General features: G+C 55.1%; 52 protein-coding genes and 1 pseudogene (2 of these 53 cut by a window edge). 27 read left to right on the plus strand and 26 right to left on the minus strand.

What is annotated here, in order from left to right:
* The 3 genes from ACXADJ_RS04930 to ACXADJ_RS04940 form a co-directional block, all read left to right on the plus strand.
* Positions 1 to 1,410: the 3' portion of a PAS domain S-box protein gene (locus tag ACXADJ_RS04930; RefSeq protein ID WP_475063715.1), read on the plus strand. The gene continues 423 nt to the left of window position 1, outside the view; only the last 1,410 of its 1,833 coding nucleotides appear in the window; its start codon lies beyond the left edge, outside the window; the stop codon is at positions 1,408 to 1,410.
* A gap of 2 nt (positions 1,411 to 1,412) precedes the next feature.
* Positions 1,413 to 3,797, plus strand: coding sequence for a two-component system response regulator (locus ACXADJ_RS04935; protein WP_475063719.1), 2,385 nt, complete (start codon positions 1,413 to 1,415; stop codon positions 3,795 to 3,797).
* A gap of 192 nt (positions 3,798 to 3,989) precedes the next feature.
* Positions 3,990 to 5,555, plus strand: coding sequence for a DUF4124 domain-containing protein (locus ACXADJ_RS04940; RefSeq protein ID WP_475063722.1), 1,566 nt, complete (start codon positions 3,990 to 3,992; stop codon positions 5,553 to 5,555).
* A 6-nt stretch (positions 5,556 to 5,561) separates the two neighbouring features.
* On the opposite strand, the gene hrpB is transcribed toward ACXADJ_RS04940, so the two are convergent.
* Positions 5,562 to 8,123, minus strand: a complete 2,562-nt coding sequence (gene hrpB / locus ACXADJ_RS04945) for an ATP-dependent helicase HrpB (RefSeq protein ID WP_475063725.1) — start codon at positions 8,121 to 8,123, stop codon at positions 5,562 to 5,564.
* Between the two features lie 176 nt (positions 8,124 to 8,299).
* On the opposite strand from hrpB, the gene ACXADJ_RS04950 reads away from it, so the two are divergent.
* From ACXADJ_RS04950 to tusA, 3 genes are all read left to right on the plus strand, one after another.
* Positions 8,300 to 8,482 (plus strand): hypothetical protein, encoded by a 183-nt coding sequence (locus tag ACXADJ_RS04950; protein WP_028294120.1) that lies wholly within the window; start codon positions 8,300 to 8,302, stop codon positions 8,480 to 8,482.
* A 9-nt stretch (positions 8,483 to 8,491) separates the two neighbouring features.
* Positions 8,492 to 8,923, plus strand: coding sequence for an SMU1112c/YaeR family gloxylase I-like metalloprotein (gloA2, locus tag ACXADJ_RS04955; protein ID WP_475063731.1), 432 nt, complete (start codon positions 8,492 to 8,494; stop codon positions 8,921 to 8,923).
* A gap of 118 nt (positions 8,924 to 9,041) precedes the next feature.
* Entirely contained in the window at positions 9,042 to 9,305 is a 264-nt protein-coding gene (gene tusA, locus ACXADJ_RS04960) for a sulfurtransferase TusA (protein ID WP_475063733.1), read from the plus strand.
* 119 nt (positions 9,306 to 9,424) lie between these two features.
* Here the strand turns inward: tusA and ACXADJ_RS04965 are convergent, their stop codons facing one another.
* A complete protein-coding gene (locus tag ACXADJ_RS04965) occupies positions 9,425 to 10,669 on the minus strand; it encodes a PQQ-dependent sugar dehydrogenase (protein ID WP_475063735.1) in 1,245 nt (414 codons plus the stop codon).
* A gap of 183 nt (positions 10,670 to 10,852) precedes the next feature.
* Complete coding sequence (locus tag ACXADJ_RS04970) at positions 10,853 to 13,579, minus strand: DUF349 domain-containing protein (protein ID WP_475063737.1); 2,727 nt, start codon at positions 13,577 to 13,579, stop codon at positions 10,853 to 10,855.
* A gap of 207 nt (positions 13,580 to 13,786) precedes the next feature.
* On the opposite strand from ACXADJ_RS04970, the gene sbcB reads away from it, so the two are divergent.
* The 3 genes from sbcB (at position 13,787) to ACXADJ_RS04985 (ending at position 16,105) form a co-directional block, all read left to right on the plus strand.
* Positions 13,787 to 15,229 carry an exodeoxyribonuclease I gene (gene sbcB / locus ACXADJ_RS04975; protein WP_475063741.1) on the plus strand — a complete coding sequence of 481 codons (1,443 nt, stop codon included), beginning with the start codon at positions 13,787 to 13,789 and terminating at the stop codon, positions 15,227 to 15,229.
* A 53-nt stretch (positions 15,230 to 15,282) separates the two neighbouring features.
* Entirely contained in the window at positions 15,283 to 15,579 is a 297-nt protein-coding gene (locus ACXADJ_RS04980; RefSeq protein ID WP_475063743.1) for a hypothetical protein, read from the plus strand.
* Positions 15,580 to 15,850: 271 nt separating this feature from the next.
* Complete coding sequence (locus ACXADJ_RS04985; RefSeq protein ID WP_475063745.1) at positions 15,851 to 16,105, plus strand: type B 50S ribosomal protein L31; 255 nt, start codon at positions 15,851 to 15,853, stop codon at positions 16,103 to 16,105.
* 58 nt (positions 16,106 to 16,163) lie between these two features.
* Here ACXADJ_RS04985 and ACXADJ_RS04990 read toward each other — a convergent pair whose 3' ends face one another.
* A complete protein-coding gene (locus tag ACXADJ_RS04990; protein ID WP_475063747.1) occupies positions 16,164 to 17,057 on the minus strand; it encodes an IS3 family transposase in 894 nt (297 codons plus the stop codon).
* The gene (locus tag ACXADJ_RS04995; protein WP_475063749.1) at positions 17,009 to 17,377 is read right to left on the minus strand and encodes a transposase; all 369 of its coding nucleotides are present in this window, start codon (positions 17,375 to 17,377) and stop codon (positions 17,009 to 17,011) included. The genes ACXADJ_RS04990 and ACXADJ_RS04995 overlap by 49 nt, the downstream gene beginning before the upstream one ends.
* Positions 17,378 to 17,439: 62 nt before the next feature.
* Between ACXADJ_RS04995 and ykgO the strand changes: the two genes are divergently transcribed.
* The 3 genes from ykgO to ACXADJ_RS05010 all read left to right on the plus strand — a co-directional run bounded on the left by ykgO (position 17,440) and on the right by ACXADJ_RS05010 (position 20,631).
* Entirely contained in the window at positions 17,440 to 17,586 is a 147-nt protein-coding gene (gene ykgO, locus ACXADJ_RS05000) for a type B 50S ribosomal protein L36 (protein ID WP_028294112.1), read from the plus strand.
* A gap of 660 nt (positions 17,587 to 18,246) precedes the next feature.
* Complete coding sequence (locus tag ACXADJ_RS05005; protein WP_475063754.1) at positions 18,247 to 19,974, plus strand: polymorphic toxin type 15 domain-containing protein; 1,728 nt, start codon at positions 18,247 to 18,249, stop codon at positions 19,972 to 19,974.
* Between the two features lie 3 nt (positions 19,975 to 19,977).
* A complete protein-coding gene (locus ACXADJ_RS05010; protein WP_475063758.1) occupies positions 19,978 to 20,631 on the plus strand; it encodes a GAD-like domain-containing protein in 654 nt (217 codons plus the stop codon).
* A 94-nt stretch (positions 20,632 to 20,725) separates the two neighbouring features.
* On the opposite strand, the pseudogene ACXADJ_RS05015 reads toward ACXADJ_RS05010, so the two are convergent.
* The 8 genes and pseudogenes from ACXADJ_RS05015 to ACXADJ_RS05050 form a co-directional block, all read right to left on the minus strand.
* Positions 20,726 to 21,373: pseudogene (locus ACXADJ_RS05015) on the minus strand (IS256 family transposase); the annotation flags it as partial.
* A 108-nt stretch (positions 21,374 to 21,481) separates the two neighbouring features.
* Positions 21,482 to 21,964 (minus strand): MarR family winged helix-turn-helix transcriptional regulator, encoded by a 483-nt coding sequence (locus ACXADJ_RS05020; RefSeq protein ID WP_028294109.1) that lies wholly within the window; start codon positions 21,962 to 21,964, stop codon positions 21,482 to 21,484.
* Positions 21,965 to 22,227: 263 nt separating this feature from the next.
* Complete coding sequence (locus ACXADJ_RS05025) at positions 22,228 to 23,004, minus strand: class II aldolase/adducin family protein (protein WP_475063760.1); 777 nt, start codon at positions 23,002 to 23,004, stop codon at positions 22,228 to 22,230.
* Between the two features lie 142 nt (positions 23,005 to 23,146).
* Positions 23,147 to 24,145: a ketopantoate reductase family protein gene (locus ACXADJ_RS05030; RefSeq protein WP_475063762.1), complete on the minus strand. Its 999-nt coding sequence runs from the start codon at positions 24,143 to 24,145 to the stop codon at positions 23,147 to 23,149.
* A gap of 162 nt (positions 24,146 to 24,307) precedes the next feature.
* The gene (locus ACXADJ_RS05035) at positions 24,308 to 25,078 is read right to left on the minus strand and encodes an ABC transporter ATP-binding protein (RefSeq protein ID WP_475063765.1); all 771 of its coding nucleotides are present in this window, start codon (positions 25,076 to 25,078) and stop codon (positions 24,308 to 24,310) included.
* The gene (locus ACXADJ_RS05040) at positions 25,075 to 26,922 is read right to left on the minus strand and encodes a branched-chain amino acid ABC transporter ATP-binding protein/permease (protein ID WP_475063767.1); all 1,848 of its coding nucleotides are present in this window, start codon (positions 26,920 to 26,922) and stop codon (positions 25,075 to 25,077) included. The genes ACXADJ_RS05035 and ACXADJ_RS05040 overlap by 4 nt, the downstream gene beginning before the upstream one ends.
* Positions 26,922 to 27,956: a branched-chain amino acid ABC transporter permease gene (locus ACXADJ_RS05045; RefSeq protein ID WP_475063769.1), complete on the minus strand. Its 1,035-nt coding sequence runs from the start codon at positions 27,954 to 27,956 to the stop codon at positions 26,922 to 26,924. The genes ACXADJ_RS05040 and ACXADJ_RS05045 overlap by 1 nt, the downstream gene beginning before the upstream one ends.
* A gap of 152 nt (positions 27,957 to 28,108) precedes the next feature.
* Positions 28,109 to 29,266, minus strand: coding sequence for an ABC transporter substrate-binding protein (locus tag ACXADJ_RS05050; RefSeq protein WP_475063771.1), 1,158 nt, complete (start codon positions 29,264 to 29,266; stop codon positions 28,109 to 28,111).
* 702 nt (positions 29,267 to 29,968) lie between these two features.
* Between ACXADJ_RS05050 and ACXADJ_RS05055 the strand changes: the two genes are divergently transcribed.
* The 13 genes from ACXADJ_RS05055 (at position 29,969) to ACXADJ_RS05115 (ending at position 41,568) form a co-directional block, all read left to right on the plus strand.
* Positions 29,969 to 31,111 carry an acyl-CoA dehydrogenase family protein gene (locus ACXADJ_RS05055; RefSeq protein WP_028294102.1) on the plus strand — a complete coding sequence of 381 codons (1,143 nt, stop codon included), beginning with the start codon at positions 29,969 to 29,971 and terminating at the stop codon, positions 31,109 to 31,111.
* Positions 31,112 to 31,151: 40 nt separating this feature from the next.
* On the plus strand, positions 31,152 to 31,514 hold the full coding sequence (locus ACXADJ_RS05060) for an IacB protein (RefSeq protein ID WP_475063773.1): 363 nt from the start codon (positions 31,152 to 31,154) through the stop codon (positions 31,512 to 31,514).
* Between the two features lie 13 nt (positions 31,515 to 31,527).
* Entirely contained in the window at positions 31,528 to 32,052 is a 525-nt protein-coding gene (locus ACXADJ_RS05065; protein ID WP_475063777.1) for a nuclear transport factor 2 family protein, read from the plus strand.
* A 78-nt stretch (positions 32,053 to 32,130) separates the two neighbouring features.
* Entirely contained in the window at positions 32,131 to 33,453 is a 1,323-nt protein-coding gene (locus ACXADJ_RS05070) for an aromatic ring-hydroxylating oxygenase subunit alpha (RefSeq protein ID WP_475063781.1), read from the plus strand.
* A 3-nt stretch (positions 33,454 to 33,456) separates the two neighbouring features.
* The gene (locus ACXADJ_RS05075) at positions 33,457 to 33,939 is read left to right on the plus strand and encodes an aromatic-ring-hydroxylating dioxygenase subunit beta (RefSeq protein WP_475063783.1); all 483 of its coding nucleotides are present in this window, start codon (positions 33,457 to 33,459) and stop codon (positions 33,937 to 33,939) included.
* A 24-nt stretch (positions 33,940 to 33,963) separates the two neighbouring features.
* Positions 33,964 to 34,722, plus strand: coding sequence for an SDR family NAD(P)-dependent oxidoreductase (locus tag ACXADJ_RS05080; RefSeq protein ID WP_475063785.1), 759 nt, complete (start codon positions 33,964 to 33,966; stop codon positions 34,720 to 34,722).
* 189 nt (positions 34,723 to 34,911) lie between these two features.
* Entirely contained in the window at positions 34,912 to 35,871 is a 960-nt protein-coding gene (locus ACXADJ_RS05085) for a PDR/VanB family oxidoreductase (protein WP_475063787.1), read from the plus strand.
* Positions 35,872 to 35,897: 26 nt separating this feature from the next.
* Positions 35,898 to 36,392: a flavin reductase gene (locus ACXADJ_RS05090; protein WP_475063790.1), complete on the plus strand. Its 495-nt coding sequence runs from the start codon at positions 35,898 to 35,900 to the stop codon at positions 36,390 to 36,392.
* Between the two features lie 260 nt (positions 36,393 to 36,652).
* Positions 36,653 to 37,882, plus strand: coding sequence for an OprD family outer membrane porin (locus ACXADJ_RS05095; RefSeq protein ID WP_475063792.1), 1,230 nt, complete (start codon positions 36,653 to 36,655; stop codon positions 37,880 to 37,882).
* A 124-nt stretch (positions 37,883 to 38,006) separates the two neighbouring features.
* Positions 38,007 to 39,191 (plus strand): alpha-hydroxy acid oxidase, encoded by a 1,185-nt coding sequence (locus ACXADJ_RS05100; RefSeq protein ID WP_475063794.1) that lies wholly within the window; start codon positions 38,007 to 38,009, stop codon positions 39,189 to 39,191.
* A gap of 234 nt (positions 39,192 to 39,425) precedes the next feature.
* A complete protein-coding gene (locus tag ACXADJ_RS05105; protein WP_475063796.1) occupies positions 39,426 to 39,632 on the plus strand; it encodes a hypothetical protein in 207 nt (68 codons plus the stop codon).
* 375 nt (positions 39,633 to 40,007) lie between these two features.
* On the plus strand, positions 40,008 to 41,327 hold the full coding sequence (locus ACXADJ_RS05110) for an amidase (RefSeq protein WP_475063798.1): 1,320 nt from the start codon (positions 40,008 to 40,010) through the stop codon (positions 41,325 to 41,327).
* A gap of 112 nt (positions 41,328 to 41,439) precedes the next feature.
* The gene (locus ACXADJ_RS05115) at positions 41,440 to 41,568 is read left to right on the plus strand and encodes a hypothetical protein (RefSeq protein WP_475063800.1); all 129 of its coding nucleotides are present in this window, start codon (positions 41,440 to 41,442) and stop codon (positions 41,566 to 41,568) included.
* A 177-nt stretch (positions 41,569 to 41,745) separates the two neighbouring features.
* Here ACXADJ_RS05115 and ACXADJ_RS05120 read toward each other — a convergent pair whose 3' ends face one another.
* The 7 genes from ACXADJ_RS05120 to ACXADJ_RS05150 all read right to left on the minus strand — a co-directional run bounded on the left by ACXADJ_RS05120 (position 41,746) and on the right by ACXADJ_RS05150 (position 48,726).
* Entirely contained in the window at positions 41,746 to 42,900 is a 1,155-nt protein-coding gene (locus ACXADJ_RS05120; RefSeq protein ID WP_475063802.1) for an FUSC family protein, read from the minus strand.
* 40 nt (positions 42,901 to 42,940) lie between these two features.
* Entirely contained in the window at positions 42,941 to 43,411 is a 471-nt protein-coding gene (locus ACXADJ_RS05125) for a MarR family winged helix-turn-helix transcriptional regulator (protein WP_475063805.1), read from the minus strand.
* A 326-nt stretch (positions 43,412 to 43,737) separates the two neighbouring features.
* On the minus strand, positions 43,738 to 44,550 hold the full coding sequence (gene xthA, locus ACXADJ_RS05130; protein WP_028294088.1) for an exodeoxyribonuclease III: 813 nt from the start codon (positions 44,548 to 44,550) through the stop codon (positions 43,738 to 43,740).
* 124 nt (positions 44,551 to 44,674) lie between these two features.
* A complete protein-coding gene (locus tag ACXADJ_RS05135; RefSeq protein ID WP_475063807.1) occupies positions 44,675 to 45,778 on the minus strand; it encodes a hypothetical protein in 1,104 nt (367 codons plus the stop codon).
* Between the two features lie 51 nt (positions 45,779 to 45,829).
* Positions 45,830 to 47,008: a hypothetical protein gene (locus tag ACXADJ_RS05140; protein ID WP_475063810.1), complete on the minus strand. Its 1,179-nt coding sequence runs from the start codon at positions 47,006 to 47,008 to the stop codon at positions 45,830 to 45,832.
* A gap of 423 nt (positions 47,009 to 47,431) precedes the next feature.
* Complete coding sequence (locus tag ACXADJ_RS05145; protein WP_475063812.1) at positions 47,432 to 48,286, minus strand: DNA replication terminus site-binding protein; 855 nt, start codon at positions 48,284 to 48,286, stop codon at positions 47,432 to 47,434.
* Positions 48,283 to 48,726 carry a tellurite resistance TerB family protein gene (locus tag ACXADJ_RS05150; RefSeq protein ID WP_475063814.1) on the minus strand — a complete coding sequence of 148 codons (444 nt, stop codon included), beginning with the start codon at positions 48,724 to 48,726 and terminating at the stop codon, positions 48,283 to 48,285. Before ACXADJ_RS05150 ends, ACXADJ_RS05145 begins: the two co-directional genes overlap by 4 nt.
* Before the next feature lie 532 nt (positions 48,727 to 49,258).
* On the opposite strand from ACXADJ_RS05150, the gene ACXADJ_RS05155 reads away from it, so the two are divergent.
* Positions 49,259 to 49,933, plus strand: a complete 675-nt coding sequence (locus ACXADJ_RS05155; protein ID WP_475063816.1) for a LysE family translocator — start codon at positions 49,259 to 49,261, stop codon at positions 49,931 to 49,933.
* A 60-nt stretch (positions 49,934 to 49,993) separates the two neighbouring features.
* On the opposite strand, the gene ACXADJ_RS05160 is transcribed toward ACXADJ_RS05155, so the two are convergent.
* The 6 genes from ACXADJ_RS05160 to ACXADJ_RS05185 form a co-directional block, all read right to left on the minus strand.
* Positions 49,994 to 50,671, minus strand: a complete 678-nt coding sequence (locus ACXADJ_RS05160) for a response regulator transcription factor (RefSeq protein WP_475063818.1) — start codon at positions 50,669 to 50,671, stop codon at positions 49,994 to 49,996.
* On the minus strand, positions 50,668 to 52,050 hold the full coding sequence (locus ACXADJ_RS05165; protein ID WP_028294082.1) for a cache domain-containing protein: 1,383 nt from the start codon (positions 52,048 to 52,050) through the stop codon (positions 50,668 to 50,670). Before ACXADJ_RS05165 ends, ACXADJ_RS05160 begins: the two co-directional genes overlap by 4 nt.
* Before the next feature lie 115 nt (positions 52,051 to 52,165).
* Entirely contained in the window at positions 52,166 to 53,455 is a 1,290-nt protein-coding gene (locus ACXADJ_RS05170) for a TRAP transporter large permease (protein ID WP_475063823.1), read from the minus strand.
* Positions 53,452 to 53,985 carry a TRAP transporter small permease subunit gene (locus ACXADJ_RS05175; RefSeq protein WP_475063826.1) on the minus strand — a complete coding sequence of 178 codons (534 nt, stop codon included), beginning with the start codon at positions 53,983 to 53,985 and terminating at the stop codon, positions 53,452 to 53,454. The genes ACXADJ_RS05170 and ACXADJ_RS05175 overlap by 4 nt, the downstream gene beginning before the upstream one ends.
* 133 nt (positions 53,986 to 54,118) lie before the next feature.
* The gene (locus tag ACXADJ_RS05180) at positions 54,119 to 55,144 is read right to left on the minus strand and encodes a TRAP transporter substrate-binding protein (protein ID WP_245582685.1); all 1,026 of its coding nucleotides are present in this window, start codon (positions 55,142 to 55,144) and stop codon (positions 54,119 to 54,121) included.
* 849 nt (positions 55,145 to 55,993) lie between these two features.
* The gene (locus ACXADJ_RS05185; protein ID WP_028294079.1) at positions 55,994 to 56,464 is read right to left on the minus strand and encodes an Lrp/AsnC family transcriptional regulator; all 471 of its coding nucleotides are present in this window, start codon (positions 56,462 to 56,464) and stop codon (positions 55,994 to 55,996) included.
* A gap of 471 nt (positions 56,465 to 56,935) precedes the next feature.
* Between ACXADJ_RS05185 and putP the strand changes: the two genes are divergently transcribed.
* Positions 56,936 to 57,671, plus strand: partial view of a sodium/proline symporter PutP gene (gene putP / locus ACXADJ_RS05190; protein ID WP_475063831.1) — the 5' portion only. 731 nt of this gene lie beyond the right edge of the window; only the first 736 of its 1,467 coding nucleotides appear in the window; it begins with the start codon at positions 56,936 to 56,938; its stop codon lies beyond the right edge, outside the window.

Here is a 57,671-nt window from a genome sequence, read left to right on the forward strand (position 1 = left end):
ATCGACGCCAATGCGCTGGTACGGCGGGTGATCGACAGCCTGTTTTCCTTTGTTGGAGTACTGACGCTGGATGGCACTTTGATTGATGCCAACCGCCCTCCGCTGGATGCGGCGGGCATTAAGGCTGAAGACGTCATGGGGTTGAAGTTCTGGGATTGCCCCTGGTGGAACCATGATCCCGATATCCAGCAGCGGCTCAAGCAAAGTATCGAACAAGCGCTTAAAGGCGAAACTGCACGCTACGAAGTTGAAATTCAAATTGCCAACAACGACCGCATGCTCATCGACTTCATGATGGCTCCCCTGATGGACGACTCCGGTCGGATTACCCATCTGATTCCCTCAGCCATTGATATTTCTGACCGTGCCCGCTCAGAGCGGCAGCTGAAAGCCAGCGAAGAGCGATTCCGGCGAGTGGTCGACAGTACCGCTGATGGCCTGTTGCTGGTGGATGCGGATGGCAACATCCAGCTGGCCAACAACCGCGCTACCGAGATGTTTGGCTACCCGCTGGAAGAGCTCATGGCGTTGCGGGTAGAACAATTGATACCACCACGCACGGCCAGTCATCACGCCGAGTTACGTCAGCAATATTTGGCCAATCCTGAAAAGCGCACCATGGCAGCCCGGCGGGAGTTGTTTGCAATGCGTAAGGACGGCAGTCAGTTCCCGGTGGAAATTGGCCTGACGCCGATGGAATTCGACAAAAAACAAATCACCCTGGCGACCATCATGGACGTCACCATTCAGAAATCGATTCAGCAGGAACTGCAACTGGCGCTGGATGAAAAAACCTCACTGTTGAACGAAGTGCATCACCGGGTGAAAAACAACCTTCAGGTGGTGTCGAGTTTGTTGAGCCTGCAAACCCGCAAGGTGCCGGAAGAAGTGCGGGGGCATTTTACCGAGAGTCAGGACCGCATTCGGGCCATGGCTCTGATCCATCAGTTGCTGTACGAACAGAGCCACTATGACCGCATTGATGTTGTGGCCTATGCCGGACGCTTGCTGGAGTTGGTAAAACGTAGCTATTTGTCCAGTGTGCGAGGCATTGATCTGAGCGTAGAGTCCAATCAGGAACAGATACATATCCCTCTGGATGTTGCCCAGCCGTTTGGTCTGTTTATGAACGAGGTGATCACCAACTCGGTCAAGCACGCTTTTCCCAAGCGACGCGGAGGTTACATCCGCGTGATGCTGGTAGAGCGCGAGACAGAAGTTGCCGTTGTGGTGGAAGACAACGGTGTTGGCTTACCTGAGGGAGTCCGGCCCGGTGCTGGCGGCTCGCTGGGCTTCCAGTTGATTGTCGGTCTGGTAGAGCAGATGGATGGCAAGTTGATTACAGAATCGGATACCGGGGTGCGATTTACCCTGACGTTGGCAAAAGCGGCAGAAGAGCAAGGATCGTAAGCATGAGTTCGGAACGTATCTTGATTGTTGAAGACGAGCAAATTACCGCCCTGGATCTGCGCGCAACCCTGGAGGATATTGGCCATCAGGTCGTCGGTATGACTGCCAAGGCAGAGGTCGCTATTGAAAAAGCCGTTGAGCTGAAGCCCTCGCTGGTGCTGATGGACATTCATTTGGCCGGCGACATGCTGGGTACCGAAGCGGCCGACATTATCCATAAGCAGCTCGATATCCCTGTGGTGTTCCTTACGGCGTATACCGATGAAGCCACGATGGACGAAGCCATTGCCTCGCTGCCGTATGGCTATTTGGTGAAACCCTTTGAGCGCCGTGAAATCGACGCTGCCATTCGGGTCGCCATGACTCGCCATCATGCCGATGAAGAAATCCGCTTGTATTCCAACAAACTGCGAATGGCACTGGAATCGGCACGCATGAAGGTGTGGGAGTGGCAGCCGGAAGACGAAACGTCGCTGCCAGTCCCTGAGCTGGATGACAACGTTGAGCTATTCGAATTGAGTCTGTCGGAACTGCTTGCCAAACTGCACCCGGAAGACCGTGAGATGCTTGAACAGGAACTGTCCAATAAACACCGTACTTCCTGCCTGGTAAGAGTGGTCAAGGACGGCGCGGAATACCACTGGCACAGGGTGTTTGCGACGGTGGTTTCTGGCCGCAACAAACGACGCTCGGTGAGCGGCTTGTTGCAGGATGTGCACGAGGAGCAACAGGCCAAACAGAACTTGTTGCAGGCTGACGTGGTGTTCGAGTCCAGCTCCGAAGGCTTGTTGGTACTGGATACGGACCTTCACATCATCCGGGTGAACCCGGCGTCTGAAAACATCACCGGCTACTCGCAGTCGGAGTTGCTGGGGCAGAACCCCGAATTGCTGTTGTCAGCCCGGCGCGAAGACGATAAACCGATACAGATGGCTGTTGCCGCCAGCTCCTGGAGCGGCGAAGTTATGTGCGCGCGCAAAAATGGCGAGATTTTTCCGGCCTGGCAGCACATATCCCAGGTGCGTGACGACAACTACAACCTGACGGGTTACATCATCAACCTGTCGGATATTTCAAGGCTGCGTCGGGCAGAGCAGAGCCTTACCCGGATGGCCTACATCGACTCCCTTACGGGGCTTGGCAATCGCATCAAGTTTGAACGGACGCTGGAAAAGGTGCTGCAGCAGCAGCGACCGGGGGAGTTTATTGGTCTGGCGTTTCTGGATCTGGACGGCTTCAAGCTGGTCAACGACACCCTGGGCCATGCCGAAGGCGATCACTTGCTGCGGGTATTGGGCCAGCGATTGGTCGATGCACTACGGGAAGATGACACGATTGCCCGGTTGGGAGGTGACGAATTCGTGGTGTTGGTACCACATATCTCCAGCCCGGCGGGCATGGAAGTGGTTGCTCGCAAAATTCTCGATGTCGCCTCTGAGCCTGTTGAACTTAGCCGCGAAAAAGTGCAGTTGTCGGCCAGTATCGGTCTGGTGGTGTCGGACGATACCGAACGTGGCTATGAAGAGCTGGTTCGGGCGGCAGATACCGCTATGTTCGAGGCCAAACGTCAGGGTAAAAACCGCTTTTGTCTGTACGACTTCGCACTCGATCAGGAATATCAACAGCGTATCCGTATCGAGGCCGACCTGCGTGAAGCCTTGATCCGTGACCAGTTCGTCGTCGGCTATCAGCCCATCTTTTCCAGCAGTCAGGACCGGGTAGTGGGTGCTGAGGCCTTGCTGCGCTGGGATCATCCAACCCTGGGGCTGTTGTCTCCGGACCGGTTTATCCATGTGGCTGAAAACTCCGATGTCATCATTCAGGTTGGGCGTTGGGTGCTGATGGAAGCCTGTCGTACCGCCAGTGAGTGGCACCGTGTTGGCATTCGCGATGCGCGTATGTCGGTGAATGTGTCAGTACGCCAGATGGCCGATGAAAGTTTCCCCGACATCGTTGCCGAAGCACTCGCTGTCTATGGCTTGATGCCGGAGTCGTTGGAATTGGAAATGACCGAAACCGCGCTGCAAAACCATACTAACCTTATGCCGCAGCTACGGCGGATTCGAGACATGGGCGTGGGCCTGGCGATTGACGATTTCGGCACCGGCTACTCATCACTTGGGCGCTTGAAAGAATTGCCGTTTAACCGCGTCAAGATCGACAAGAGTTTTGTGTCCGATTTGCCAGAGGACATAGACGATGTGGAAATCTGCAAAGCCATCATGGCCTTGTGCCGAGTGCTGAATCTGGACGTGACGGCGGAAGGTGTTGAAACCGAATCGCAGAAAACCATGTTGGTGAGTATGGGGTGCGATTGTCTGCAAGGTTTTTACTACAGCGCCGATGTGCCTTCAGAGCAGCTACTTGACTATAAAAACAGTGGCTAAGCCGGACGCTACCCAATCCGAAATTCAAAACTTGTTCCAAAATGTTCGATATGCCGCCTGAACATCAGCAGGTTGGCGAAGTTTTCGACAGAAACGAGAGCCGGTTCACAGCAGGTGTGACGGCTCTGCCAATAATACACGGGTGATTTTTCTGACTGAAAACTGAACAGTAAACGGGGCAAGGAGGCTGTGATGACCGGATATTTGATGGTGGGTGTACCGCTCATGTTGTTTGCCCTGTCTGCGCAAGCCCAGATGCACCGTTGGACCGACTCCAATGGCGTGGTTCATTTTTCAGATCGGGTGCCTGCCAACGCTGGCAAGCAAGGCTATGTGGATACCCGGCAGCTGGAGCGCGATCGCACCAGTCAACGCCAAAGCGGAGTCGTATTGGCGGGCATGGATGCCAACAGCTGGCAACGTCTGAACACCTACCTGAACTCCCGCCACTTCTACGATGTCGAGCAAATACTCTCCAGTGCCCGTAGTCGGGTTGCCAGTGACATAAGTCAGGAGCCCGTGTTGGCCGATTTTTATTCGGTGTTCGACAGTGGTGATCCTGCCATGCAGAGCCTGTTCAATGATTGGGTGAGGCTAAGATCAGGCAGCGAATATGCCTATTTGGCACGGGCGACCTATTTAATTGGACTGGCGCAGCAGGCCCTACAGCGGTCGGCTAACGACGAAGCTCATAATCTGATGATGGCCGCCATGACGGATGTTGACTCTGCTCTGCGTCATAGCCCCGACAGTAGCATTGGCTACAGCTTGTTATTACGTGCCAGCCATGCAACCACCACGGCAACGCAATACGACCAATACCGGCAGCAAGCCATGCAGCGTCTACCGCAGTCGCTGCTGGTGGCCAGTACAGCGGTTGACCTGGCTTACCAACAAGGTCTGGCTTCATCAGGCTCCGCTGCTGGCGGAGAAGCGAAAGCGCGATTGCTGGTACGACAGGCGCTGTTTCATGTGTCCAAAAATCCACTGCTGGTAAGCCTTGAAAGCCGACTGTTGTTTTGGCAGGCCACTACAGCCCATCAACGGGGTCAGCAGGTGCGGGCGATGAGCCAGATCAAACAGGCATTGAACATTGCCAGCTCGGCCGAGTACCTGCGCTTGCTGGGCACTTTGCAACTGCAACAGCAGCATTATCAGGAGGCACTGTTGGCGTTTGATCAGGCGTTGGCACTGCGCAGTGCCGATGCGGCCAGTCTTTTGGGGCGGGCAGAGGTGTATGCCGGACTGAACCAATATCGAAATGCCGCCGCAGAATTGGCAGCTGCCCGGCGTCTGGCGCCCGATGACGCCAGGGTGACACAGTGGTCGGCCCAGCTGATCAGCTCGCTGGCAAGCCTGGCCCGGCAGGCTGCGGCTGGACAGAACTGGCAAGCCGCGCTGGATTATCTGGACAAGGCACTGCTGATTAACCCGAACTCCGGGCCAGCCCGATTTGAACGAGCGTCAGTCTGGTATCAAATGGGGAAATATTCCGAAGCCGAAGCGGATGCGCTGGTGGCTGTCGATGCCCGCAAGGCCCCCATTGCCTGGTACCAGCTGTTGAGCGACCTGTACGGTAAAAAACAATACTGGCAACGGCAGCAGGACATCTGGAGCCAGTTCCTGCAACGCAATGGCGACAACCCCGACGCTTTACTGGCCCGCGCTGAAGCCCGTCGTCACAACAACGATGTGATAGGTGCCCGAGCCGATGTCAGCCGTGCTGCCAACATCAGTGCGACGGCGGCGGGGCAGTAACCCCCTTTATTCACCCTTCGACTGGCGCTGCAATGCACGCTTGGTCAGCGCCGTAGCCTCGGCGCTGAGCGGATCTTCCGGCCATGGGTGTTTGGGATAGCGGCCGCGCATTTCTTTTCTTACGTCAACGTAGCCATGCTGCCAGAAATGGGGCAGGTCACGAGTTACCTGCAAGGGTTTACGACCCGGTGACAGCAGGTGAATCAGCAGTTGCAGTTGGCCGTTCAGAATGGCGGGCTGGGTCGGTTCGCCAAACATTTCCTGTAATTTCACCGGCAATACCGGTGGGTTTTCTGAATAGTCCAACCGAATCCGTGAGCCGGATGGCACTTGCCAGTGGGTGGGCGCGAGGTTTTCCAGCGCTTGTTGCTGTGGCCAGCTGAGGGTGCTTTTCAGCAGTTGCAGCATGTCCAGTTGGCGTAATTGCTTTTCGTTGCGGCAGTCGCTCAGGTAGGGCAACAACCAGTCTTCGACGTTGGCCAACAGACCGTCGTCGCTGACGTCGGGCCAGGGTTCGCCGTCCGGGCTGCTGATACCGCTGTTGGCGACCAGTTCTATGCGCTGGCGCAGGGTGTGGCAGTCGTCGGTCCAATTCAGTTGCTGTAAACGCTGTCTGGATTTACTGCCACGGCTGAAATAATCCAGCCAGGCCGATTGCCAGTCTTCCGAGCTGAGGTTGGTCATGGGTTGGCGTTGCCAAATCAACTGACCGATACGCTGCTGCTGTTCTGCCAATAGCGAGCCATTGGCTTGCCACTCGACAACGACGCTGCGATTCAATTGTTGGGGGAATTGCGATAGCCAACGCTCAATTTCGTTCTGGCTGATGGCGATGGCGGCACGAATCCACTCGCCTTGCACGTCGATGGCGACCAGCCAGTCGGCGTTCATCAGATCGCTGTCTCGTTGCAGCTGCACACCGGTGCCACTGGTCAGCTGGTATTGGCCAGACGCACTGTCTTTCCCCGCAGAATGATTGCCGCGGCGTCGAGCCAGGCGATCTGGATAAGCCAGTAACGCCAGCATGGCGAGGGGATGGCCGTGCTCATCGGCGTTTGTGTCTTTTTCGCTTGTCTGCACAGTTGCCTTGCCCGCGCTCGACAGCCAGCGCTGGGCCAAAGGTTCGATACGCTGTTTCCACAGCGACTGCTGCTGCGCCCACTGCCAGCGGCGTTCCAGATCATCACTACGGGACTCTTTATGTGGCCATTCCTGCATCATGGCGGCCAGCAGTGCTGTTTGGCGGCGGCTATCGGACGTTGTGTGGGCCAGTGCCGCCGCCCAACGTACGTCCATGCCAAGACGGGCGGCAAATTGGCCTATGGTCGTCAGCTGTTGCTGTCCATCGCTCAAGCCGAGGGACTGAAGCAGCTGTTTGGCACGGTTCAGCGAGGCGTGCGGAGGCGGTGTCAGCCACAAGAGTTCGTCGCTGCTGGCACCCCATTGCATCAGCTCCATTTGCAGTTGGCTGAGATCCGTCTGGGCGATTTCGGGCTCAATATGCTGAGCGCGCGTGTGGTGGGTGCTCTCTGGCCAAAGCCGGTAACAACGGCCCGGCTGTTGGCGTCCAGCACGGCCCATACGCTGTGTGGCGGACGCCTGCGAAATGTTCACCGTGTTCAGTTGGCTGAGGCCACTGGTCGGATGGTATTGCAGACGGCGTTCCAGTCCGGAGTCGATGACGCAGTTGACGCCGTTCAGCGTTAATGAGCTTTCGGCAATATTAGTCGCCAGCAACACTTTGCGTTGTCCGGCTGCAACGTCTGCCAGAGCGGCTTTTTGTTGTTGGTCAGTTAGCTGGCCGTGCAGAGGCAGGATCTGAATGTGGTCGGCTACAAGTGGCTGTAACTGGACGCCGCAACGCTGGATATCGGCGACGCCGGGCAAAAACACCAGAATATGGCCGTCTGCTGCGCTCAGGGCTTCGTCGACCACGCGGGCCAGCTGCTGAGGCAGCCGTTCGTCCGGGGAGCGGGCAGGGCGGTAATCCAGCTCGACCGGGAAGCCCCGGCCGGGACAATGAATCAAGGGGGCTTGCAGTTGTTCGCCAAGGCGGTCGGTGTCCAGCGTTGCCGACATAATCAGCAGCTTGAGATCGTCCCGCCACACCTGTTGGCATTGATGACACAGCGCCAGCGCCAAATCACTGTGCAGATGCCGTTCATGGAATTCATCAAAAATAATCAAACCGACGCCGTTCAGTTCCGGGTCGGATTGCAACATGCGGGTCAGCACCCCTTCAGTGACTACCAGCAGTCGTGTTTGGGTCGAGCTGCGGTTTTCCAGGCGGATACGATAGCCGACGGTCTCACCAACCTGCTCGCCCAGCTGGCTGGCCATGTAACGGGCAGCATTGCGGGCAGCCAACCGCCGCGGCTCCAGCATGATGATCTGTTGGCCGGCCAGCCATTCTGCTTGCAACAGCGCCAATGGAACCCGGGTGGTTTTGCCAGCGCCGGGCTCGGCGGTCAGTAACAGACTGTCATTATCTGCAAGGGCGGAAACAATATCCGGGATCAGAGGGTCAACCGGAAAGGCTGGCGTGGAGTGAGACGGTTCAGAATTCATGCAAGTTCGAGCAGCGTGTTGTGAAGGTTTGGGCCGGGGTCGGTTCGGTGGTAAACCCCACCTGATGTTTCCCACCATACCGGAAAACGCCTGCACTCGCTTGTTTGGGCCTGTCTGTTGCTGGCTCTTTTTGCGCTGGGTGGCTTAAACTGATTGGGTCATACGAGGTAACTGATATGTCTGATAAAAATGTGGTCGATTTTGCAACGGCCGGTGCCAGGCACAAACACGAACGGATGCATCGGGACAAGGAAGAGAAAGTCGAGTCACTGCGCGAGCGTTTTGAGCAGGCGCTGCCAGACAAGAAAACGCCGGTGAAAGATTATTTGCGTAAAAAGCGCGCCAAAAAGAAGCGTTAAGGAATCAGCTTGAGTAACGAAGTATCTGCCCCGGCCGTTGAGGAGCTTGGGCGGCCCACACTGCAGCGTATTCATCACGCGGCCATTATTTGCTCTGACTACGCCGTGTCGAAGCACTTTTACAATACGGTGCTGGGGCTGGACATTCTGGCAGAGAATTACCGCGCAGAGCGGGATTCCTGGAAGCTGGATCTGGCGCTGCCAGACGGTGGTCAGGTGGAGCTGTTTTCATTCAATGGCGCACCAGCACGGCCCAGCTATCCGGAAGCTCAGGGCCTGCGTCATCTGGCCTTTGAGGTAGAGCAGTTGGACGAATGGGTTGCCTGGCTGGAAGCACATTCCATTGCAGTAGAAGCCATTCGTACCGATGAATTTACCGGTAAGCGTTTTACCTTTTTTGCCGACCCGGACGCTTTGCCGCTGGAGCTGTACGAGCGTTGAGTCGTTATGGCGACGCCCAGTGCCAGACAGCGGCGCTCGGGTTTGTTAAAGTCGCGGCGTTTTTCAATCAGCGGGCGTAGGCAACCCCGTAACGGTTTGGTTAGAAGTGGAGCTCAACTTGAGTCAGGAATCATCGGTCGACGTCACCATTCAACATCACCTGGATACCAAGGGGCTGTTTTGCCCGGAACCCGTGATGATGCTGCACAATGTTATCAACGACGCAGCATTGGGTGATTGTGTTGAAGTGTTGGCGACCGACCCGTCAACGCAACGCGATTTTTTGCGCTTTTGCAGTTTTCTAGGTCAGGAGATGCTGGTTTCCGAAGAGGTTGATGGCATCTATCGCTTTGTGATTCGTAAGGCGTCTGAAGAAGACTGATCTGGTTTTCTTTAAGAGGTCGGATCGGGTACAAATCGGCAAACACCAAAGACGGGCAGCCCTAAAGGAGCTACCCGTTTTTTGTTTTTGTTTTTGTTTTCGTTTTTCTTTTCTGTAGCTTAGTCTGCTGCAACCGGATTCAACCGAACCAACTTGCCTTCGTCTTCGTCAGTCACCAGATAGAGCAAACCATCCGGTCCGGTGGTGACGTCCCGAATGCGTTCTTGCAATTGCGGCAGGTCGAGGCGTTCCTCACGAATATCCCCTTTTCCTGTGGCCACGCCTGAAGATATGTCCGAAGAGACACCCTTGAGCAGCGCCAGTTGCTGGAATTTCAGCGAGCCAATCGCCAGTGTGTCGGTCCATTGAGGGTATTGCTGGCTATCGACCCAGGCCATGCCGGAAGGCGCAATGGAAGGCACCCAATAATGCAGCGGCTGCTCCATGCCCGCTTTTTCAGTGCCTTCGCCGATGCTGCCGCCAATGTACTCCTTGCCATAGGTAATGACTGGCCAGCCGTAGTTGTGGCCCGGCTCAACCCGGTTTAACTCGTCGCCGCCCCGAGGGCCGTGTTCATGCACCAGCAAGTCGCCGGTTTCAGGGTCCAGTAACGCGCCTTGCGGGTTGCGATGGCCCAGACTCCAGATTTCTGGCAGGGCGCCTTTGGTGTTCACGAAGGGGTTGTCGGCCGGGATGCTGCCGTCGAGATTAATACGAACGACCTTGCCGTGATGGTTGTCCAGCGTTTGGGCGTCGTCTCGCTGGGAATAGCGTTCACCCAGGGTGATAAACAGATGACCTTGCTGGTCGAACACCAGTCGGGAGCCAAAGTGCGAGCGTGACGGGTACTTGGGCTGCTGGCTGAAGATGCGTTGCTGATCCTGAAGCTGGTAGTCCGCCCCTTGTTTAACCAGCCGCGCGCGCATCACTGCGGTGGAGTTACTGCCTCGCGGTGACGGTTCGGAATAGCTGAAATACACCCAGCCCTGATGCTCGGCAACGTCCAGCAGGCCGCCCTGGCCGCTGCTCCAGATTTCTGGCAACCCTCGCACCGGCGCACTGATGCGCACAGGCGTCAGTGACGCCCCGGCGGGGTTGACGTATTCCAGCACTCGCAAACTGCCGGACCGTTCGGTAATCAGCGCTTTGCCATCGCTGGTGAAAGCTATGGCCCAAGGGTGGTCGAGGTTGTCGACCAGCAGCTGAGGTTCAACCTGTTGGCCTGCCGCCGAGACCGGGCGCTGTCGTTCATTAACCAGATTGGGGTCAGCGAATACCAGTGGGCTTATCAATGTGGATGCGAGTGCGGATGTCAGAGCCGCAGCCAGCGTTAGCGCCGGTCGGGTGATTCGGAAGCAGTGCATGGGACGTCCTGTGAGCAAGGTAGAGATGTTGATCTGACATTGCTTGACGATAAACGTTCGTATTTTGGGGCGTGAGTCGGAAGCGAGCGGGGAGGGTTGTATTGGCTAGTGTGCTTGGGCAAACCCCACCCCGACAAGCTCAGTGTCTTGCCGGGGCAGGTGATTTGAAGCAGGAGATCTGGATCAGATCAAAGAAGCAGCCAGTGCCGCAACAAAGCGACCTTGTTGCTCGGTGCTGGCGCTCACGGTGAGGAAGTTGGCAACCAGTTCGGCGCGTTCGCGGGTGCGACCAACGCCTTGACCCATGCCGTTGGCCAAACGCTGAACCTGAAGCTCCATACGACGGCCCTGATCGGCAGCCGGACATTCCTGTTCGGCCAGAATTTCCATGCGAATACACAGATCACGAGCTTGCTCGGATTCCGCGGCCATGGTGTTGCGGTTGTCCCAACGTTGCTCGAAATCAGCAGCGGCGTAGTCGCCCGGCAGTTTGTCAGCGGCTTGCCACAAGGCTTCGTCGTCAGTCTGAATAGCGGTCAGGCGATCCAGCAGCCCCTGCCAGCGTTGGCGGTCGGCGGCGGCAGCTTTGTCGGATTCGCGCTGTTGCAAGGCCTGGCCAACATCGTTCAGGGCCTTGCGCAAACGCTGGTGGGCGCCACGTGGCAGTTCGATGGCAGCAAAATCGCTTTCAATCTGTTGCAGGCTGGTGCGGGCGTCGGCGCTGTTGGCGTTATTTTCAGCAACGTCTTCCAGCAGTGCCTGAGCTTGCTGAACCAGTGCTTCGGCTTCGGCAACCTGACCGTCGATTTCGGTGCGACGCTCAGCGCGTTGCTCGTCCAGACGGTTGAAGATGGCGTCGCACTGGCTGCGGAATTCGCGCCACAGCTTCTGATCCGGGCCGCGTGGGGTGGTGCCCACTTGCTTCCACTGCTGTTGCAGGGATTTCACCTTGTCGACCACGCCGGTCAGGTCTTCCAGGTTGGCCAGCTCGGCGGCTTGTTCAACCAGTTCGGACTTGATGGCAAGGTTGTTGTCGTATTCGGCTTTCAGGTGATCGTAAATACGGTCACACACGTCACGGAAACGCGCCTGGGTGTCTTTATGGGCAGACCGTTCAACCGGGGAATAGCCACGGAAGGTTTCGCGGGCGGCTTCGAGGGTTTTCTGAACCACTTTCCAGTCGGCGTTTTGCCAGTCCATGCCCGCTTCGTATTGGCTCAGCTCGTCAATCAGCTGATTACGCAGGGCAATGTTTTGCTCGCGGCGCTGGGCGGCGTTGGCAAACCACTCACGGCATGGCTCAAAGGCTTTATCGCCAGCGGCCTGGAAGCGTTCCCACAGTTCCTTGTCTGGCGTTGAGGAGTTGAGTGTCTTCCACTCATCCTGCAAAGCCTGAATCTCGTTGGAAAGGGTTTCCGGGTCGATGTCCGCGCCAATCAACGCTTCCATGGCATCGCAGAGGGATTCTTTCTTCGGCGTCGTGGCAAAGCCCTGCCAGTCGCGCATTTCGTTGATACGGGCGTTCAACGACTTGATGCGGTGCTGGAAGCGTTGCGCCGATTTGTTGTCTATCTGGCGAATGCTGCCAGTGGCTTGGCCAAAGGCTTTGCTGGCTTCTTTCAGGTGTCCATCGTCGAGGTAGCTTTCGACCTTGGCCAACTGCTTTTCAATGGTATCGATGCGGGACGCCTGATGGCTTTCCAGGTTTTGCAGTTGGGCAGACGCCAGCTGGTATTTGCCATTAATGGCCGCCAACCAGGACGGTTGTTCGACATCGGCAGGCCATTTGAACGCCGCCAGCCAGTCCTTGCCACCACGGATAACTTGTTGCAGGCCGCGCATATCGGCTGGCAGGTCTTTCTCCAGCCAGTGCTGTAAGGCTTCCTGATTCCCGGCGTAGTGGCTGAGGGTGTTTTGCAGTGCCAGACCCTGTTGCAAGGTGTTTTCAAACTGACGCAAGGCATCGGCGGATGGCTTGTGGTCGTTGAGACTGGCGCGCCATGGCTGGTCAATGCTGCTCAGCTGTTCGCCAAGGGCTGCTGGGTCCATGGCAGGCGCGGCGGCAACCAGCTCGGTCAACTGGTTCAGCAGTGTGGCTTGGTGTTGCTCGGCTTCTGCGGCTTGCTGACGGGCAGCGGCCAGACGTTGTTCTTCCGCTTCGTGGCCTTGCAGGGTGGCTTTGGCTTGTTCAATTTGCTGGTCCAGCTCGGCACGCTGCTGCTCTGACATCACGTCGGCAAATTCTTCGCGTTGTTTACCCAGCACCTGCAAGCGACCGTTGAATTCAGGGCCGTAGCCAACGCGATTCAGGTAAGCGGCTTGCTCCAGAATGGTCTGGATGCGCGCTTGTTGCTCGGCTTTGGCTTCGTCGGCAGCCTTGGCTTCGGCCAGACGTTCCTTGCACAGGCGATAGACAGTTTTGTCTTTACCCTGGGCATGGCCCATCAGCTGTTCCAGCAAAGTGAATTCGGTGATGCCTTCAGCGGCAACCAGTCGAACCCGAGCAACCGGATGGCTGCGGGCAATGGTCAGGCGTTCTTGCTGATCTGTGATTGCCGAAATGGCCGTCAGACGAACCTGATCGTCTTTGGTCAAACCGGCAATGCGCACCAATCGGCTGCTGTCGCTGATGCTGCTGACGTCGTTGTCAGCGGGCAGCAAGCTGGCCAGCCAATGGCTGCGGGCGGCTTCTCGTACGTCTTCCTTGCTGTGGGACAGCAATTTTTCGAGTACGGCTTCGTCCGTCAATCGAACGACCGCAACGGCACGCAGTTCGGCAGTGGGTTCTACATTCAGAAACTCGGGGATTTGCTCGAGAGGCAGTTCGGCAAGGGCCTGCTTGCGGACTGCCGGGTCGTCATGCTGCCATTTTGGCTTGCCTGGCTTCAGAAACTTCGCGAATAAAGACATCGAGCTGATCCATCCAACTTGTCGCAACAAAAAAATCGCAGCCATTGTACAGGCCGTGGGCGTTTAGGGAAGTATGTAGAATGATTCTCGCTAGCCCGACAAATTCCTGATTTTACGGCACATTCTATGGTGCGGGGGCCGCGCCGGGGCGCTGAAACTGGTACTATCGCCGCCATTGAAGTGATCCGTAACGCGCAGGAGTCTTGTGTGAGCAGCATCGTCTGGTATGACTATGAAACCTTTGGAACCAGCCCGGCCTGGGACAGACCGGCCCAGTTTGCGGGCATTCGTACCGATGAAGACCTCAACGAAATCGAAGCGCCAGTCGAGATTTTCTGCAAGCAAAGCGATGACTACCTGCCACACCCTCAGGCGGTACTGACCACCGGTATTACACCGCAAGACTGTCAGCAACGGGGCATCGCCGAAGTCGACTTTATTCGCCAGATTAACAAGGTGTTTTCAGTGCCGGGCACCTGTGCCGCCGGTTACAACAGCATTCGTTTTGACGACGAATTCACTCGCTACACCCTTTATCGTAACTTCTTCGATCCTTATGCCCGCGAATGGCAGGGTGGTAATTCGCGCTGGGATTTGCTGGACATTGTGCGCTGCGCCTATGCCCTGCGCCCGGACGGTATCGAGTGGCCAAAGCACGACGATGGCCGCATCAGCTTCAAGCTGGAACACCTGACCGCAGCCAACGGGCTGGATCATGGCAAGGCCCACGATGCCGTCTCTGACGTGCGGGCGACCATTGCACTGGCGCGTTTGATTCGTGACAAACAACCAAAATTATACTGTTATCTTTTCGATATGCGCCGTAAGCAGTCGGTGGCTGACATGATCGACGTGCAGCAGCATAAGCCGCTGGTGCATATTTCCGGCATGTTCCCGGTCGAGCAAGGCTGCATGGCGATTGTGGTGCCGCTGTGCTGGCACCCGAAAAACAAGAACAGCGTGATTGTTTATGACCTGCATGCCGATCCAACGCCACTGTTTGAACTGACGGCCGAGGAAATCCAACAGCGTGTGTTTACCCGCACCGACGAGCTGCCAGAAGGCGTTGAGCGGTTGCCATTAAAAGAGCTGCACATCAACAAGTCGCCTGTCGTTGCACCGGCAAAAACCCTGACACCGGATCAGGCCGAGCGTTGGAACCTGAGTGGCGATACCCTGCGCAAGCATCTGGGCATGATCAAAAACGGCCCTGACATCGACACCAAGCTGCATCAGGTATTCACTAGCCGCGAATTTGCGCCTGCTACCGATGTGGATGCCATGCTGTACGACGGCTTTTTCTCGCCAGCGGACAAAAACGCCATGAACGATTTGCACGGCATGTCGCCATGGGATCTGGTGGGTTGGTCGGGCAGTTTTCAGGACAAGCGCGGTGATGAAATGTTGTTTCGCTATCGCGCCCGTAACTTCCCGGACACCCTGGAAGCCGACGAGCGAGGCCGCTGGGAACAGTTCCGCCGTGACCGTTTGTTCCATACCGATCCGAACTGCCCGGCGCTGAACTTCGAGCAATTTGCCCGCGAACTGCAACGTGCTGCCGAGCAGGTGGCAAACGACGGCAACAAATTGCAATGGATTCACGACCTGCAACTGTACGCTGAATCCATTTACCCGTTTGATGAAGGCTGAGCGCGCTCATTCCTCACCTATACCTCTAACCCTGGGAAATTTCTGGAAGTCTTATGTCTGTAGATATGCTGCCTTGGCCGGTCACCTTGTTCTTTATGGTCTGGACGCTGGGATGTGCGCTGATTCTTAAGCGCAGTATTCGTATCTCCCGCGATGTGGATGGCTGGCTGACGAATGACAAACGGGGCAAGAACCTGGTCGAACAGGAAGGTTACGACCGCGCCTACCGACTGGTGAAAAACATCGGCGTGCCATTGGGCATTGTGGTGCCGCTGTTCTTTTTGGTCGCCGGTGTTGCCATGTGGGTGGTGATGGCGGACGCCAGCTCGACGGCGCATATGAATCCTTGAAGGTTCAGGCCAGAACACAACGCACAAACAACGGGCTCCTTTTCAGGGGCCCGTTTTTATTTGTGCGCGTTTTTTGGTTGGGGCACGGTTGGGCTACGGCTAAGAACTGGAGTTGGACCAGGACTCGCCAGTGTTTGGACTGAGATGGATCGGGAGAAAAAGGGGAGAGGGTCAAAGAGAACGTAAGAGTTATATTGTTGCAAAATGGTTGTGATAATCATTATCATTGGTGTAATGTTATTCTGTAACAATTGATAAAGGCTATCCCGCTATGAAAAAAGGCATTCACCCAGACTACGGCTACGTCGTGTTCCGCGATACCAGCTGCGGCCGCGAGTTTCGCATTCGCTCCACCTGCAAAAGCGACCAGACCACTGTTTGGGAAGACGGCAACACCTACCCACTGGTGAATCTGGACGTATCCAGTGCGTCGCACCCTGTTTACACCGGCAAGGAACGTCAGGTAACGGCCGAAGGCCGTATCGCGCGCTTTAACAAGCGTTTTGGTTCGTTGGGCAAAAAGTAATTGCACGCCGTGAGCGTTCACAGGGTGATCCTCACCCGCTTTTCCGGACACATTGCAGTTATCCATTTATCGCCTCGTACTCTAACGGACTCATGTATCCCAAGCCAGAGTGCAGGCGAGTTCTGTTGTAGAAACGATCAATATACTGTTTGAGCGCCGATTTTAACCCTGAGTATGTTTTCCAAATATTGCCGGTTAACTTTTCCGCTTTCAGGCTGTGAAAGAACGACTCCATAGCTCCGTTGTCAGTACACTTTCCCGGTCGGTTCATGCTCGCAATCATCCCTTTGCCCCCAAGCAGTTTTTGCACTGCCTCAGCGCCATACTCACTGCCACGGTCTGTATGAAAGATGATACCGGAACCATCACTCCCGCTGGCTTTTAACGCTCGTTTCAATACCTGACATGTGACCCTGGCGGTTCTTTCATGGCTCAGCTTCCAACTCAGGATACGACGAGAAAATCGATCCATGACCGTCGACAGGTAGAGCCACTTTTTGCCAACCTTCAAGTACGTCACATCTCCCACCCATTGCTGGTTCAATGCGGTTGGTTTACCTGCATCAATCAAGCGATTCGGATGCTTGCTGTAGTACTCTCTCGTGCCTTTTGGAGCTGGTTTGTAAACTCGTGAACAGCGTCCTCTCATTCCATACTGCTGCATTAATCTCGCCACTCGTTTCTCGCCAACCCGGATTCCCTCACGCCTTAGCTCCCTATGAACTCTGGGCGAACCATAGATGCCATCACTGCCTTCAAACACATGAGCGATGCGCTTCACCAGTTGTCGGTCTGACAGCTGTCGTACAGATTCCGAGGGCGTCAGCCACTGGTAGTAGGCACTGCGAGACACGTTTAGCCAACGACAAAGCCAGGCAATGCCAAAACGTTCCCCGTGATCGTTTATGAATCGGTATCGCTCTTCTCTTGTTCCGCGAGAAATCGTTGCCACTTTTTTACCAGATCGAGCTCCTTTTTCAGGCGCTCATTCTCTCGTTTGAGCTTGCGAAGCTCACTGGATTCCTGGGGGGTCGATGCCGCTTTCTTCGCTTTGCTCACGTTCGTCTTCACTACTCTTGATGGTTGCCGAGAGGGCTTCAGCTGACCTTCCCGATATTCTTTTCGCCATCGTGACAGCATGAACGGGTGTATGTCCAAACGCTCTGCAACTTGCTGCACTTGAACATCCTCTTCAAGACTCATCTCAACCGCCGAGCGTTTAAATTCAAGCGAATATTGCTTTGTCTTTTTCTGGTTTTTGTAAGCTGGCATAGAACACCTTTTCGTCGTTAAAAAGGTGTCCGGTAAAACGGGGGAAGATCAAGGGATTCGTTATGAAAGTTGTTAGCTCCATCAAAACCGCGAAAAATCGCCACCCGGACTGCCAGGTGGTCAAGCGCAAGGGCCGCTTGTATGTAATCTGCAAGAGCAACCCGCGCTTCAAGGCCCGACAGGGCGGATTGAAGAAGAAAGGTAAATAACCGGTTTAACCGAGTTGCCGAACATCTGGTAGACGCATGTTGCCACCATCAAAACGGGCTCCTTTTTAGGGGCCCGTTTTTGTTATTGGGGTAAGAGAAACGCTGTGCTTGATGCGCTGACAGGTTACGTGTTCTGGTTGAATATCCCGCACACCTCAAGAAGAGATAAACTCTTCACCACGGTTATCGGCAACCAAAACCCCTGACCCCAGGGGGTTTCGATACAGAAAAGGCGTTTATCCTGGGTTTGCAAACTTGCCATGTCGGCTCCTTTCTATTGATTGGCCCTTTATCCATGGGGCCTTCAGGGTGGTTGTCGGTTTTCTTAACCAAACCACTGATCAGGTGAATATGTGAACCAAATCAAATAATTCTGGATTTTTAACGACGTAATAATACCGATTTAATTTTGGTTTTATTGTCTGGATTTATGAAATCGAGAATGGAGTCACTATTTGCGGTTTGACTTGAAGAAGGCCTGAAACAAAAATCCCCATACGAAATTTTAAGGTGAGATTATGCGCGTTTCACAAAAATAATATTTTTGTGTTTTGCGTCATAAAAAGGAAAAACAGTGGCCGATATGGATGTCAAAATGAGAACCAGATCTATGAAAAACGCAGTCGTACCGGCTTCTGAATATTTTCAGGAGGTGGCGTAATGTCTGCCACTGTGGTGCCTGTCGCTCATCCTTCCTTGCTGGGGTTTCAGTTGGGCGAAGAGTTCTGGATCTTTGCGGCACAGGGTTTTCAGCCTTCAACGTTTCTATTGTTCAAGCGCCAGGGCTTTGCTGGTGACCCATCGATTTTCAGCTTTTCAACAGAACTGGACTGGTTGCTTGAAGAACTTGACGATGGTCAGGTTCTTGATCTCTATCGGCTCTCTGGCAGAGAAATAGAAACCCATTGGCTCTTTGGTTCCACACAGAATGACCTGCGTGAATTGATCATGTCCGGAGAGCTGCGCGCATTCAAGTTGGATGAGCAGACGGCGCGTCGTATGTCTAACCGGAACGATACTATTTTCAGCGATGCTACAGGATACGAAGCGACTGAAAGCTCACCCGTCAATGCGCTTAGAGCGCAACTCGCCGATAAGTTTGCAAAAGATCTGGAGGAGTTCTGGATCGGCAAAGACAAAGCCGACAAGCTGCATTGGGACAAGAACGCAATTCATCGTGAACTGGTCGAAGCCGTTGATAGTGGGGCAGAGGTTGTCGACTTTGCTTACGATACGATCGTCGGAATCCTTGATTTATTGATCTTTGCGATAGAAGTGACGGCCGAAGTGGTTGTGGCTCGTGCACAGGTCAAGATGCTCGCTCAACGTGCGTTTGCCAATTATCTCAAGGGCAATCAGGAAGCCGCTCGAAAAGACCTGGAAGCTATTGGCATCAAGGTCGATGGCTGGATGAAGAGTGCCGAAACAGTGGCTGCTAAAATTCAGCAGGGGCTGGATCTCTTCAATCTGATGATGAACGACCCGATGACCCGTCAGCTTCTGACCGACTACCTTGATGCTCGTTACGAAAGCCTTCCGTTCCGTGACAGTCGAACGGTTCCAACCCGATTGGTGCTAGAGGTGGGTGTTGAGGTGCTTCTGGCATTGGCCAGTGGTGGTGGTGGTACGTTAGCAAAGGTATCGGCCAAAGCAGGCAAGGCATTCTCTGCTGGTGCGGTAAAAGCTGCGAAACTTTCCCGAATCGGCCCTTTCACGCTCGAAATGATCGACCTTATGTGCGACATGGCGAGGTTGATGCGTAAGGCCGAGATGAAAGAGGTGGAAGCGCCAAAGCCAAAAGTGATTCCAAATGAGAACAAGCGGAAAGAAAGCCGAGATAAGGATGAGAATCCTGATCTGCCGCCAGTCATGCCTAAGCATCATGTTCAGTGCTTCAAGGCTGGTGATAAAATTCCATCTACTAAATATTCAGAATACGACCGGCAGTTGAGGGGCCAGCAAGACGGTATCAATGAAATGACGGTTGAGGAATACTTGGATGGACGGAAAAAGTATCAAGAGATGGGGCGGAAAGGGGGCTCTGCGCAGAGGAAAGCCAGAAAGGCTTATAGGAATGAACGGCAAGCTGTTATAGAGCAAGAATTAGAAGAAGAAGGTGTATTTGGTGATGAGGCTATTAAGATTGCTTCGGAAAGAGTGGCTGAAGAGATGTCTACTCTCGCTGCTTTGCATAACCCTGATATGATTGCTGGGGGGAAGGATGTTGTTACTGAAATGGGGGATATGTCTGTGAATAGTTCTATTGGGGCGCAATGGAATAATCCTAAAGGGGCTTCGCGCGTAGAGCTGTTAGATAAAGCTGCAGAGTCCGCTATGAAAAAGACAGGGCGAGATACAAAGATGAATGTTGATTTACACAGGTGCTAGCTAATGGATAAAGCGTTTGACAATTTTTACAACTATAAAGGGTTTGGTCCAAATAAAAATGTGGAAATCCCTTCTGAAGCTACGTGCCAGTTCTATTCGGGTATTCTGCCTGATCAATTAATTTCATACTGGAAGGAGTTCGGTTTTTCGAGCTGGGCAAATGGAATTTTCTGGACAGTAAATCCAAGTGACTATACAGAAGTTCTTAAAGCCTGGCTGGAAGGCACTGACTTTGCGGAAAAAGATGACTACTTTGTTGTTGCAAGAACGGCATTTGGAACACTGATGCTTTTTGGTATCGAAACTGGATATTCGTTAAAGATAGATCCGTTGTGGGGAATGTTTGCCCCAAGTGATCAGACAGAGAAAATGAAATCCAGAGGTGCAGATGCAATGACATCTTCTTTCTTTGCAGTGAAAAGTATTGAGGCTTGCGATCAAGAGGATGAGGATGACAAGCAACTCTTTGATCGTGCGGTAGCTAAGCTGGGGCCTATTCAATCAGATGAAATGTATGCTTTTGTACCTGCTTTGGCCTTGGGTGGATCTAACAACTTGAAAAACCTGAAAAAAGTTAAAACTATCGAGCATTTACTTTTTCTTGCAGAGCTTGGTGAAAAACGAATCCTTCGAGATGCAAGCAAGCCACTTGTTTGATAAGGAGGGTGTTCATAGTTCTGTGTCAGTCAATTTTCACAGATCCACGTACTCGTCGATCCGAGGGTGTTCATAGTTCTGTGTCAGTCAATTTTCACAGATCCACGTACTCGTCGATCCGGCCTTCAAAATGGATACTCAGCTGCGACAGCGTGAGGTTCCAGTTCTGCACTGGATGAGTCCATTTCTCGGAGGCCTTCAACATACCGGCGTAGAGCAGCTTCAACAAGGCATTCTCGTTGGCAAAGCCACCTTTGGTCTTGGTCAGTTTGCGGAACTGGCGGTGGACCGCCTCGACAGCATTGGTTGTATAGATCGCCTTTCTGACGTCCTCCGGGTATTTGAAGTAGGCTGACAGGTGCTCCCATTTGCTGCGCCAGGATTTGATCACCAGCGGATATTGCTGGCCCCACTTCGCTTCCAGATCGTCCAGTGCTTGCTCCGCAGCGTTCTGGGTGGCGGCTCGATAGACGCACTTCAAATCGACCATAAATGCCTTCTGATTCTTGCTGGCAACGTACTTCATCGAGTTGCGGATCTGGTGGATTATACACAGCTGAACTTCGGTTTTCGGGAAGATGGTGGCAATAGCCTCCGGGAAGCCGGTCAGTCCATCCACTGAAGCGATCAGGATGTCTTTGGCGCCGCGATTGTTCAGATCGGTGAGCACGTTGAGCCAGTAGCGAGCGCCTTCGCTTTCAGAGAGGTACAGGCCCAGCAGCTCTTTCTTTCCTTTGATATTGTTCTGGTTGAGTATTTCGGACTCCTCAAGAATGTAACCCCACACAAAAAAAGCAGGCCAACGCCTGCTTTTTCTAAAACTCTCCAAAACACATCAACCTAAGCCCAATCAATGCTCTGGCAGGTTGTGAAACAGCTGTTCGAGTAGTTTGTTCAGGCGCTGGATTTGCGGTTCGGTCATGCCTTTGAAGCTTTGTCGGAACAGGCCTTCTGTGGCGACTTTGATTTTCTCAATGGCCTCGCGGCCTTTATCGGTCAGGATCACTTCGGTGACTCGGCCGTCTTCCAGTTTCTGGCGGGTGTCGACCAGGCCGTCGTCTTTCATGCGGTAAACAATCTTGGTGATGGTTGGCAGTTTGGCCACCGCATGAATGGCAATTTCTGAAATGCTGGAGGTGCCTTCTTCCTTGAGGGTAAACAGGATGCGCCAGCGTGGAATATCGAGATTAATTTTCTTCAGTTCCTTTTCCATCGCCAGTGTGTAGCGACCATGAACCCTTGCCAACCAGTAGAACGGGAAGTCTTCCTTGTGGAAGTCGTCACTGGCGGGATTAAAGCGCTGACTGCGCGGCTTTCGGGTGGTGTTGGTCATTATTTTTCTCTACTGCTGGTGGTGGCAAATACGCTACAAATAAGTAATACGTGAAACGTCAATTTCCTGGGAAATTAACCGGTCGTCAAGTTAAACGACGGAAGCGCGGCATTATGGGCGTGAATTGTCTGGGTTTGAATAGTTCCAAGGAACAAAAAGTCGATAAAAAGGGAAGCAAAGTGGCATTTATGCGATGAAGGAGCAACAAAGTCGCCACCGCTTCCAAAACCCTACCCGGCAACGGAGGAGCCGGGTACTTGGGTTTACCAGCTTGGGCCGCGGTCGGCTTCCATTTTGCGCACCATGGCATTGAAGAACTTGTCGGCAAAGCCGCTTTCCTTGATCAGCATCTGCGTGAGGCTGGCGCATTTGTCGCCGATGGCGTCGTCCAGAATCACGTCTTCGCCGCCCAGAGCACCAGCGGTTACCTGAATTTCAGCGGCGCGCTGTACGGTCCACAGCAGGAAGAAGGTGCGTTCAATGTCCATTTCACCAACGGCAATACCGTGGTTGCGCAGTACCAGAATATGTTTGCTGCCCAGGCTTTCCAGCATGCGGCCTTTTTCTTCCTGAAACAGGGTGATGCCCTCGAACGCGTGATAGCCAACGCGGTTGAACAGTTGTGCGCCGTAGAAGTTGTTCAGGGCAAAGCCGTTTGGCTTGGCGGCGACGGCGGATACTTCGTTGGTGTGGGTGTGAATCACGCAGTGGATGTCATTGCGGGCGGCATGGATGGCACCGTGAAGGGCGAAGCCTGCCGGGTTGCCGTCGTACGGTGAGTCGTCCAGCTTGTTGCCGTCAACGTCGACCTTGATCAGGTTCAGTGGGGTGATTTCGGTGTAGTTGAGGCCAAACGGGTTCACCAGATAGCAGTCTTCCTGATCCATCAGGCGCGCTGAAATGTGGTTGAAGATGGTTTCAGTCCAGCCAAAGTAATCGACCAGGTGGTAGCAGTGGGCCAGTTTGATGCGTAATGCCCATTCCGCTTCGCTGATGTGCTGTGGGCGACTGATGGTTTGCACGGCTTGTGTCTCGCTCATGGTAACTCCTTGGTGCTCCAGTGCTCGGTTGAGCAAAATTTCGGTGGTTTTTCTGCGCTGTGTTGTTCGGTTTTGTTGTTCGGGCGGCCCTGTTCTTTAACTGCCTGACAGGGCTCTTTTGATTGCTTTTGTATCCGCTGATTTATGTCTGGCTGGTTTGTTGGTTGGCCTGTTGATTGGATAAAAACTCTGCCAGCGCCAGCACGTGTCGAGTGGTCGGCATGTCGATGCCGGTGCGCTCGGCCATTTCGACCACGGCGTGGCCAATGCTGGCGAGTTCCAGCGGTGCGCCTGCTTCGTAGTCTTGCAGCATGGAGGTTTTTACGGCGCCCATGCCGGTGCCCATGTCCATGATGGTTTGTGGGTCGAAACGTACGCGGGCACCGTGGGAGGCGGCGGCCAGCAGGGTTTCGTCCAGAATGCGACGCACCAGACCGGACAAGTGCTCATCGCTGTACAGCTGTTCGAGTGTGGCGCCGGTGATCACCGAAAGTGGATTGGAGGTGATATTGGCGACGATCTTGGTCCAGATCTGATCACGAATGTTGTCGGTGGAGCGGGCTTCTATGCCGGCTTTTTCGATCAGCTGGCGAATGGTTTCCAATCGGTCGGTCATCTGGTGGTTGATTTCGCCCATGATCATCAGGTGCGGATTGCCCGAGCTGGCGGTCGCCGGCGCGGTGCGTGTGGCGGTGATAAACACCACGGCGCCAATAAGATGCTGTGCTGGCACCAATTCGCTGAGGCTGCCGTCGGGGTCGATGGTTTTAACGGCTTCGCCTGCAAAGCGGCTCTGGTCTTTGGTCAGTCCCTGGAAATACCACCAGGGCACGCCGTTCACCACGGGTATGACGACCGTGTCGGCATGCAGCATCGGCTGGATTTGTGCCAATACATCGGCCAGTGCCGGGGCTTTGGTGCACACCAGAATCAAGTCCTGCGGGCCCAGTTCGGCGGCGCTGTTGCTGGCGGTTACGGCTGCCGTGTGTTTGCCGTCGAGGTCGCTCAGGGTTACCCCGTGGGTCAGCAGTTGTTCCAGCGTGCGGCCTCTTGCCAGCATGCTGACGGGTTGTCCTGAAGTGGCCAGTCGCGCCGCCAGGGTGCAGCCAATGGCACCGGCTCCGGCAATACAAATACGCATTTTGTCTTTCCTTTCATTGGTTCCAGTCACTTGGTGCTGGAGGTCGTTCGGTGTTGCAGTCGTGCATGCGATAGAGCGGGATGATCCGCCTGAAGTCCGGGAGCTTCGTTGGCGGATCGGGTTATGCCATAAAGCCGAAGCCTTATGAAACAGCCGTTAGCTTTAGCTGGACAACAGCTCCTGATGCTTACTGGCCAGACCCAGGTAGGCTTCGATCACCCGTGGGTCGTTGGCCAGTTCGGCAGCGGGGCCTTGCATGGCAATTTGGCCACCTTCGAGAACGTAGGCGTAATCCGCCACTTTTAATGCGGCGCGCGCGTTCTGTTCCACCAGCAGGATGGATACACCCTGACGACGCAGGTCGGCAAAGATGCGGAAGATCTCACGGGTGATCAGTGGTGCCAGACCCAGCGACGGTTCATCCAGCATCAGCAGGCGCGGCTTGCCCATCATGGCGCGGCCAATGGCCAGCATCTGGCGTTCACCGCCAGACAGGGTGCCTGCCTGTTGATGGCGGCGTTCGTGCAGACGCGGAAACAGGCTGTATACCTCTGCGAGGGTATTTTCGAAGGTGTCGTCGCCTTTGCGGTAGCGCTGGAAAGCACCCAGCAGCAGGTTGTCTTCCACCGTCATGGAGGAGAACAGCTCGCGCTTTTCGGGTACCAGCCCCAGTCCGCGGCCCACCAGGGTTTCGATTTCCGGGCTGACGTAGTCTTCGCCATCGAAGTGGACGTCGCCTTTGGAAGGCAACAAGCCCATGATGGCCGACAGCAGGGTGGTTTTACCGGCGCCGTTGGGGCCGATCACGGTTACCAGCTGGCCTTCTTCCAGCGTCAGATCGATGCCAGAAACGGCTTCTACCTTGCCGTAGGAAACCCGCAGGTCTTTGACGGCAAGCAGTGGCTTGTTGGTGTTAGGGGCTTGTACGCTCATTCGGCACCTCCCAGATAGGCTTCCAATACAGCAGGGTTGGTCTGGATTTCTTCCGGCAGGCCTTCGGCGATTTTGGTGCCGAATTCCATTACCACGATGCGATCAACCAGCCCCATAACGAAGTCCATGTCGTGCTCAACCAGCAGGATGGCCATGCCTTCGCCGCGCAATTTGGTCAGCAGGTCGGCGAGGGCTTTCTTCTCTTTAAAGCGCAGGCCAGCGGCTGGTTCGTCCAGCAGCAGCACGCAAGGGTCGGCGCACAGGGCGCGGGCGATTTCCAGAATACGCTGTTGGCCCAGTGCCAGTGATCCGGCTTCTTCGTAGAGGAAGTCGCCCAGGCCAACACGTTCAAGCTGGTATTTGGCTTCTTTTAGCAGGCGCTGTTCTTCTTCGCGTTCAAGATGCAGGGCGGCTGGGATCACGCCTTTGGAGCCACGCATGTGGGCACCCAGTGCGACGTTCTCGAGTACGGTCATGGTGGGCAGCAGTTTGACGTGCTGGAAGGTGCGGCTCATGCCCATTTGAGCAACCTGACGAGAGGTTTTGCCTTTCAGGCTCTGGCCCATGAACTTCACTTCACCTTCGGTCGGGGTGTCGACAGAAGACAGCTGGTTGAACATGGTGGATTTGCCAGCGCCGTTGGGGCCGATCAGGGCCAGAATTTCACCGGCGTGCAGTTGCAGGTTCATCTGGTTGTTGGCCACAAGTCCGCCGAACTTACGGGTAACGTCGCAGGCTTCCAGAACCAGATCACCCGCTTTGGGCAGTTCTCGGCATGGCAGTTCAGCGGCGTCGTCGTTAAGCGTCAGATCGGAATGGGCGCGGTATTTGGCAGGCACCAGTTTCGCCAGCAGGCTCATCAAACCGCCTGGCCAGCGCTGCATCATCACAACAATCAGCAGACCGAAAACAATGGTTTCGTACTGGCCGTCACTGCCCAGAATCATTGGCAGCAAATCCTGCAGCCATTGCTTCAGCATGGTCAGTACGCCAGCGCCGAGCAGGGCACCCCAAACGCTGCCAGCGCCGCCGATCAGTGCCATAAACAGGTAGTCGATACCCATGCTCAGGCCGAACGGGGTCGGGTTAACAAAGCGCTGGGTGTGGGCGTAGAGCCAGCCGGATACTGCAGCAAAGATGGCGGAGATCAGGAAGATCACCATTTTTGAGCGGAAGGTATTTACGCCCATGGATTCCGCCATCAGCTGGCCGCCTTTCAGTGCCCGAATGGCACGACCTTCACGGCTGTTCAGCAGGTTGCGGGTGATCAGAATCGCAACGGCCAGTACTGCCCAGATTAGGTAGTAGATCTTTTCGCCCTTATCCAGCTCGATGCCGAAGATCGACAGCGATGGCAGGCCACTCACGCCGGTATGGCCGCCCATCGAAGACATGGTGCCGAACAGGTAATAAAGCGAAATACCCCAGGCAATGGTGCCCAGTGGCAGATAGTGGCCAGACAGTTTCAGTGTCACGGCCCCCAGGAACAATGCCACCGCGGCAGTCAGCAGCAGGCCCATGGCCAAACCGGCCCATGGTGAGCCTGCGGTAAACGCCAGCCATTCCGGCAGCTGCTGGGTGGTGGTCAGGTAGGCCGTGCTGTATGCGCCGAGGCCAACAAAGGCTGCCTGGCCGAAGCTGGTCATGCCGCCAACGCCAGTCAGCAGCACCAGGCCCAGAACCACCAGTGCATACAGGCCGATGTAGTTCAGCAGGGTGACGGTATAGGTAGGCGCTACCATTGGGGCGATGAGTACCACCACCAGGCCAGCCAGCATCAGGTTGGTTGGCTTCAGCAGGTTGTTGGATTTGGTTGCGCTTGATTTCAGAGTTGCAGTGTTCATCACTCGTCATCCTCTACGTGGTGGCTGGTCATCGAACGCCAGATCAGGAATGGGATGATCAGGGTGAAGACGATGATTTCCTTGTAGGTCGAAGCCCAGAACATCGAAAAGGCTTCGATCAGGCCTACCGCAACAGCACCAACGGCTGCCAGTGGGTAGGAGATCAGGCCGCCGATGATGGCGCCAACAAAGCCCTTGAGGCTGATGATGAAGCCAGAGTCGAAGTACAGCGTGGTAATTGGTGCAATCAGGATGCCGGACAAGGTGCCAATGAAGGCTGCCAGAGCAAACGTTGCCTTGCCTGCGAACACTGGCGAAATACCCAGCAAGCGTGCGCCGGTGCGGTTTACGGCGGTGGCGCGTAGTGCCTTGCCATATAGCGTGCGTTCAAACAGCAGGAACAGGGTCACGATCAGAATCACGGATACCAGGATCACCCACAGGGTCTGGCTTTTCAGCATCATCGGGCCAACGCGGAATACCGTGTCTGTGAATGGCTCGGTGCGAGCGCCTTCCGGGCCGAACAGCAGCAGGCCAACACCCACCATGGCAACGTGGACGGCGATCGATACGATCAGCAGCACCAGTGCCGGGGCGTCTGCCAGCGGTTGGAAGAACAGGCGATACATTAATGGGCCCAGTGGCACCATCAATGCCAGTGTCAGCAAGGCCTGGAAGACCATTGGCAGTTCGGCCAGCGGCAGGGTTTGGATCAGCGCGATCATGGCGATCACATAGCCGAGTTTGAGGCCAATGGTCTGGAACTTACGGCCGTCCAGTTTGTGGCGGAATTGGTACAGGTCCATGCCACAGTCGATCAGGGTCAGGGCCAGTAGCAGCCATTCCAGTGCGGGCGCTTTGCCCATTTGAATGGCGGCCATGGTCAGGGCACCAAAGGTGACGAATTCACCCAGCGGGATCAGCAGGATGCGGGTGACGGTAAACACCAGCAAAATCGACAGTGCCAGCAGGGCGTAAATGGCCCCGTTGGTGATGCCGTCCTGCCCCAGAATAAGGGCAATCTGAAAATTCATTGCGTCTGAGTCCTTGCGTTACCGGGACTGCACGGCGGTGCTTGGGCACCGTCTGACTCCGGTAATTGTTGTCGTATTGTGTCTGCGCCTCGCCAGCGGGGAGTTGGGCTGGTGGGCGCAGATCGTGCTCTGCAGGTGTGGCTTGGTCTGATTTAGTCCATCAGCGCCCAGCCACCGTCTTTCACGGTAATCAGTTCACGACCGCGTTCGTCGAAGCCGCTGTGGTCTTCCGGGGTAAGGTTATAAACGCCTTGGGTGGCGGCCATTTCGGTGGTGTTTTCCAGTGCGGTACGCAGTGCAGCACGGAATTCGGCGGTGCCTGGCTTGCCTTGTTCGAGGGCCGCCGGGATGGCGTTTTGCAGCAGCAGGCCAGCGTCGTAAACGTTACCGCCGAAGGTGGCCGGTGCGTTGCCGTAAATACGGGTGTAGCGGTTAACGTAGTCTTCCGCGATGTCCTTCGACTTGCTGTCTGGCACTTCGTCCAGTACCAGCATCAGGCTGGCGGCCAAAATGGTGCCTTCAACGGCTTTGCCGCCGAGGCGCAGGAATGGGTCCAGTGCGGCGCCGTGAGTCTGGTAAATCTGACCGCTGTAGCCCTGATCTTTCAGTGTGGTTTGTGGCATAACCGAGGACGATCCTGGTGCAGCAATCAGTACGGCATCCGGGTTGGACATCAGGATTTTCAGGCTCTGGCCGGTGAGGGAAGTGTCCTGACGCTGGAAGTGCTCGTCAGCAACAATCTTGATGCCGGCTTTTTCGGTCAGGCCTTTCATTACACGGGACCAGTTTTCGCCGTATGGGTCGGCGGTGCCCATCATGCCGATGGTTTTGACACCGGCTTTCTTCATGTGGTCAACCAGTGCGGCGGCAATCAGGTCGTCGTTCTGGGTGGTTTTGAACACCCACTTCTTTTCTTCCGTCATTGGCAGTACCACCGCTGCCGTGCCCACCGGGGCCAGCATTGGCGTGCCGGATTCGGCGGCAAACTGGATCACGCCCATGGCGTTGCCAGAGCCACTTGGGCCAATGATGGCGTCCACTTTTTCATCATCAATCAGCTTTTTGAAGGCCTTTACGGTAGCGGTTGGGTCGCTGGCGTCGTCCAGTGGGATGTAGGTGATTTTTTCACCGCCTGCATGATCTGGCAGCAGCGCGACGGTGTTCTTCTGTGGAATGCCGACCAGTGCGATCGGACCGGTGCTGGATGTCACAACGCCGACCTTGATGTCGGCCATGGCAACCGGGGCAACCGTTGAGGAAGCCAGGGTGGCTGCGGCGATCAGGGCAGAAAGGGTTTTCCGTGATGGCATGAGTATCTCCTGTAATGACCAGTGGCGAGCACCGGTACCTCAAAGCTCTTCGTTGGTGTTCCTGATTCTTGTGTCAGGGTTTTTGAAAAAATGCTCAGGCTGTTTTGCAGGGGGCGTGCCATGTCGGCCTGTGCGTCGTCACTGTGCAATTGCCGGGAGTTGGCCAATTACTTTCCGCGCGGTCTTTTCCGGGTTTTCCCCGGGTATAGCCTCAGGCCTGATAAATGCTGGAAGTTTCACGTATTTTGATTTGAAGGTTTACCGGTTTATTTTGCTGTTTTTAGGTGATTAAAAGTGCAAAAAATAAGATCGTATTTCGAGTGATTGTTAGCTTTGTCATTGATGGGTTTGGGTGTTGCTTAAATTTTACAAATTGATTATTAAATGCCGTTTGTTTTTGTTTTGTTGTAATTAAATCCAATAAAAACAATGGTTTATGAATTATAAGTGGGTTTGTAAGATGGGATCTTGAAGTTTGGAAAGTGCTTTTTATTGGTGCGATTTGAGTTTCACGGCTTCTTTTTTGTGCGTAAAAAATATTGAAAAATTAATTGACAAGTAAAGTTAAAAAAATGATTTTATAAAACGCATCGGGGGGCGATATCCGATATTTTATGTGCTCCCTGGCTCTTTGAATGAGCACAGAAGAAAGCGGGTTCTATCAGACCGCTTCGAGCACAGGACACAGGAGAACAGAGCGATATGCCTGCTTATCAAATTGATAAATCCCTTTGGGGAGGCGACGCATTCGATGCGCTGCTGGCTGATATCCGCGAGCGCCGTCAGGAGTTCGAGGATCAGCAATACATTGCTCAGGACATCATTGAGCGTTTTCGCGAAATCGGTGTGTATCGCGCCATGGTGCCCAAGGCGCTGGGCGGCGACGAACGCTCGCCAATGGAATTCCTGCAAATGGTTGAAGCCATTGCCGCAGCAGACGGTTCATCCGGTTGGGTTGCCAGTTTTGGTATGAACCCAGCCTATTTGGCGGCGCTGCCACTGGAAACCATCGACAAGGTCTGGTCCGGTGGCCCGGATGTGGTGTTTGCCGGCGGTATTTTCCCGCCACAAAAAGCCGAGCGCGTAGATGGCGGCTTTATGGTCAGTGGCACCTGGAAATTCGGCTCTGGCTGCAAGGGTGCATCGCTGATTGGCGTTGGCATCAAAGATGAAAACGAACCACTGCCCCGGATGGCGGTTTTCCCGGCCGACAAGGTCACCATCAAGCCCAACTGGGACGTGATTGGCATGGTTGGTACCGGCTCCCACGACCTGGTGGTGGAAAACCAGTTTGTACCGGAAGAGTGGACCTTTGTGCGGGGCGGAAAACCGAACCTCGATTCGGATTTCTTCCGTTACCCAAGCCTGTCGTTTGCTGCTCAGGTGTTGGCCATTACCTGTGCTGGTCTGGCCCGTGAAGCCCTTGATGTGGTGCAGGCCGAAGCGGCCGGACGCCAGTCTGTGACCGGTGCCCCTAACCTTGGCCAGCGCGAGTACGTACAAATTGAAATTGCCCAGGCCGAGGCCAAATTACGGGCCTCCCGCGCCTTCTTCTATCAGGTGACAGAGGAAGCCTGGGAAACCATTCAACAAGGCGGCAAGCCGTCAGCGGATCAGACCAATCTGATTCGTCTTGCAACCACCACGCTGGCTCACGAATGTGCCGAAGCTGTGCGCATGACGTACGAGGTGACCGGCATGACCGGCGCATACAGCAAGCACCCATTGTCCCGCATTTTGCGTGATTCCCGAATGGTGACCCAGCATGCCTTCATGGGCCGTATCACCCTGAAAAACGCCGGTGCCATGTTCTTCGGCCACGACCCGTTGCCGGGCTATTTGTAAGTGCCAGGCAGTCAGAATCAAGCGAACAGGAGTTAGATAAATGAGCGAAAAGAAACCATTGCGCGTGCTGTTTTGCATGGGCATTAACCAGAACTTTATGGACGCCCCGCGTGAAGAACAGCTCGATGTGTGGGCCTCGTTCGGCAGCATGTGGAATGCCATTCACGATATGGAAGGCGTTGAAGTGATCGGCAACATGGACGACGACCAGAGCATGGTTGGCCCTTCCACCGGTTACCCATGGACCACCTATTTGCTGGCAGACGTGGCCGATTACGACACCGTCGTGGCCTGCTGCAACCTGTTCCGCACCACCGCCGTGGGCGACACCCCGTACAAGCTGTGGCGCTACTGCAAGATCGAATCCCGCATCGGTCGTGAATTGATCGTACAACGGGCGTAAGGCAGAGATCGCCATGACGGATTTGCACGCATTGCAGCAACGCCTGCAACAGCTGGAGCACCAGCAAGCCAGTCAACACGGCATTCGCCGTTGCATCAATCGTTACATGGATTTGTGCGACCGACTCGATGCCCGTACGCCGCTGGACGAATTGGGAGACCTGTTCACCGAGGATGCTTGCTGGGAAGGCAAGGGCGCTCGTTACGCCAATAGCTTCGGTGGCCACCAGGGCCGCGACGCCATTGTCGCCATGCTGGCGAAGTACTGCGTCGAGCCTGCCCATTTCGCCCTTAACGTTCATTACCTGACCTCTGAGCTGATTCAGGTGGAGGGCAATGACGCCAGCGGCAGCTGGAACATGCTGCAGGTATCGACCTTCAGCGACGGCAGATCGCACCTGAACAGCGCCCGTTTGACGGTGCGCTTCCGATGCGATGACGGGGTGTGGCGGATGTGTCATTTCCAGACTGAAAACCTGTTCAGTCGCCCTGTTGATCACTGGAACAGCGACGCCAGCCTGCCTGTTCCGGGCAAGTAGCCGTATTGAACGCAGGTTAGAGCGCCAGCCAGAACGCCGTGCAGATGCCACGCCAACCAAATTGAAAGAGAGATAGCCATGAGTGAATTGATTGCATTGAAAAACATCGGCACCCAAGCCGCTGACATGGTCGATGTAGAAAACGGCCGGGTGAAAAAAGAGCTGTATTCCAACCCGGAAATCTTTGAAGAAGAAATTGATCTGGTGTTCAACAAAACCTGGGTGTTTGTTGGTCACGAAAGCGAAGTGCCGGAAGCGGGCAGCTTCAAAACCTCATACGTGGGTCGTCACCCGGTGATCATCAGCCGCGACCGCAAAATGAACATCCACGTTCTGCAAAACCGTTGTCGCCACCGCGGTGCCACCGTATGTGAAGCTCGCAAAGGCAAAACCAAAGCCTTTACCTGTCCGTACCACGGCTGGGGCTACGGCCTTGATGGCTCGCTGCGTGCGCTGCCAAAACCAGAAGAGTACGACGGCGTTTTCGACAAGAAAGACATGCCGCTGGAAAGCCTCAAGTGGGATTCTTACCAGGGCATGATTTTCGCCACTTTCAACAACGATATTGAGCCACTGGAAGACTTCCTCGGTGGTGCCAAAAAGTGGATCGACCTGTTTATGAAGCAGGGCGGTGGCTATCCACTGCAGGTGCTGGGCGAACACCGTTTCAACTTTCCGGGCAACTGGAAAATCCAGCTGGAAAACACCACCGACGCCTACCACTTCCCGATTGTTCACAAGTCGTTTGTGAGTTCGCTGGATGAAGCCACTGCCGACATCTTCGACTTTCTTGACGGCGAAGGCTTCGTTGAAGACCTCGGCAACGGCCACAGCGTGATGGTGATGATTCCTGAGCTGACCGACCTGGAAGCCGATCTGGATCAGCCGATCCCTGAACGCTTCAACTCACTGGCCCAAGCGTTGCGCGACGAAGGCAAGTCGGAAGACGAAGTGAAGAAACTGGTGCGTGCAGCCCACGGCACTGGCTTCAACCTCAACCTGTTCCCGAACGTGTCCTGCTCTATGGCGTTTTTCCGAGTGCTGCGTCCGGTGTCGGTGGATGAAACCGAAATCCAGCACGTTGCCATTGGCGGTGCCGGTGCACCAAACGCCTTTAACCAGAAGCGCATGCGTTTGCATGAACACTTTCAAGGCCCAATGGGCTTCGGTACGCCAGACGATGGCGAGGCCTGGGAGCGTGTTCAAAAAGGCTCCATGGCCGGTACTGATGGCTGGATTCTGGTTAACCGCGGCATGACCAAACTGCGCGACTCCGTAGACGGCAACCCGCAAGGCGCGGTGTGCTCGGAAACCGGCATGCGCGGAGCCTACGCCAAGTACAAGCAAGTAATGGCCGCCGGTCAAAGCGCCAAAACCACAGACACTGTTGAGGAGAAATAAGCCATGAAATCCAACACTCAACTGCTGGCGCTGGTGACCGAATTCATCAGCTACGAGGCCGACCTGCTGGACCACAAGGGCTATCAGGAATGGCTGTCGCTGTGGACCGACAGCGGTTTGTACATCGTACCGACCGACCTCAACGAAACCGACTACCTCAGCACCCTGAACCTGGCTTTGGATGATGCCGACATGCGCCGTATGCGTGTGGCTCGACTGGAAAACGGTGAGTCGGTATCCGCCAATTCCGTTGGCTCAACCGTTCGTATGGTGTCACGGGTACGCATTCTGGAAGCTGGAGATGAGGCCGTGATTGTGCGCTCAGCGCAAACCCTCAACGAACTGCGCCACGGCAAGCTGGTGACCTATCCGGCCAACGTCGAATACACCCTCAAGCCGGTGGACGGTGGTTTCCGGATTGAGCAGAAAGTCGTCAAGTTGCTGCACGCCGATGGCTTCCTGCGCACCGTCAGCTTCGTTTTCTAATTGGCCAGGCAGAAGGAAATTTCCATGACCACAAGTACCGCAACACAGCCAGTGGCACTGGTAACCGGCGCTGCCCAGGGCGTTGGCTTTCATATTGCCAGTCGACTGCATCAAGCCGGTTATCGGGTTGTTGTGACGGATATCAACGTCGAAGCCGCCCAAGCCGCAGCCAACGAGCTCGATAACAGTGGTGCCACCGCCATGGCGGTGGGCCTGAATATCGCCAGCAAAAGCGACTATCAGCAGGCGCTGGACGCCGTGATCGATCGCTGGGGCAGTGTCCAGGTGTTGGTAAACAACGCCGCTGTAACACGCGCCACACCGGTGATGGAGATTTCCCTCGAAGAGTTCAACGAAGTGGTCAGCATCAACCTGGGTGGCTGCTTCGGTGGTTGCCAGGTGATGGGCGCCTACATGGCCGAGCAGGGCTTTGGTCGCATCATCAACATGGCCTCGCTGGCAGGCCAGAACGGCGGCACCAGCACCGGTGCCCATTACGCGGCCTCGAAGGGCGGCATCATCACCATCACCAAGGTGTTCGCCAAGGAACTGGCAGCCAGTGGCGTGACTGTAAACGCCATTGCCCCAGGCCCGATCGAATCGCCGATGGTGAAAGCGCTGGTGCCGGAAGAACGTCTGCCAGGTCTACTGGCCAACATTCCCGCTGGACGCCTGGGAGACGCCGATTTTATTGGCGACATGGTGGTGCAGCTGGCGCGTCCGGAAGCCTATTTCACCACGGGGACTACGTGGGATGTCAATGGCGGCCTGTTCATGAGGTGATCGGAGCTAACTGCGTTGGCATGGCGTCGGACGTCCGACGCCAATCGCGAATGAATTCGCTCCTACGCACATGAGCAATGAGAGCAGCTCGTAGCTCTCCTGAATAAAGCGTCAGACGCCAGACCTCAGACGTCTGACCAAAAAGAAATACTCACGCAGAAAACCGGCCTGGCCGGACGGAGAAATAACATGACAGACGAGTTGTTGACCGTCGTCGTTCGCAAGCGCGAACAACAAGCCGAAGGCGTTGTTGCGCTGGAGTTGGTAGATCCAGCAGGGCAGCCTTTGCCGGTGTTTGAAGCAGGTGCACACATTGACCTGCATTTAAAGGGCGATCTGGTGCGTCAGTATTCGCTTTGTAACAACCCCGCCGACCGCTCGGCGTATCGGGTTGGGGTATTGCGCGACCCGGATTCCCGCGGCGGTTCCATCGCCGTCCACAAGCATTTGCACGAAGGCACCGAACTGCAAATCAGTGCCCCGCGCAACCTGTTTCCACTGTCTGAAACGAACGGTCGTTCGATCCTGATCGGCGGCGGTATTGGCATCACGCCAATGATTGCAATGGCGTATGCGCTGCATGCGGCGGGTAAGCCGTTTGATATCTGGTACTGCGGTCGCTCCCGTGCCACGTCGGCCTTTATCGACGACCTCGCCAACAGCCCATTCGCTGCGCAAGTTCATTTCTGGTTTGGCGACGAACACGACGGCAAGCGGGTTGATCTTGAGGCCGTTTACGAAGGCAGCGATGACACCACCCATATGTACACCTGTGGCCCGGCGGGCTTTATGGATTGGGTGATGAACGCCGCAGCCAGCAAAGGTTTCAGCGACGACCGCATGCACAAGGAATTCTTCCAGGTGGAAGTAGAAACCGGCGGCGAAGCCTTCGAGGTATACGCCGAGGCCAGTGACATCACCGTTACGGTGGGGCCGGATCAAACCATCGCCCAGGCACTGAACGCCGCGGGTATGAAAATTCCGGTGTCGTGCGAGCAGGGCACTTGCGGTACTTGCCTGTGCGACGTGGTGGAAGGCATTCCCGAACACCGCGATGTGTTCCTGACCGATGAGGAAAAGGAAGACAACGACCAAATGACCATTTGCTGCTCACGCTCCAAAACCCCGCGTTTGGTGCTGGACCTGTGAGTCGGCCAACAGCTGGAGATATTTCCATGATTGATACCCAGGCATTTCGAAATGGCATGGCTCTGCTGGGCGGCGCTGTTAACGTTATTACCACCGATGGCAAAGCCGGACGCTTTGGTTTTACTGCCACCGCAGTGTGCAGTGTTACCGATGAGCCACCGACACTGCTGGTGTGCATGAACCGCAATTCGTACGCCCACGACCACTTTAAGGCCAACGGCGTGTTGTGCGTCAACGTACTGAATGGCGATCACCAGAACGTGTCGTGGGATTTCGCCAACCGCGATCTGAACAGCGAGGAGCGATTTGCCCGTCATTCATTCACCAACCTGACCACCGGCGCTCCGGCGCTGGACGAAGCGCTGGTGAACTTCGATTGCACCATCCACGAAAGCCACGAAATGGGCTCGCACACGGTGTTTTACTGCCGCATTCAGGATGTTCGCATAGGTTCTGCCGATGCTGGCCTGGTGTATTTCAATCGTAATTACCACCGTTTGTGCGACAGCTCGGTGGCATAGGCCACTGGGTCGCTACACCGGCAACGATCTCCGGGGGCATGGGAGATCGTTGCCATGCAAGACGCCGGGCAAGGACAGGTCCGGTGGTACGAGGGGGCGGCGAAGCCGGGGGCTTCGTTACCAGCGAAAAAGAGCGGTTGAAACGTTTTGTTGTAGTTGAGCAAAACCGCCAATCACCCTAACGGCTGTTCGTTTGGTCTGGCATTTTGCTGGCGGGCGTTAGCAGCACTGGTACTGAGCAAAGAAAAAGGAAAACCACGATGAAGAGACACACTATTTCCACGACAGGCTTGCTGGTGTCGGCCATGGCCGGTTTGGCTGCCACGGGTACTGCGCAGGCAGACTTTATGGAAGATTCAGCGCTGAAAATGCAGCTGAAAAACTACTACCTGGATCGCCGCTACACCAAAAATGACACTGAAGAAGGCAACTGGTCGCAAGCCGTCGACCTGCAGTTTATCTCCGGCTACACCGACACCAAGGTGAAGGTGGGTCTGGATGTGAACACCACCGACGCCATTGTGCTGGACTCCGAAGGTAATGACGGCTCGCTGCCACTCGACAGCGATGGTGAAGCCGTCGATAACTACGGTCGTCTGGGTGCCACCCTGAAGCTGAAATATTCCAACACCGAATTGAAAATTGGTGACTACCGTCCACACCTGCCGGTGGCCTGGGAAGACCCAAGCCGCGTGCTGACCACCATCTACGAAGGTGCGGTGCTGGAATCCAAAGAAGTGGAAGGCCTCGACCTCAAAGCGGGTGTGTTCTGGAAAGCCGTAACCCGTAACTCGTCTGATAAAGAGGAGTTCTATGTTTACCGTGGCCAGGATGAAAACCGCTCCGACGGCTTGTACTTTGCCGGTGCGACCTACGGGTTTACCAAAACGCTCAGCGGTACTTACTACTATGGTCAGCTGAAGGATTTCTACACCCAGAACACCTACGCACTGGCCTACAAAAACAAATTTGGCAAGACGGGTGTTAGTTACGACCTGCGCTACCTGGACTACGGTAACGACGGCAAAGCCTATGGCGGCGATGACATGGATGTGGATGTAGTGAGTACGGGATTGGGCCTTGTGCATGGCAACCACAAACTGCGTTTGAGCTACCAGAGTATCGACGGCGAGCGTGCGGTGCCAACGCTGAACGGTTACGTGCCGCAGCCTTACACCCTGCATTGGTCAATGGCCGCCTTCATCATGCCGGATGAAAAATCCACCGGTATTCGTTACGGCTACGACTTTAAAGACCTGGGTGCGCCGGGTCTGTCGCTGATGACCCAGTACATTTTTGGTAAGGACATTGACGTTGCTGGTGGCGATAACCATCACCAGTCCGAGCGAGATGTATTCCTGACCTACGCCGTGCAGGATGAAACCTTCAAGGGTTTGGCCTTCTCCGCCCGTGATATGTGGATTGACCGTAGCTGGACCTCCGGCTTCCGCGAATTCCGCTTTATCACTACCTATACCCGTCAGTTCTGATGATTGGGAGCCGCCCAGCTTTGGGTGATTGATTGTATTTGAACCTGAGCGACAGAAAGCGACCGCGGATTTCCGCGGTCGCTTTTTTGCTGGTAGCAGATGATTGAAAAACAAGGAAAGACCGATGTTGGATCGACGCTTTTACCATGGCCGCAATATGCAGCGGGTGCAATCAGTGGACGAAATGGCCGCGCTGGCAAAGCGCAATTTGCCCGCGTTTGCCCGTGAGTATTTACTGGGTGGCGCTGAAGATGAACTGACTCTGAAGGCCAACCGTGAGGCGTTTCAGTCGCTGTCTTTGCAGAGTCGCACCCTGGTGCCGAATCACCCGCCGCAATTACAGTCTTCCATGATTGGAAAGCCGTCGGCGTTGCCCATGGCCATCGGCCCAACCGGGTTTAATGGCTTGCTGTGGCCGCAGGCGGATCTTGCGCTGGCGACATCGGCCATGAAGGCGTCGATTCCTTTTTGCCTCAGCACAGTGGCCAATGCTTCGGTGGAGCAAGTTCGGCAGGCCTGCCCGCAGCTCGATTTCTGGTTTCAGCTATATGCCCTGAAAGATGCAGGCATACAGCAAGATCTGTTGCAGCGAGCCCGGGATGCCGGGGTCGATACGCTGGTGATTACGTCGGATGCGCTGGTGGTTGGCAACAGGGAGTGGGACCGTCGAAATTTCAGTGCTCCGCGTCGGTTAACCTTCAGAAATCAGCTGGATGTGTTGTTGCATCCACAATGGCTACGACGGGTAATGCTGTCGGGATCGGATGGCATCGGCTTGCCGTCGATGGGCAACCTGAACCCGTATTTGCCTGCGGGGCAGCGGTCGGCGCTTGGGGCCATGCAATTTATTGCTGAACAACTTAACGTCCTGTTGAGCTGGGATGATCTGGCAACAATTCGCGCGCTATGGCAAGGCAAGCTGGTATTAAAAGGCGTATTGCACCCGGGCGATGCCCGATTGGCGTTGGATACTGGTGTGGATGCATTGGTGGTCAGCAATCATGGTGGCCGCCAGCTGGACGGTGCTATCAGCTCCATGGCGGCACTTGGGCCGATAGTTGAAGTGGTCGATGGCCGTATTCCTGTTCTGCTGGATTCCGGTATTCGTCGTGGCGTTGACGTCATCAAGGCCATCAGCTGTGGCGCATCGGGCGTATTGCTGGGTCGCGCGACGCTGTTTGGCGTAGCTGCCGCTGGCCAGACGGGCAGCGACCGGGTGTTGGCGTTGCTACAGGAAGAAATGGCCCGAGCGATGAATTTGATGGGGTGTTCGTCTCTTTCAGGATTAGCAGAGTTAAATCCTGGCTGACTTTTTACATCACGGGGCTAAAAGCACTGGCCTGACCGGCACGGTTTTCTATACTTCAATCAAAGTTTGTAATAAGTTGTTTCAAGTGTTGGGCCATTAAGGCCAACGGGAGGCGCAGTATCACGGCCATTTCATGCTTCGGTATGACCCGCTTTTAAACAGCACAGACAAGCTCAGCGCACGACTCACAGGGATCAGTGAATAATAATAAAACACCCTGGCTGGGAGGTGACTATGCCTGATTTGCTCTCGCTCACTCTTGTAGTAGCAACCATTGCCATCGTATTCGTGGTTGTCCGCTCCGGCGTTTTTAATCCGGTTCGCCCGGTATGCCTGCGCGTCGAAACCCGCCCATCTGCAGAAATTATTAACCTCGAACATTATCGCCGTCAGCGTGCGGTACTGATGCGACTGCGTCAGGGCCGGGCTCGCAAGGCTTGATCTTTTCACGGGCTTGTTGCCTGTAAGCGCTTGGCGACAGGCCCAATGTGCCCCCCGTTCAGGGTTGGTAGCACTCCTTCGTTCCTTACTCATGCCATGCCCATTAATGGCGTGTTTGTCGTTCTTAATGTTTAAAAATATGGTTGCGAATTGGACGGTTGAAGTATGGGTTTTGCTGTACTTTTCGGCTTGAAACTCATGTTTCAGCGGCTTTTATTGTTGGTTTTTGCGTTTTTATTGGTTTTTAGCCGCAGTTTGGGTCATCGAAGATGACTTTTTATGAATTTGGGTGTTGTTGAAATACAGTTTTTATTGCGTGAATATTCAAGTAATTGCTGGCGTTGTTACATCGCCGTTTGTTACTGAGGAATTACCATGCAAGCACCTGAAAATCTGGCTCGTTATTCGTTAATGCAGATGCTGGAGGGTATTGAATCCGGCGCGTTTGGCACCGAAGACGTCATCCATGCCTGTTTTGATCAGATTGAGCAACGTGAGCCGGAGGTACAGGCCTGGCAGTACCGTTTGCAGCGTGACGAGTATCTGGCTCAGTACCGCAGTCGCAAGGCCTTCTATGACCAAAGCTTGCTGAAGGGTTTGCCGTTGGGGGTAAAGGACATCATTGATACGGCCGATATGCCGACGGAGCTGGGGTCGCCGATTCATGAGGGTCGTCAGCCAGTTGATGATGCCACCTGTGTGGTGCTGCTGAAGCAGGCGGGAGCCATTGTGCTGGGCAAAACAGTGACGACGGAGTTTGCCTACTTCAAGGCCGGTGCCACGCGTAACCCGGCTGATACTTCTCGCACTCCGGGCGGTTCTTCCAGCGGTTCGGCGGCGGCGGTGGCCGATTTTATGGTGCCTATGGCGTTGGGCTCTCAAACCGCAGCGTCGGTGATTCGTCCAGCGGCCTACTGCGGTGCGGTGGGGTATGTTGGCAGTCGTGGCGAATATTCGTTGCGCGGTGGCCAGCCGTTGGCGCAGTCGCTGGATTCGCTGGGGGTCTTTGCTCGTCAGACCGATGACATTGCACTACTGAGGGCGGTATTGCTGAGAACGAGGTCAGAACATCAGACCGCAGCCGTTGAAGCACCACGTAAGCCTGCCAAAATTTTGATGTGTCCGGGCAGTTGGCTGGGTCCGGTGTCGGTCGAGATGGCCACTGCGTTGGAAGAAGCGACCGAACAGCTGTTGAAGGCTGGCGTTACCATTGCGATGCTGGATCAGGACGTTGCCGGCGACCAGGGGCTGGGCGGCCTGGTTGAACATCACGCCACCATTATGGCGTGGGAAGTGTGCCGTAATTTGGCCGCTGAGGCGGCGCAGCCAGAGTTGCTGAGCCCGCAGATGCAGGACTTGATCAATAAAGGGCTGGTGATGTCTCGTGAAGACTATCTGGCTGCGCTGGCGGCAGTGGATCAGGCGCGGTTGCAGCTGCATAAACATTACCCGGACGTAGATGCCATCATCACGCCCGCTGCGCCGGACATCGCGCCGCTGGCGGAAGAGGGCACCGGTTCGCCACACATGAGCCGCGCCTGGCAGGCATTAGGGTTGCCGACGGTCACTCTGATCGGCGTGAAAAACCGTCAGGGCGTCCCATTGGGCTTGCAATTGGTCGGCCGTAGTCGTGGGGATGATGCCTTGCTGGCGACGGCGGCGTGGGTGAATCGTGTGGTCGAGGTGTCTGTTTGATTTTCAGACGATTTTGCTAAAAACTGGCAAAAACGTATATACGATGTCTATACTGGTTACGGCTCCAAAGGAATTGGGATAACAAAAACAAACACCCCTGTAGGAGGTGCCCATGACTGAACTCGTTGCCGTAACCATGGCCGCAGGAGTAGCGGCCGCCATTGTGTTGGGATTTGCCAGTGATGTGAGTTTGCAGGAGTGGCGTTTTGGCCACAGCAAGCAGCACGATAATCATCGGTAGTTCTGCCACCGCGCATGATTCCCGTTAGCCATATGGCTTGCATTTGGCTGCTAGTGACGGGAATGAAAACGCTTTGGTCTGGCACTGAAATGTCAGGCAGGCCAAAGTCCGTTAAGCCCTGTTTTTTCTATTTCTCTCTATTCCTATCCCTGTAGCTACGCCTCATCTGTAATCGAGCTATTTATTTCTGAGCTCTGACAGATGACGACGGTCGTCCAGTGTTGATAGCAGTACCGCGATGGCGACGCCGATGCTGGCGCCGGTGAGTGTGTCCAGCACGCGCTCGGGCACCATGTTGTCGCCGACCAGATGAGGGGCGGCCAGATAGGTCATCAACAGCGCCATTGGCGCGACGAACATTTGGCCGATGGCGTAGTTCATGCCGATGAAAATTTCCGTCAACACCTGGAATACGGCGATGACCGCCAGCAATTCCCAGATAGTCGGCTGCTGCTGCAAAACCGCCCAGGCCATAACAGCACCGATGGTGGTTCCGACCATTCGTTGCAGGGCGCGACTCATGTTCAGATGCAGATAGGCACCTTGCATCACCGCCAGTGTTCCCATGCCTGCCCAGGCCGGGTAGTGGGCATCAAACAGGTAATGGGAGGCGAAAATCGCCAGCGCCGCTCCCAGCGTGATGCGAGCAGCCACGGCCAGCCGTTCGTTGACCGGTTGCAGTGGTGGGATGGGCGGGAAGTTGGTATTTGGTCCCGGAACCTGTCGCAACAGCGCCGTGGCAATGCAGATCAGCCAGCCAAACAGGGCGGTGGCGCCGGTGGCTAACGTGCGCTCGATTACGTCGGTGCCACTCAATTCAGGGGCGATGCTGGCGCCCGCGGCAAAGACAAAAATCAACGGGCCCGGCAGCCATAGCCCGGTGGTGGAGCAAATAAACACCAGAACACCCACCATCAGCGACAGTAAGCCCAGTTGCAGTGGGATTGGAAGTTGTAGCCAGCCTGCCGTCGACATGATCAATACCGTCGTGGTTTGCATCAGAGAGGCCAGCAACAGGATTTTGGAGCGCTGCAAACGGGGCTCAAAGCGCCCGAACAGGATGGCCAGTGCACCAAGCCCGGCAAAGCCTACCAGATGTGGCCATTCGGAAAAGTGGAACAGGGTAATCGCAATCACCGCGGTCAGTGCCGTTTGCACGCCGGTGAGAACGTTGTTTCGCATGCTGGCCGACGGTGCCAGTGCCACACTTTCTTTCAGGCTGTCGCTATGAAACAAGTGCCGGGCGGCATCGCGCCGACGGTGTGTCTGTTCGTTGCCGTTCTCGTTGTGAGGCGGCTTGTTGGTCTCGTTGTGAGGCGGCTTGTTGGTCATGAAAGTCCTCGGAGCAGTTCCGAATGTCTGTGGCCTGAAGTCAGTCTTTATGGGGTGTCGCTTCGGCATGCTCGAAGTCGGTCAATTTTTGCTGAATGTGGCGCAGGGACGCCGACATTTGAACGATGTCCTCGTCTGTTAAACCGCCAAGGATATCCAGCTCTGCAATAGCCAGCTGCTGTTGGATAGCAGCAACCTGTTGGTGGCCATGCTGAGTAAGCAGAATTTGCTTGGCGCGGGCGTCCGTTTCATCGCGTTTGCGCTCAACCAGTCCATCGCGATCCAGTTTGTCGATGACACGTACCAGGCTGGAGCTGTCGACGCCAACCAACAGCGACAGCTCTTTCAGCAGAATGCCGTCTGGGTGGTCGCGTAAATGCATCAGCGGCACCCAGGTGGTGTCGGTCATGCCGGAGCGGGCCAGATGCGCCTGCATTACCCGTCGCCATTGGCGCGCCAGCAGGGAGAATTTGATGCCAAAGCGGGCACGAAGGTTGTCGGCGTTGTTCATTCTTTGATGGTGTCGATATTTAGTTTGAATTGCAAATCAAATTTATTAGAGGCGGGTTTTGGGAGGCGGGAGTGAGCGGGGCGCGTAGCCTCGGGAGTCGACAACAGGATCGTAGGCTGGTGTGGGAGAGAGCTTGCTCTCGATACTATCGATGATCTCGTCGGGAATAAATTCCCTCCTACAAGCGCTCTGCATGGCGGGAGGCAGGGCCCAGCCTACATAGCTTTCGATTACCTCATCGGGAATAAATTCCCTCCTACACCTGCCTTGCATGGCGGGAGGCATGACTGCATCGCGGTTCAATAGCGATGCAGCCTGAGCTGTGATTACTCGAAGTTGGACCAGATAGGCGCGTGGTCGGATGGTTTTTCCAAACCCCGGATGTCGTAGCTGACGCCGGCGTCGGTACAACGCTCCAGCAATGGCTGGGTAACCAGAATATGGTCAATGCGCAGGCCGCGTTTTGGGTCGTCGTCGAAGCCTTTGGAGCGGTAGTCAAACCAGCTGTAGAAGTCGGTGCTGGTTGGGTAATGCTTGCGGTAGCTGTCGGACAGGCCCCAGTTCAGCAGGGTTTGGTACCACTCGCGCTCTTCTGGCAGGAAGGAACATTTGCCTTGCTTCAGCCAGCGCTTGCGGTTGGGTTCGCCAATGCCGATGTCAGTGTCCTCGGGAGAAATGTTCATGTCGCCAATCACCACCACGTTGTCGCTGGCACTGAAATTTTCGTTCAGGTAGCGCATCAGGTCGGCGTAGAACTTCTCTTTGGCTGGGAATTTGGTTTCGTGATCGCGGCTTTCACCTTGCGGGAAGTAGCCGTTCAGTACGTCGTAGGTGGTGCCGTTGATTTCGTAACGGGCGTGAATCAGGCGCTTCTGGGCGTCTTCGTCGTCCCAAGGCCAGCCTTTCTGAACAAAGACCGGTTTGGTCTTGCTGACCAGTGCGACACCGTAGTGGCTTTTCTGACCGAAGAATTCAACGTGCCAACCCAGTGATTCAACATCCGCCAGCGGAAATTGCTCATCGTGCACCTTGGTTTCCTGCAAACCCATGATGTCCGGGTCGATGTGTTCCTTGATGGCTTCAAGCTGGTGCTGACGGGCACGAATGCCGTTGATGTTAAAGCTGACGATGGTGGTCATGGAATTGTCCGAATGGCGTTCTGTTAAAAGCGTGCAGTTTACCATTCACAGGAAGCGCGGCCAGTAGTGGCTGCCAATGAGTGTGATAGACGCCCATTGGCAGCAGCCGTTTCGAGGCTCGGAGTTATTGCACTGAGTTGAACAGGGTTTCAGACATGCTGCGGTCGGCCGAGCCGGTGACGGTGTCGTATTGGCGTTTCCACAACCACCAGCCCGATGTGTAGCGTTGGGTCGACAGGTTAACGCTGACGCCGGTGTCGATGCTGGCCGTCACGTAGCTTAGTTCTACGCCGGTTTGGGTGCCAATGGTGCCACCGTGGTGGGTGCTGTCGCCCATCAGAATCGGGTAGTAGTTGTAACGCAACGACGCTGGTGCCGATACCGATCCGGATTCGCCATTGAGGTCGCGGTAATTTACACAGGAATCGTATTCCGCCTGAGTCGGCGCTCCACAAGCGGAGTGCAGTGACACCACGCCGTCATCGCTGCCGGGAATGTAGAGGTCGGTGGTGCCTAGGTATTCGGTGCCACCACCCACAAAGCGTAAATGCGGCACCGAACCCGGCGCGGTGGCCAGGTTGCGGGCGTTGGCGGGTCGCAAGTCGTGAACCACCCCGAGTTGTTGCCCGCTGGGGTCAAAGCCCAGCCACAGGGATAGCATGCCACGAATGGCGGAATTCACCAGGCCGTCGCCATCGATGGCGTCCACTGCGAGGTCGGCCAGCTCGGAGCCGCCACCGGCACCGGCAAAGTCAAACACGGCCAGTACATTCAGCGGAGGGTATCCTGCGGCCTCGGTCCAGATGTCCTGATTTTCCAGCATGTAGCGGGTCACCAGATCGCCGGTTGAGTGGGTGACAATAACGCAACCATCGTTGCAGAAGCCGGTGCTGGCCCACTCAATCACCTTGTTATAGGCGCGGTTGGCTACGCCGCCTTCAATGCGTTCTTTGGACGACCAGTCCAGACGGGCGTCGCTGTGCTGATTCCAGAAATCCTCCCAGTAGCTGTCGGCGTCGGTGACCACCCGGGCTTCTGAAACCTCATCGGACATAATCTGGTCCGGACTGAAGCCGTGCACCAGAATCAGGTTTTTGCCGCCCAGCTGGGCGCTGGCTGGACTGCTGCATAAGGCGGCTGTCAGGGCCATGGCCGACAGCGTTGCGGAGGTGTAGCGGCGTTGCCGTTTGGGGTTGTTGTTTACGTGGCAGTCTTGGTAGTTGGGCATGGAACATCCCTCTGCTTGTATGTGATTGATGGTTTGTGATTGTTATTGGCATCAATGGGCCGGAGTGCCCAGGGCTTGCAGAAATTCAAGACGTGCCTGGGCTTGTTCGTCCTGATAGGGCTCGGCATCGAACCGGGCTGGGTCGACGGTGGAAATCGGATAACGGTCTTGTTGGCTGTGGCCCCACTGAATTGGGTTACCGGGGCGACCGGGCACATTGCGCAACTGGAAGCTGCCAAGCCATAACGTTTGAGGTTGCTCCAGCTGTTGCAGCAACGAACCCCATACGCGCAATTTGATGGTGCCGCTGCTGCCACTGAGCGATTGCTTGCCTTGCAAATACGCCACGGGCTGTTGTTGCTGATCAAACAGCGCGGCGCCAAGTTTATAGTAACCTGGGCTGGCATCGCGGACGGTGACCGGGATGACCAATTCGTTGCCTTCCTGCCAGTGGCTGCCAACCCCGGTGATCATGGCGGACCAGGCAGTTACCTGAAACGGCGAGCTTTGGCTGACGGTTTGGCCGTCGTTCAGCGTGACCATGGTGGTGTAGTTCAGTTGTTGTGGCCATTCCGGGTCGGCGGCGATGTGAGTTTCCCATCGTGTGCCTGCCGATGTGCTGTCTGAGCCCGTTTGTGAGGCCGGTATCGCCCGTATCGCCTCTAGCTCTTCTACAGGCCGCAACCGGCTGTCTGTGATGGCGACCGATACGTTGCGAACCCGTCGAAGGGTGTCAGCGTCTCCACTGAGGCTCACTGCACCTTCGATGATTTCGCCGGGAGCATAGCGATAAGCCGACAGCACCATGCTGATGGTCAGGGGAAGTCCAGCAGGGGTGAGGTCGCGATGGTTGAGGGACTCGCCGTTGGGATTGAGTAAATCGGTTTGATGTTGATCCAGCGGCACCGACCAGGATGGGAACTGGCTGGTGACGGCATAGCCCTCGGCGACGTTCTGGAATGCGCTAGTCAGCGCAGGGTCCAGCTGAAGTGAGTTGGCTGTCTGGCCTGATGTTTGGTGTGGTGCCAGAGCTGATCTCTGGACTTTGCTGTCTGTTGCCGCAGAGGTTTGCAGTCTGGAATCGTCTGAGCTGGTGGTGGCGTTTTGCGGCACAGGCTCGTCGGTTAGTTTATGAGCGTGGCTGTTGGCGCCGTTATAAGTAGCCAGCCAGATCAGTGTGATTGACGACGTAAGTAAGGCAGCAGCCAGTATCCTGGGTGTTTTTATCATTATTATTATCTGCGCTTGGTGCCGCCGATGACTCTGTGGTTATTGAGCGGCGGCCAGTTGTGTTTGAAACCGTCTGATCAGAACTTTGGTTGCTGTTGAAGCGCTTGGCAATGCGGGTGATGAGTTGTGCTTCAGGGCTCGGCACTGGACAAAGTGGTGGTCGAAAATCGTTCTTTCGGGTGACCTTTATGTCGCTTTAGTCATGAGTGGTTTAAGTCAGCGGCTACTGCTTCCTGACGGGAAAAACACGGTGGCGGGGGAGCAACTTTTGAGTGGCCAGCTGGCGTTATTCAGGCGGGCTTGTCCGCTCAATGTAATGGTGTGTAATTGGCTGGTGGCGAGAGGATGGCGCAGATTGTGTTGCTGTAACGGCAAACTGCGCCACGTGTACCGGTACTTATAACCGCACTGGTAACGGCACGACTATCTGTACAGATAACCCCGAATACTTGGCAGGAAAGGCTCGTCTTGCAGGCGTTGGTCGCCACGGGCTTGTCGGGTTCGGCCTTCTGGTGGTTCCGGGCTGATCAGATTGTGCTCTGGTAGCGGCCCTCGGCCAGAAGCTGCTGGTACAAAGACGGGCATCGAAACGTTCATGGCTTTGCGCACGACGTTGTCGCCGCTGCCAAAGACGAGGTTGGCTCTGACCACCGGGGCCAGTGTTTGCATCTGTGCCAGTACGGTGGCTGGTGGCAGTTGCCCCAGTTTCTGCAATTGGATCTGGATGTGGGCCTTGTCTTCCCCCAGTTCCAGCAGTTTGTCTTCGGCCTGTTTCAGGGTCAGCTTTTTGATGCTGCGGCCGTTGACGTACCAGCTGAATCCCACTTTGCGCGGTGCTTGCTGTAACAGCGGAATGTGGCGAAAACACTGCTTCAGGTGAATGCGGCTGAGACCGACGTTTTGTAGTTTATCGCGTAGGGGCGCGGGCTGCTCGCACAGTTGTTCAAAAGCCTGCTTCCAATGCGGTGCGTCCTGCTTTTCGGCATTCACCGCCGCGCGGAAGTCGTCCTTGGTCTGGTTGATGGCTTCTATCAAGGCCACGCTGGTGGCATCAGCCAAAATCAGGCCATGACGGGAGCGGGTTTCCCGGCCATCCTGCTGGTCCTGATACCAGAGGTCGCTGATCAGGTCGGCGGCGAAGTCCAATCCCTGAACGTAGCTGGATTCCCGTTCCGAAAGCGGCACCCAATGGGTTGGTTGGGTGCTGTGCAAGTGCTGTTTCAGTTCCAGCAGTTGCGCTTGCAGCTGTTGGAACTGTTCAATCAGATCGGTGATCACGCGTCAGGCCTGGCCAGCTGTTTGGCGCGAATGAATTCGCTGTGAGGAATGTACAGCAGGTCGGCAATGCGGCGAATGATGTGCTCTTCGTACTTGTCGATGCCGTCGCTGGCGTAGGCAACGCGCCACAAACCCACCATCAGGTCGAATTTTTGCTGCACGCTGAAGTGGGCGTGCACGACTTCGGTGAACTTGAACAGGTCGACCGATTGGTCGCTGGCGCCTTCGGCCTGTGCCATCAGTTCCAGTACGTCGTCTTCGCTGAGGTCAAACAACTCATTGATGGAGGCCTTCAGCGCCTTGCGCTCGGCGTTATCAATGTAGTGGTCGGCTTTCATCACTTCGACCATCAAGGCCGCAGCAGACAGGTCGAGGGTGTATTTGTCGGCGGGCTTTTTGTCCGCTTCCTCGGTGAAGAAACTCATCAGTTGTTTCAACATGGCGGGAATACTCTTGTAACGATTACAACCTTGGCAGGCTGTCGGGAATTCAGATTCGCTGGTCTAATACCGGTGGGCTTGTTCGGCGGGATTGTACAGCGGGATTGTAGCCGTTCTATCAGCCGTTATGCCGTGTGTCAAAATCTTGGGTGCTTCAGGGCGTTTTCCAGAAAGCCTCCAATAGCTTTCTGGCCAACGCCGCAGAAGGGACTGGTTTGATAAAGACCGCGTTTGCTGCTAGGGACCCTCTGAATAACTCGGTGCCCGCTCTGGATGACAGGGCGAAGCTGAATCACGAAGCTGATTTGCAGGCCTGACGGGTCAAGTCAAAAATCAGCGACACAGAGTCAGCAATGCCCTGTCATCCCCGCAGGGCGCGGCCTGCAGACCGCCAGAACGGTGTTGGCGAACTTGGAAAGGGCCAGCCATTCCGCTGCATTCGCCGCCTTGTTCTGACAACCTGCAGGACTCGCGCAGAGCTGTGCAGAGTTATTCAGAGGGTCCCTAGTTAATAAAAGGAGTCGTTTCATCGATGGAAATTCAACTGTTGTTGTCATTTTTTGTTGCCTCGGTGCTGCTGGCGCTGGCACCAGGGCCGGATAATCTTTACGTGATTTCGGTGTCGGCGACCAAGGGCTGGCGTGCCGGTGTGATGACGACGCTGGGGTTGTGCTCGGGGCTGGTTGGCCATGGCTTGCTGGTGGCCTTGGGAGTGGCGTCTATTCTGCTGGCGTCACCAGCGGCGATGATGGTACTGAAGTGGTTAGGCGCAGGCTGGTTGGTCTGGATTGGTTTTAATGCACTGAAAGCCGCTGCACGGCCGGCAGCTGCCGATGCAGACGCAGATGAATCCGGTGATCTGGCTGGAGGTCAGGAAAAAATCAGCGGTGCCGGGCGTTTGTTTCGACGCGGCGTGGTGATGAACCTGTCCAATCCAAAGGTGTTTGTTTTCTTTCTGGCGTTTCTGCCGCAGTTTCTGGACCCGAATGCCACGGGCCTGTTGGCGTCGTCAGCACTGCAAATTGGTCTGCTTTCGCTGTTGTTTATGCTGGCGGCTTTGTTGGTGTTTTCGACACTGGCGGTGTTGTCGGACCGGGTAGGCGGCAAGTTGCTTGGCACGGTTAGGGCCAGACGTATTCTGGATGGACTTGCTGGTGTGGTGTTTATCGGTTTGGCGGTACGGTTGGCGACATCAAAGCTAGCTTGATGTTGATGCCCTCTGAGTAGTCCGCTGCCGCTGGGCTATTCAGAGGGATTCAGGTTTGGCTCAGGCGGTTTTGCTGCTGATGCCGTTTTCCAGCGCGTAACGCACCAGTCCGGCTGAGTTGCTGATGCCTAGCTTTTGTTTGATCTTCAGTCGGTGGGCTTCAACGGTGCGCACGGAAATGCTCAGCTCGCTGGCGATTTCCTTGTTGCAGAGACCATCGCTTAACAGTGCCAGTACGTCGGTTTCTCGTGGGCTCAACGCATGGCTGACGTTGTGACTGGCACTACGGCTGCTGCTGGTGTTGCCGAATTCGCTGAACAGGGTTTTGGCAACGCTGGAGCTGAAATAGGTACCGCCTTGATGAACGGTTTGTACGGCCAATAGCAGCTCTTCGGTTGGTACGTCTTTCAGTACATAGCCTGCGGCTCCGGCCTGAACCACTTTCAAAATGTATTCGCGGTTGTCGTGCATGGTGACAATCAAGAGGCGGGTGTCCGGAAACTGCTCGCGGAAGGCCTCGCAGGCTTCCAGACCGCCCATGACGGGCATGGAGATATCCAACAGCACCACGTCAGGTTTATGAATGGCGGTTTGTTCCAGTGCTTCTTTGCCGTTGCTGACGTCGGCAACAACCTCGATGTATTGCTCGATTTCCAGGCTGGCTTTGAGGCCTTCGCGCACCATTGGGTGATCGTCGGCGATCAGCAACCGGATGGTAGGTCGTTCAGAGGTGGTCATGGGAGTTCCTTGTTCTTATTGCTCTGCGGATTCATCAGCAGTTCAGCTTTGATCAGTGTACCTTTGCTGCTGTTGCTGCGGACACTGAACTTTCCTCCTAGGAGCTCGACCCGTTCACGCATGTTCATCAGGCCGATGCCGCTGTTATCTTCAGCGTTAACTGTAAATCCACGGCCATTATCACCCATTAGCAGTGTAAGTTTCTGTGTGCTACAGGTAACACTGAGTATCACCTGACTGGCTTCAGCGTGCTTGCGGATGTTGGTGATGGCTTCTTGCACGACGCGATAGATGGTCATCTCGATGGCGTCGGGCAGGCGCTCCTTGGGCAGCCGAATGCGGCGGCGAGTGCCAATGTCGGTTTGTTCTTCCAGCTCGTCCAGCAGGCCGTGCAATGCGGCTTCCAGCCCCAGATCATCCAGCAGCACCGGCCGCAGGTTGTGGGAAATACGGCGCACTTCCTGAATGGCGATGTTGAGTTGCTCTGCACCTTTGTCGAGGTGGTCCTGGGCCTTGTCATCGGGCCATTGGCGGTTGGCCAGATTGAGGCGCAGCTTGGCTGACACCAATAGCTGGTTAATACCGTCGTGCAATTCGCGGGCGAAGTTACGGCGCTGGATTACCTGAAAGGTCACAAAGCGGTTGGCCAGTTCCTGCAGCCGCTGGTCGGCCATCTGGGTGGTGTGCATGTTCACCAGCGTCACAATCAAGACCACGGTAGAAAGCGTGGCGATCAGCAGAATGGTGCTGGCCCAGAAGCTCTTGCGGACATTGCTGGCGACTTTTTCTTCCAGCAGGGCAATCTCTTCGGCGATGTCATCAACGTACAGGCCGGTGCCCATCATCCAGCCCAGTTCGGGAATTTCGATCACGTAGGAGAGTTTGTTGACGTCGGACCCGGCGGTTGGCTTGCGCCAGTGATAGCGATAATAACCGCCACCACTGTAGGCCAGTTCCAGCAGGTCGCGGATGACGAATTGGCCGTTTTCATCCTGCATGTCGAACAGATTCTGGTTTTCCAGCTCTGGCTGAGTGGGGTGAACCAGGTTAGTGCCATCAGGGCTGTAGGCAAAAAAGTAGCCGTCGCTGCCGTAGCGCATGCCTCGCAACTGGTGCTTGATGCGGTATTCGGCCAGCGAACGCTGCAAGCCGCTGTCCATTTGCTCCAGTACCGGCTGGATCGAGTTCATCGCCAGCTGCACGTGGTTTTTGAGAGCCTCGCGGCGGCTCGACATCAGGTTTTCCTGGAAAATGGCAACCTGTTGCTCGGCCAGTTCGCGGGCCTGACGTTGATACAACCAGCTGATGGTGAGGGATAACACCAGCATCGGCAGGATCGTTAGCAGCAGGATTTTGGCTTTCAGTGAGAGGTTGGGCATGGGCGTACTTCAGGCTCAGGCGTCATTATTGGTGTTATATCGCCATTTTCTGAAAACACAACCGGGCAGCCTGAGGGCCACCCGGTTGTACTTGTTGCGGTTTACTCAGGCTTGATCAGTCCACCAGTCCGTAGAACTCAGGGAAGAACATGATCGAAATCACCACACCGGCCTGCATCAGGATGAATGGCATCACCCCTCGGTAGATGTCGGTGGTTTGTACCGATGGCGGCGCAACCCCTTTCAGATAGAAGAGGGCAAAACCAAACGGTGGTGTCAGGAACGATGTCTGCAGGTTCATGGCGACCAGAATCGCAAACCATACCGGGGCAATACCCAGTGCTTCGGCAACCGGATACAGGATCGGCACAATGATGAAGCTGATTTCAACGAAGTCGATGAAGAAGCCCAGAATCAGAATCGCCAGCATCGACAGAATCAGGAAGCCGGTCGCGCCGCCAGGGAGGTTGCTTAGCACTTCTTCAACAATGTAGTCGCCACCGGTGTAGGTGAAGGCCATTGAGAAGGCGGTTGCGCCCAGCAGGATGGCAAATACCATGGCGGTGATTTTTACGGTTTCCTTGGAAGACTCGTAGAGCATTTTCCAGCTGAACTGGCGATACAGTACCGACAGGATCACAGCGCCGACGCCGCCCAGTGCGGACGATTCGGTTGGGGTAGCAATACCGGCAAAGATGGAACCCAGCACCACCAGAATCAGCGCCAGCGGCGGAATAATGGATTTCAGCGCCTTGATGTACATCTCGCGCTTGGTTTCATCGCTTTCCATCGGAATAGCGGGTGCTGCTTCTGGCTTGATGAAGGAGTAGGCCAGAATGTACACCACGTAAATGCCAATCAGGATCAGGCCCGGCATCACTGCGGCCTGGAACAGGTCGCCAACCGGAATGCCCATCACGTCACCCAGAATGATCAGGATGATGGACGGCGGAATGATTTGGCCCAGCGTACCAGAGGCACAAATGGTGCCGCAGGCGAGGCCCTTGTCGTAGTTGTACTTCAGCATTACCGGCAGGGAAATCAGGCCCATGGCCACCACAGACGCACCCACCACACCGGTAGAGGCTGCCAGCAGTGCTCCTACCAGAACGGTAGAGATCGCCAGACCACCACGGACGCCGCCAAACAGCTTGCCCATGGATTCCAGTAGTTGTTCTGCCAGACGGGTTTTCTGCAGGATAATACCCATGAATACAAACAATGGCACCGCCATCATGGTGACGTTTTCCATGATGCTTTGAATGCGGAATGGCATGAAGGCGAACATGTCCGGGCCTTCGGCAATCACACCAAAAATCAGCGCAACGCCGCCAAAAGTGAATGCCACCGGGAAGCCGAACAGCAGCATCAGCAGGGCGACAATGAACATAATAATACCGATCACAGCTGAGCCTCCTTGTTGTGGTGGTCGTGTTTCACACCGCGCATTTCGTTAATGGCAGCGAGGATCATGCCGAGGCCGGAAATTGCCGTGGCAAAGAAGGCCAGTGGAATCACTGACTTGATGATCCAGCGGGCAGGCAGGCCGCCTGGGTCGCCAGAGGTTTCGCCCAGTTCGAACGCTTCGTGGGCAAAGCCGATGCCGTAGTAGCCAACCAGCAGACAGAACGGCAGCAGGAAGACAAAACCACCGGCGATGTCGATACCGTTTTTCCAATTCATTGGCAGGCGTTCGTAAATCAGGTCGACGCGAACGTGGCCTTCTTCTTTCAGGGTATAGGGAATCGCCAGCATGAACATGGCGGCGTACAGGTGCCATTCCATTTCCTGGGCACCGATATAAACAACATTTAGCGCGTAGCGCAGGACAACGTCGATAAACACGTTGACCAGTAGCAGCAAGAACAGCACGGCGGATACAACACCGAGCATGTCGGAAAAGCGATTGATAAGCCGCTCCAGCCGAACCAGCATAATTTCTCCCTCCGGGTAGACGGGGATGGTGAACAGACCGGGTGAGGTCAGAATGAGGAGAACAACCCGCGGGTAGCGAGCTGTTCAGCAGGTACCCAGGCACCTGTGGTGCCGTAGGGTACCGGATATGAGCTTACTGAGCGATGGAGTTCAGGTAAGCCTTGTCGGAAATATCGGTCCAGCCACGAACCTTTTGCAGGTAATCGGCCTGGGATTTGAGGATTTCCGCCGCCAGCTCGTCACCTTTGGCTTTTTCAGCCAGCAGTTCGTCATTGGCTTTGCGCATGGCAGCCATAACGTCTTCCGGGAAGGTTTTGATCTGTACGTTCGGGTAGTCTTTTTCGATCACTGCCAGGTTTTCAGCCGACTCGTGGTAAGACTGGATGTACATGTCGTAGGCAGCAGTCTTCATGGCGACGCGCAGGATTTCCTGCAGGTCTGCTGGCAGTTTCTTCCAGGTGCGCTGGTTTACCAGGAATTGCAGTTCGGTCGCAGGCTCATGCCAGCCGGTGTAGTAGTACGGAGCAATCTTGTGGAAGCCCATGCGCAGGTCCAGAGATGGGCCTACCCATTCCAGTGCATCAATAGTGCGACGTTCCAGCGCAGTGTACAGCTCGCCCGGGGCAATGTTGGTTGGGCTTACGCCCAGCTTGGCCACCACTTCGCCAGCGAAGCCAGGGATACGCATTTTCAGGCCCTTCAGGTCGTCCAGAGAGTTGATCTCTTTCTGGAACCAACCACCCATCTGGTTGCCGGTGTTACCGCCAGGGAAGCTCATCAGACCGAACTTGCCGTAAACCTTGTCCATCAGCTCCATACCACCACCGTGGTAGAACCAGGAGTACTGTTCCGGAGCGGTCATGCCGAATGGCATGGTGGTGAAGTACAGGGTGTTAGGCACTTTGCCTTTCCAGTAGTAGGACGCTGAGTGGCCCAGGTCGTACTGGCCAGCACGTACCATATCGAACACGCCGAATGGGGATTTGTGCTTGTTGGCGGAATCGATGGTGATGATCAGACGGCCGTTGGACATCTTCTCGGCCATGGCGGCCATGTTGCGCGGTGCATCACCAAAAATCGGGAAATCGGTTTGCCAGGTTTCAGCCATCTTCAGACGGTAAACCTTGTCAGCAGCCTGGGCGCCAGCAGCGACGACCATGCCACAAATACCCGCCAGCAGGCCGGTTTTGAGCTTGGAGAGCTTGATCATTTTATTCTTATCCTTGGTTATTCAACACAATCGGCGTCGACGTTGTTCAACGCCAGCTTCTTAGTGAGCGGTGGCAATAGTGTGGTTTAACCATTGATCCGGCTATTCGCAGGACTGCGGTACGTATGCGTAGTGATACGTAGTTTTATTGGTCTTCTTGGTAAAAGTACCAAGTAGAAGTGCGTAGGTAGTTAGCGTGGTTGTTAGAAGTTCAGGCAGTTTGGCCAGCTTGACTCTTGTCTTTCAAAAGTTACTAAAGGCCAGTATTGACGGGGGATAGCATAAGGCAAAGATGTTCATTCGATGAGTGATGACTCACTCGAATTGGTGGCACGTCAGATGGATTATTTTGAGTAGGCTCGCTAGGGAAGTTGCGCATACTACTTTGGGCTAATACGTGGTTTTCAGGTAGCAAATGGCCTGAATTGTTGTATTTAGTGGGGCTGGCGCTGTGCTTTTGCAGGCACGCCAGCTTTCGGCAATGAATTGCCTCCTACATAGTTTGATTCACGGAGAGAGCAATTTTTTGTAGGAGCGATTTCAATCGCGAGCGAATTGCCTCCTACTCAGTTTGATTCTCGGAGAGAGCGATTTTTTTGTAGGAGCGATTTCAATCGCGAGCGAATTGCCTCCTACGCAGTTTGATTCACGGAGAGAGCAATTTTTTGTAGGAGCGATTTCAATCGCGAGCGAATTGCCAGTTGTCGTCGCTATTTTTTATTAGCTAGGCGGCGCAGCGGTGTGACTCGCTGCGCAGCCTAGGCTGAGGGAATACAGCCTCGAGTTTTATTCTCTGAATTACAGCAGTTTGGACTCGATGTCTTTAACGTCTTCCATCACCACGAAGGTGCTGGTTTGGGTAACGTAAGGGAGTGACGAGATCTTTTCACCCAGAACCGCACGATAGGACTCCATATCTGACGTGCGGATCTTTAACAGGTAATCGAACGTTGCGGCCGTCATGTGGCACTGCTCAATTTCCGGAATGGCTCTTACTGCATCATTAAAGGCGTTAAGGGCGCGGGTACGGGTGTCGCTCAGGGAAACCTGAACAAAGGCTACGTACTTGGTGCCCAGCTTCTTCTGATCTATCAGGGCCATGTAACCAAGAATGTAGCCTTGTTCTTCCAGGCGTTTCATTCGGATCTGGCAGGGCGTCTTTGACAGACCCACGCGGGATGCCAGTTCAGTTACAGTGATGCGGCCGTTTTTCTGAAGTTCACGAAGAATAGCCATGTCGAGTTTGTCGAGTTTGTCTTGGGAGTCCATTTGGCTTTATTTTCTTTATTTGGTGGTCACTTGTTGCTGGAATAGGGGTGAGCGCAACTCATTGTAATAACACTGTCGTAGTTCTTTCTTTCAAATTCCCGTTTTTTGGCAGGCCTTTTTCCTTCTTTAGGGTATTTCATAGGCGAATCCAATATTGATGATAATGCACCTAAATAGTTCGGAAGGCCTGAAATGTAACATTCATTGCACTCTTGTGATGCAAAAGTGAAAAAAACTTTGCGAACGGCTTTTTTGTGCGTTTTTTGGGTGGTTGGTAAAAATTTAGCGCCTTTTCACCATAAAAAAGAATGAATCAGGAAATTCGACCATTGGGTCTGCATTAGTCTGTTTCGCCCATGGGCACAAACCGATCAACTGTTCTCAGCTTTGGTTGGATGTCTCTTGAAAAACATGGGTATGCTTTAAAAGTGATACCCAAATCAATAATCAAAAAATGAAAGAGGACTATCCATGGTTACTTTGACGTTTGTACTGTACCTGGCAGTCATGCTGGGCATTGGTATCGTCGCTTATCGTCGCACGCAAGATCTCTCTGACTATGTACTGGGTGGCCGTAATCTTGGCCCCATTCCGAGCGCCTTGAGTGCCGGTGCATCTGACATGAGTGGTTGGTTGCTGTTGGGTCTGCCGGGTTACGCAATGAGCGCGGGTTACGGTGCGTTCTGGCTGGCTGGTGGCCTGCTGGTGGGCACCTGGGCTAACTGGTTGCTGGTTGCACAACGTCTGCGTGTTTACTCTCAGCGCGCTGATGATGCTCTGACTCTGCCTGCTTTCTTTGAAAAGCGTTTTGAAGACCACAGCCACGCTCTGCGCGTTGTGTCTGCATTCTTCGTGCTGGTGTTCTTCCTGTTCTACACCAGTTCCGGTCTGGTTGCTGGCGGTAAACTGTTTGAAACCGTATTCGGTTTGGACTACCAACTGGCCGTTGTTGTCGGCGCGGTTGCGGTTATCTCCTACACCATGTTCGGTGGCTTCCTGGCGGTGTCCTGGACTGACGTAGTACAAGGCCTGCTGATGGTTGGTGCTATGGTTCTGGTTCCTGTTCTGGCGCTGTCTGACCTGGGCGGTGTTGGCTCTGCGTTCGATCAAATTGCTGCCAAAAACCCCGAACTGCTGGATGCATTCACCAATGCTGACGGTACTTCCATTACCCTGATTGGCACGCTGTCCCTGATCGGTTGGGGCT

The sequence above is a fragment of the Oceanobacter sp. ABM4_470 genome, assembly GCF_056158645.1.

Coding starts and splice junctions, on each gene's coding strand:
- ACXADJ_RS04935 (WP_475063719.1), top strand. CDS start 1,413: ATGAGTTCGGAACGTATCTTGATTGTTGAAGACGAGCAAATTACCGCC.
- ACXADJ_RS04940 (WP_475063722.1), top strand. CDS start 3,990: ATGACCGGATATTTGATGGTGGGTGTACCGCTCATGTTGTTTGCCCTG.
- hrpB (WP_475063725.1), bottom strand. CDS start 8,123: ATGAATTCTGAACCGTCTCACTCCACGCCAGCCTTTCCGGTTGACCCT.
- ACXADJ_RS04950 (WP_028294120.1), top strand. CDS start 8,300: ATGTCTGATAAAAATGTGGTCGATTTTGCAACGGCCGGTGCCAGGCAC.
- ACXADJ_RS04965 (WP_475063735.1), bottom strand. CDS start 10,669: ATGCACTGCTTCCGAATCACCCGACCGGCGCTAACGCTGGCTGCGGCT.
- ACXADJ_RS04970 (WP_475063737.1), bottom strand. CDS start 13,579: ATGTCTTTATTCGCGAAGTTTCTGAAGCCAGGCAAGCCAAAATGGCAG.
- ACXADJ_RS04980 (WP_475063743.1), top strand. CDS start 15,283: ATGTCTGTAGATATGCTGCCTTGGCCGGTCACCTTGTTCTTTATGGTC.
- ACXADJ_RS04985 (WP_475063745.1), top strand. CDS start 15,851: ATGAAAAAAGGCATTCACCCAGACTACGGCTACGTCGTGTTCCGCGAT.
- ACXADJ_RS04995 (WP_475063749.1), bottom strand. CDS start 17,377: ATGCCAGCTTACAAAAACCAGAAAAAGACAAAGCAATATTCGCTTGAA.
- ykgO (WP_028294112.1), top strand. CDS start 17,440: ATGAAAGTTGTTAGCTCCATCAAAACCGCGAAAAATCGCCACCCGGAC.
- ACXADJ_RS05005 (WP_475063754.1), top strand. CDS start 18,247: ATGTCTGCCACTGTGGTGCCTGTCGCTCATCCTTCCTTGCTGGGGTTT.
- ACXADJ_RS05010 (WP_475063758.1), top strand. CDS start 19,978: ATGGATAAAGCGTTTGACAATTTTTACAACTATAAAGGGTTTGGTCCA.
- ACXADJ_RS05020 (WP_028294109.1), bottom strand. CDS start 21,964: ATGACCAACACCACCCGAAAGCCGCGCAGTCAGCGCTTTAATCCCGCC.
- ACXADJ_RS05025 (WP_475063760.1), bottom strand. CDS start 23,004: ATGAGCGAGACACAAGCCGTGCAAACCATCAGTCGCCCACAGCACATC.
- ACXADJ_RS05030 (WP_475063762.1), bottom strand. CDS start 24,145: ATGCGTATTTGTATTGCCGGAGCCGGTGCCATTGGCTGCACCCTGGCG.
- ACXADJ_RS05035 (WP_475063765.1), bottom strand. CDS start 25,078: ATGAGCGTACAAGCCCCTAACACCAACAAGCCACTGCTTGCCGTCAAA.
- ACXADJ_RS05040 (WP_475063767.1), bottom strand. CDS start 26,922: ATGAACACTGCAACTCTGAAATCAAGCGCAACCAAATCCAACAACCTG.
- ACXADJ_RS05045 (WP_475063769.1), bottom strand. CDS start 27,956: ATGAATTTTCAGATTGCCCTTATTCTGGGGCAGGACGGCATCACCAAC.
- ACXADJ_RS05050 (WP_475063771.1), bottom strand. CDS start 29,266: ATGCCATCACGGAAAACCCTTTCTGCCCTGATCGCCGCAGCCACCCTG.
- ACXADJ_RS05055 (WP_028294102.1), top strand. CDS start 29,969: ATGCCTGCTTATCAAATTGATAAATCCCTTTGGGGAGGCGACGCATTC.
- ACXADJ_RS05060 (WP_475063773.1), top strand. CDS start 31,152: ATGAGCGAAAAGAAACCATTGCGCGTGCTGTTTTGCATGGGCATTAAC.
- ACXADJ_RS05065 (WP_475063777.1), top strand. CDS start 31,528: ATGACGGATTTGCACGCATTGCAGCAACGCCTGCAACAGCTGGAGCAC.
- ACXADJ_RS05070 (WP_475063781.1), top strand. CDS start 32,131: ATGAGTGAATTGATTGCATTGAAAAACATCGGCACCCAAGCCGCTGAC.
- ACXADJ_RS05075 (WP_475063783.1), top strand. CDS start 33,457: ATGAAATCCAACACTCAACTGCTGGCGCTGGTGACCGAATTCATCAGC.
- ACXADJ_RS05080 (WP_475063785.1), top strand. CDS start 33,964: ATGACCACAAGTACCGCAACACAGCCAGTGGCACTGGTAACCGGCGCT.
- ACXADJ_RS05085 (WP_475063787.1), top strand. CDS start 34,912: ATGACAGACGAGTTGTTGACCGTCGTCGTTCGCAAGCGCGAACAACAA.
- ACXADJ_RS05090 (WP_475063790.1), top strand. CDS start 35,898: ATGATTGATACCCAGGCATTTCGAAATGGCATGGCTCTGCTGGGCGGC.
- ACXADJ_RS05095 (WP_475063792.1), top strand. CDS start 36,653: ATGAAGAGACACACTATTTCCACGACAGGCTTGCTGGTGTCGGCCATG.
- ACXADJ_RS05100 (WP_475063794.1), top strand. CDS start 38,007: ATGTTGGATCGACGCTTTTACCATGGCCGCAATATGCAGCGGGTGCAA.
- ACXADJ_RS05105 (WP_475063796.1), top strand. CDS start 39,426: ATGCCTGATTTGCTCTCGCTCACTCTTGTAGTAGCAACCATTGCCATC.
- ACXADJ_RS05110 (WP_475063798.1), top strand. CDS start 40,008: ATGCAAGCACCTGAAAATCTGGCTCGTTATTCGTTAATGCAGATGCTG.
- ACXADJ_RS05115 (WP_475063800.1), top strand. CDS start 41,440: ATGACTGAACTCGTTGCCGTAACCATGGCCGCAGGAGTAGCGGCCGCC.
- ACXADJ_RS05120 (WP_475063802.1), bottom strand. CDS start 42,900: ATGACCAACAAGCCGCCTCACAACGAGACCAACAAGCCGCCTCACAAC.
- ACXADJ_RS05125 (WP_475063805.1), bottom strand. CDS start 43,411: ATGAACAACGCCGACAACCTTCGTGCCCGCTTTGGCATCAAATTCTCC.
- xthA (WP_028294088.1), bottom strand. CDS start 44,550: ATGACCACCATCGTCAGCTTTAACATCAACGGCATTCGTGCCCGTCAG.
- ACXADJ_RS05135 (WP_475063807.1), bottom strand. CDS start 45,778: ATGCCCAACTACCAAGACTGCCACGTAAACAACAACCCCAAACGGCAA.
- ACXADJ_RS05140 (WP_475063810.1), bottom strand. CDS start 47,008: ATGATAAAAACACCCAGGATACTGGCTGCTGCCTTACTTACGTCGTCA.
- ACXADJ_RS05150 (WP_475063814.1), bottom strand. CDS start 48,726: ATGTTGAAACAACTGATGAGTTTCTTCACCGAGGAAGCGGACAAAAAG.
- ACXADJ_RS05155 (WP_475063816.1), top strand. CDS start 49,259: ATGGAAATTCAACTGTTGTTGTCATTTTTTGTTGCCTCGGTGCTGCTG.
- ACXADJ_RS05160 (WP_475063818.1), bottom strand. CDS start 50,671: ATGACCACCTCTGAACGACCTACCATCCGGTTGCTGATCGCCGACGAT.
- ACXADJ_RS05165 (WP_028294082.1), bottom strand. CDS start 52,050: ATGCCCAACCTCTCACTGAAAGCCAAAATCCTGCTGCTAACGATCCTG.
- ACXADJ_RS05175 (WP_475063826.1), bottom strand. CDS start 53,985: ATGCTGGTTCGGCTGGAGCGGCTTATCAATCGCTTTTCCGACATGCTC.
- ACXADJ_RS05180 (WP_245582685.1), bottom strand. CDS start 55,144: ATGGTCGTCGCTGCTGGCGCCCAGGCTGCTGACAAGGTTTACCGTCTG.
- ACXADJ_RS05185 (WP_028294079.1), bottom strand. CDS start 56,464: ATGGACTCCCAAGACAAACTCGACAAACTCGACATGGCTATTCTTCGT.